45 protein-coding genes and 1 riboswitch are annotated in these 43,796 nt (G+C 50.9%); of the genes, 31 read left to right on the top strand and 14 right to left on the bottom strand.

Annotated features, from left to right (window positions below; genetic code table 11):
• Together F456_RS0119015 and F456_RS0119010 are read right to left on the bottom strand one after the other, a co-directional pair.
• On the bottom strand, positions 1–199 hold a 199-nt coding region (locus F456_RS0119015), incomplete at its 3' end, for a helix-turn-helix domain-containing protein (protein WP_018978644.1).
• Between the two features lie 210 nt (positions 200–409).
• Positions 410–589 carry a hypothetical protein gene (locus F456_RS0119010; RefSeq protein ID WP_018978643.1) on the bottom strand — a complete coding sequence of 60 codons (180 nt, stop codon included), beginning with the start codon at positions 587–589 and terminating at the stop codon, positions 410–412.
• 380 nt (positions 590–969) lie between these two features.
• Here F456_RS0119010 and cyoE point away from each other — a divergent pair, with 380 nt between their 5' ends.
• Positions 970–1,842, top strand: a complete 873-nt coding sequence (cyoE, locus tag F456_RS0119005; protein WP_051086765.1) for a heme o synthase — start codon at positions 970–972, stop codon at positions 1,840–1,842.
• 77 nt (positions 1,843–1,919) lie between these two features.
• Here the strand turns inward: cyoE and F456_RS23045 are convergent, their stop codons facing one another.
• A complete protein-coding gene (locus F456_RS23045) occupies positions 1,920–2,324 on the bottom strand; it encodes a toprim domain-containing protein (protein ID WP_018978641.1) in 405 nt (134 codons plus the stop codon).
• Positions 2,325–2,541: 217 nt separating this feature from the next.
• On the opposite strand from F456_RS23045, the gene F456_RS0118995 reads away from it, so the two are divergent.
• From F456_RS0118995 to F456_RS0118915, 17 genes are all read left to right on the top strand, one after another.
• Positions 2,542–2,979, top strand: coding sequence for a hypothetical protein (locus F456_RS0118995; protein WP_018978640.1), 438 nt, complete (start codon positions 2,542–2,544; stop codon positions 2,977–2,979).
• Positions 2,980–3,038: 59 nt separating this feature from the next.
• The gene (locus F456_RS0118990; protein WP_018978639.1) at positions 3,039–4,169 is read left to right on the top strand and encodes a transglutaminase domain-containing protein; all 1,131 of its coding nucleotides are present in this window, start codon (positions 3,039–3,041) and stop codon (positions 4,167–4,169) included.
• Positions 4,170–4,213: 44 nt separating this feature from the next.
• On the top strand, positions 4,214–6,313 hold the full coding sequence (locus F456_RS0118985; protein WP_018978638.1) for a peptidoglycan D,D-transpeptidase FtsI family protein: 2,100 nt from the start codon (positions 4,214–4,216) through the stop codon (positions 6,311–6,313).
• 130 nt (positions 6,314–6,443) lie between these two features.
• Positions 6,444–8,513: a peptidoglycan D,D-transpeptidase FtsI family protein gene (locus tag F456_RS0118980; RefSeq protein WP_018978637.1), complete on the top strand. Its 2,070-nt coding sequence runs from the start codon at positions 6,444–6,446 to the stop codon at positions 8,511–8,513.
• 240 nt (positions 8,514–8,753) lie between these two features.
• A complete protein-coding gene (locus tag F456_RS0118975; RefSeq protein WP_018978636.1) occupies positions 8,754–9,722 on the top strand; it encodes a metal ABC transporter solute-binding protein, Zn/Mn family in 969 nt (322 codons plus the stop codon).
• Between the two features lie 109 nt (positions 9,723–9,831).
• Complete coding sequence (locus tag F456_RS0118970; protein ID WP_018978635.1) at positions 9,832–10,617, top strand: metal ABC transporter ATP-binding protein; 786 nt, start codon at positions 9,832–9,834, stop codon at positions 10,615–10,617.
• 79 nt (positions 10,618–10,696) lie between these two features.
• Positions 10,697–11,644: a metal ABC transporter permease gene (locus F456_RS0118965; RefSeq protein WP_018978634.1), complete on the top strand. Its 948-nt coding sequence runs from the start codon at positions 10,697–10,699 to the stop codon at positions 11,642–11,644.
• Positions 11,641–12,522, top strand: a complete 882-nt coding sequence (locus F456_RS0118960) for a metal ABC transporter permease (RefSeq protein ID WP_018978633.1) — start codon at positions 11,641–11,643, stop codon at positions 12,520–12,522. The genes F456_RS0118965 and F456_RS0118960 overlap by 4 nt, the downstream gene beginning before the upstream one ends.
• A gap of 387 nt (positions 12,523–12,909) precedes the next feature.
• Entirely contained in the window at positions 12,910–13,884 is a 975-nt protein-coding gene (locus F456_RS0118955) for a Gfo/Idh/MocA family protein (RefSeq protein ID WP_018978632.1), read from the top strand.
• 217 nt (positions 13,885–14,101) lie between these two features.
• Entirely contained in the window at positions 14,102–14,938 is an 837-nt protein-coding gene (locus tag F456_RS0118950) for a Cof-type HAD-IIB family hydrolase (protein ID WP_018978631.1), read from the top strand.
• Between the two features lie 39 nt (positions 14,939–14,977).
• Positions 14,978–15,466 carry a DUF456 domain-containing protein gene (locus tag F456_RS0118945; RefSeq protein WP_018978630.1) on the top strand — a complete coding sequence of 163 codons (489 nt, stop codon included), beginning with the start codon at positions 14,978–14,980 and terminating at the stop codon, positions 15,464–15,466.
• Positions 15,467–15,511: 45 nt separating this feature from the next.
• Positions 15,512–17,125, top strand: a complete 1,614-nt coding sequence (locus tag F456_RS0118940; protein ID WP_018978629.1) for a putative polysaccharide biosynthesis protein — start codon at positions 15,512–15,514, stop codon at positions 17,123–17,125.
• Positions 17,126–17,243: 118 nt separating this feature from the next.
• Positions 17,244–17,594 carry a thioredoxin family protein gene (locus F456_RS0118935; protein WP_018978628.1) on the top strand — a complete coding sequence of 117 codons (351 nt, stop codon included), beginning with the start codon at positions 17,244–17,246 and terminating at the stop codon, positions 17,592–17,594.
• 276 nt (positions 17,595–17,870) lie between these two features.
• Entirely contained in the window at positions 17,871–18,776 is a 906-nt protein-coding gene (locus F456_RS0118930; protein ID WP_018978627.1) for a COX15/CtaA family protein, read from the top strand.
• Between the two features lie 478 nt (positions 18,777–19,254).
• A riboswitch (SAM riboswitch) is annotated at positions 19,255–19,393 on the top strand.
• A gap of 204 nt (positions 19,394–19,597) precedes the next feature.
• A complete protein-coding gene (locus F456_RS0118925; protein ID WP_018978626.1) occupies positions 19,598–20,614 on the top strand; it encodes a methionine ABC transporter ATP-binding protein in 1,017 nt (338 codons plus the stop codon).
• Positions 20,611–21,282 (top strand): methionine ABC transporter permease, encoded by a 672-nt coding sequence (locus F456_RS0118920; RefSeq protein WP_018978625.1) that lies wholly within the window; start codon positions 20,611–20,613, stop codon positions 21,280–21,282. Before F456_RS0118925 ends, F456_RS0118920 begins: the two co-directional genes overlap by 4 nt.
• Before the next feature lie 39 nt (positions 21,283–21,321).
• Positions 21,322–22,170: a MetQ/NlpA family ABC transporter substrate-binding protein gene (locus tag F456_RS0118915; protein ID WP_018978624.1), complete on the top strand. Its 849-nt coding sequence runs from the start codon at positions 21,322–21,324 to the stop codon at positions 22,168–22,170.
• Positions 22,171–22,507: 337 nt separating this feature from the next.
• Here F456_RS0118915 and F456_RS0118910 read toward each other — a convergent pair whose 3' ends face one another.
• The gene (locus tag F456_RS0118910; RefSeq protein WP_018978623.1) at positions 22,508–22,753 is read right to left on the bottom strand and encodes a NifU family protein; all 246 of its coding nucleotides are present in this window, start codon (positions 22,751–22,753) and stop codon (positions 22,508–22,510) included.
• 205 nt (positions 22,754–22,958) lie between these two features.
• Between F456_RS0118910 and F456_RS0118905 the strand changes: the two genes are divergently transcribed.
• From F456_RS0118905 to F456_RS25145, 5 genes are all read left to right on the top strand, one after another.
• Positions 22,959–23,216 (top strand): YuzB family protein, encoded by a 258-nt coding sequence (locus F456_RS0118905; protein ID WP_018978622.1) that lies wholly within the window; start codon positions 22,959–22,961, stop codon positions 23,214–23,216.
• A 179-nt stretch (positions 23,217–23,395) separates the two neighbouring features.
• A complete protein-coding gene (locus F456_RS0118900; RefSeq protein WP_018978621.1) occupies positions 23,396–23,998 on the top strand; it encodes a sigma-70 family RNA polymerase sigma factor in 603 nt (200 codons plus the stop codon).
• Positions 23,999–24,003: 5 nt separating this feature from the next.
• A complete protein-coding gene (locus F456_RS0118895) occupies positions 24,004–24,729 on the top strand; it encodes a hypothetical protein (RefSeq protein WP_018978620.1) in 726 nt (241 codons plus the stop codon).
• 197 nt (positions 24,730–24,926) lie between these two features.
• Positions 24,927–25,115, top strand: coding sequence for a PTS sugar transporter subunit IIB (locus F456_RS24940; RefSeq protein WP_026293984.1), 189 nt, complete (start codon positions 24,927–24,929; stop codon positions 25,113–25,115).
• Positions 25,112–25,249, top strand: a complete 138-nt coding sequence (locus F456_RS25145; protein WP_018978619.1) for a hypothetical protein — start codon at positions 25,112–25,114, stop codon at positions 25,247–25,249. Before F456_RS24940 ends, F456_RS25145 begins: the two co-directional genes overlap by 4 nt.
• A gap of 336 nt (positions 25,250–25,585) precedes the next feature.
• Here the strand turns inward: F456_RS25145 and F456_RS0118875 are convergent, their stop codons facing one another.
• Both F456_RS0118875 and mqnE read right to left on the bottom strand, forming a co-directional pair.
• Positions 25,586–26,650, bottom strand: coding sequence for an NAD(P)/FAD-dependent oxidoreductase (locus F456_RS0118875; RefSeq protein WP_018978617.1), 1,065 nt, complete (start codon positions 26,648–26,650; stop codon positions 25,586–25,588).
• A 46-nt stretch (positions 26,651–26,696) separates the two neighbouring features.
• Positions 26,697–27,803, bottom strand: coding sequence for an aminofutalosine synthase MqnE (gene mqnE / locus F456_RS0118870; protein ID WP_018978616.1), 1,107 nt, complete (start codon positions 27,801–27,803; stop codon positions 26,697–26,699).
• Positions 27,804–28,211: 408 nt separating this feature from the next.
• Here mqnE and F456_RS0118865 point away from each other — a divergent pair, with 408 nt between their 5' ends.
• The 3 genes from F456_RS0118865 (at position 28,212) to F456_RS0118855 (ending at position 30,480) form a co-directional block, all read left to right on the top strand.
• Complete coding sequence (locus F456_RS0118865) at positions 28,212–28,574, top strand: HesB/IscA family protein (RefSeq protein WP_018978615.1); 363 nt, start codon at positions 28,212–28,214, stop codon at positions 28,572–28,574.
• Between the two features lie 195 nt (positions 28,575–28,769).
• Positions 28,770–29,684, top strand: coding sequence for an HPr(Ser) kinase/phosphatase (hprK, locus tag F456_RS0118860; protein ID WP_018978614.1), 915 nt, complete (start codon positions 28,770–28,772; stop codon positions 29,682–29,684).
• Positions 29,685–29,814: 130 nt separating this feature from the next.
• On the top strand, positions 29,815–30,480 hold the full coding sequence (locus tag F456_RS0118855; RefSeq protein ID WP_018978613.1) for a DUF421 domain-containing protein: 666 nt from the start codon (positions 29,815–29,817) through the stop codon (positions 30,478–30,480).
• A gap of 66 nt (positions 30,481–30,546) precedes the next feature.
• Here the strand turns inward: F456_RS0118855 and F456_RS0118850 are convergent, their stop codons facing one another.
• From F456_RS0118850 to F456_RS0118820, 7 genes are all read right to left on the bottom strand, one after another.
• Complete coding sequence (locus F456_RS0118850) at positions 30,547–31,341, bottom strand: ABC transporter ATP-binding protein (RefSeq protein WP_018978612.1); 795 nt, start codon at positions 31,339–31,341, stop codon at positions 30,547–30,549.
• Complete coding sequence (locus tag F456_RS0118845) at positions 31,341–32,261, bottom strand: ABC transporter permease (RefSeq protein WP_018978611.1); 921 nt, start codon at positions 32,259–32,261, stop codon at positions 31,341–31,343. The genes F456_RS0118850 and F456_RS0118845 overlap by 1 nt, the downstream gene beginning before the upstream one ends.
• Before the next feature lie 133 nt (positions 32,262–32,394).
• A complete protein-coding gene (locus F456_RS0118840) occupies positions 32,395–33,438 on the bottom strand; it encodes an ABC transporter substrate-binding protein (RefSeq protein WP_018978610.1) in 1,044 nt (347 codons plus the stop codon).
• Positions 33,439–33,753: 315 nt separating this feature from the next.
• Positions 33,754–34,071, bottom strand: a complete 318-nt coding sequence (locus F456_RS23040; RefSeq protein ID WP_018978609.1) for a hypothetical protein — start codon at positions 34,069–34,071, stop codon at positions 33,754–33,756.
• Positions 34,072–34,169: 98 nt separating this feature from the next.
• Positions 34,170–34,844: a TraX family protein gene (locus F456_RS23035; RefSeq protein WP_018978608.1), complete on the bottom strand. Its 675-nt coding sequence runs from the start codon at positions 34,842–34,844 to the stop codon at positions 34,170–34,172.
• Between the two features lie 21 nt (positions 34,845–34,865).
• Entirely contained in the window at positions 34,866–35,066 is a 201-nt protein-coding gene (locus tag F456_RS0118825; RefSeq protein WP_018978607.1) for a hypothetical protein, read from the bottom strand.
• A 409-nt stretch (positions 35,067–35,475) separates the two neighbouring features.
• Positions 35,476–36,477 (bottom strand): NAD(P)/FAD-dependent oxidoreductase, encoded by a 1,002-nt coding sequence (locus F456_RS0118820; protein ID WP_018978606.1) that lies wholly within the window; start codon positions 36,475–36,477, stop codon positions 35,476–35,478.
• A 450-nt stretch (positions 36,478–36,927) separates the two neighbouring features.
• Between F456_RS0118820 and F456_RS0118815 the strand changes: the two genes are divergently transcribed.
• The 4 genes from F456_RS0118815 (at position 36,928) to F456_RS24440 (ending at position 40,644) form a co-directional block, all read left to right on the top strand.
• Positions 36,928–38,118, top strand: coding sequence for an NAD(P)/FAD-dependent oxidoreductase (locus F456_RS0118815; protein WP_018978605.1), 1,191 nt, complete (start codon positions 36,928–36,930; stop codon positions 38,116–38,118).
• Positions 38,119–38,340: 222 nt separating this feature from the next.
• Positions 38,341–39,015 (top strand): response regulator transcription factor, encoded by a 675-nt coding sequence (locus tag F456_RS0118810; RefSeq protein ID WP_018978604.1) that lies wholly within the window; start codon positions 38,341–38,343, stop codon positions 39,013–39,015.
• Positions 39,003–40,280 carry a HAMP domain-containing sensor histidine kinase gene (locus F456_RS23030; protein ID WP_018978603.1) on the top strand — a complete coding sequence of 426 codons (1,278 nt, stop codon included), beginning with the start codon at positions 39,003–39,005 and terminating at the stop codon, positions 40,278–40,280. The genes F456_RS0118810 and F456_RS23030 overlap by 13 nt, the downstream gene beginning before the upstream one ends.
• Positions 40,281–40,311: 31 nt before the next feature.
• On the top strand, positions 40,312–40,644 hold the full coding sequence (locus tag F456_RS24440; RefSeq protein ID WP_157060139.1) for a hypothetical protein: 333 nt from the start codon (positions 40,312–40,314) through the stop codon (positions 40,642–40,644).
• On the opposite strand, the gene hemQ is transcribed toward F456_RS24440, so the two are convergent.
• The gene (gene hemQ / locus F456_RS0118795; RefSeq protein WP_018978601.1) at positions 40,641–41,387 is read right to left on the bottom strand and encodes a hydrogen peroxide-dependent heme synthase; all 747 of its coding nucleotides are present in this window, start codon (positions 41,385–41,387) and stop codon (positions 40,641–40,643) included. The two genes, F456_RS24440 and hemQ, sit on opposite strands and share 4 nt — an antisense overlap.
• 433 nt (positions 41,388–41,820) lie before the next feature.
• On the opposite strand from hemQ, the gene F456_RS0118790 reads away from it, so the two are divergent.
• Entirely contained in the window at positions 41,821–43,326 is a 1,506-nt protein-coding gene (locus tag F456_RS0118790) for a replication initiation and membrane attachment family protein (protein WP_018978600.1), read from the top strand.
• Positions 43,327–43,796 lie beyond the last annotated feature (470 nt).

The raw sequence follows: 43,796 nt of genomic DNA, 5'->3' as shown, positions 1-43,796 counted from the left end.
TGTTCCAACGTCCGCGTTGGTCGGCAAAGCCTTCCCCCGTCTTACTTTTCTCAACCCACCGTTGAATCTGGGATTTATTTGCGATGTTCAGCTTCTCCATGATTTGGGGATAGCTCCAGCCTTCTTCGGTTCTCAACCTCACGGCTTCCCGTTTGGTTTCTTCCTCGTATCGCTTGAACGTTTGTCCTTTTTTAGCCATAAAAAATCCCCTCCGGTCTTCAGTGTTGATCTCATTTTACCATGAGGTCTTTTTTCACTGTCTACCTTGAGGGGATAATACCAATCCATTACAAATGGAGGCAGCTTTTTGCGTAACCGAACTTGATTTAAGCTAACGCTTTCATAAAGGTATACCGATTTGTTTATAGCAGCAGATGCAAGGATGGCGTACAGGACGGGCGGAGTTAAGTTAAACGCCTGTTGTTTTGCGGCGAATACGGGCTTTCGTTACGAATCCCCAGCCAATATTGAATACGGCAAGAATACCAAAAACGACAGCCAACCATGGATTTTCAGTAATCATGATCGCACAGAGGGTAACAAGGATCATCGAGGACGCGGCAAACCAGAGAGCAAGACCTTTATTCATCGGAAAACCTCCGTATTGATAATGTAAGATTAAGATAAGCTTAGTATACCTTATTTCAAGCAAGAAAATCCAAAAATCTCGCTTAAATGTGTAACCTTCCCTGCGGAAATTTCCACTACTTTTTTTGCTTTTGTCATGAAAATCTCATGAAATTGTCAAATTATCGAACTTGTTTCGGGAATCGTTGGCAATTGGAAGGCGCTTTGATATGATAAATTTCATAGCGATACTTTCTCTCGACTTTTCTGAAGTCGATTTGATGATGATCGAACTGATTGTATAGATGTAAAAATAAGGATGCAAAAACTAAAGGAGGAAATAAGCGCGTGAGCAAATCAATAAATTACGCAGCTTCGGATGCCGCTCCAGTGGCGGAAGATATGGATACACGGGCGACTTGGAGAGACTTCGTCACGCTGGCCAAACCGGGCATTTTGCGCTCGAACCTGTTTGTTACGCTGGCCGGTTTCTGGCTGGCTTCGCAGTGGAATATTAACTGGGCCAATCTGATTGCTACGCTGGTCGGTACGATGTTGATTGTCGGTGCATCCGGCGTATTCAATAACTATCTGGACCGCGAGATGGACACCAAGATGGAACGGACTAAGAACCGGGCACTGCCAACAGGGAAAATCGCTCCCGGAGTCGTGCTGACTTACGGCATTGTACTTGGAGTGCTAGGGCTTGCTATCCTATTCACATTCTGCGGAGTGCTGACGGGGATCTGCGGTGTTATCGGTATGTTCGCTTACGTGGTGCTGTACACCATGTGGCTGAAACGTACATCGACTTGGAGCACATCGCTGGGTGGAATCTCCGGAGCGATGCCGCCTGTAATCGGTTATGTTGCGGTTACGAACAGCATTGATATGGGCGCAGTTCTGCTGTTCCTGTGGATGTTCCTGTGGCAGCCGCCGCACTTCTGGGCACTAGGCATTCGCCGGGTTGAAGAATACCGCGCAGCGGGCTTCCCGATTCTGCCGGTCGTTAAGGGGATTCGTCGTACGCAATGGCAGATGCTGCCTTACATCGTCCTGCTGATTCCAGTGCCGATCCTGATGCATGCTTACGGTTATGTGGGCTTGATCTTTACCATCGCTTCAGTCGGCATTACAATATTGTGGCTGTATTTCGCGGTCAAAGGACTGGCGAAAGGCCAAGATCCCGATGCCTGGGGCAAAAAAGTATTTATGTACTCCATTTATTATATGATGGTTACGTTCCTGCTCATGATTGTCGACACCGTGCACTAATCCGCGGCGCCGAGGAAGGCCGTCTTTCGTTCCCGAAAGGGAATGAAGGACGGCTTTATTTATTTGATGTACTTGTGTCAAAATCCTCTTGGCCGGTCGCCTGAAGCGCCGCGGCGGCGCTCTTTTTCCGCCTCGGGGCGAAGCATTTCTTCAGGATAACGAATATATTCTTCCAAGCCTGCTTTCTCGAGCTGCTCCACTGCGTATTCATCTGGCGTACCTTCGACACCCGCGTATCCGCGGCGTGTATAAATATGGTCGGCGTCGGGAAACAGATCGGACAGCTGCGCCCGGATTTTTCGGCCCGACGAATCGTTGTCCAAAAACAGATAGACCTCATCATGACGGGCTTCGATATAAAGAGACTCCAATCTGGCCGCATTCGGCGTACCGAAAGTGCACAAGATTCGAATATTTTCGTCCAATACGCGGCGCAGCTTGCTGCGGTCGTTCTTGCCTTCTACGATGATCGTGATTGACATGATGCGTTCGCCTCCTGCGGCATGGGAATGAAGGTTTGCATTCAGTGTACCGAGCCTGGAGAAAGATTGCAAAAGAGGGAGAAGAACAGCAGTGAAAGCTGACAGAGGGCCTTTTTTTCCTGTATAATTGAAAAGTGTGTACAGCGCCGCAAAATAGGGGAGCGGCGTGTACCAAAATAGATAAAAGATAGAGAACGAAGAATGGGGGAAAGGCCTGTTGAATACGGAAGTATGGATCGAATTTGTCAGGCAAAACTGGCTGATTCTTCTGATTGCATTTGTAGCTATACTGTTGGTCATAAACATCGTCAAAACGATTCTTAAATGGGCCATCGCTATTGTAATCGTTGTCGCATTGATTGTGTACAGCGGCGTATCGCTCGATCAAATTCAAAATACGGTAACCGGCGTAAAAGACGAAGCGGTGGCAAAGCTTCAGGATGAAGCGTTGAGAATGTTGAAAAGCGAAGCTTCGGAAGCTACATTCAATCGTGGAAACGACGGTTCTTTTACAGTGGAAACGCCGAGTCTCAAGCTTGAAGGAAAACCGAATGCGACCAGCGTCGACGTGACATACCGCGGTGTGTCGCTCGGCCAGTGGGAGCGCAGCGAGCAGGTCAATGCGCTGATCCGTGCGGCGCAAAGCCGACAATGAAGCAATAATCGCAGGGAAGATCGGCATTCCGTACGTCAAATAGACGGGAGGTGGGGAGATTGCTGAGCAGCGATGCGATTACCCTTTTGCTCTTGGCGGTCATTGTACTGTCGGCGCTGCGCGGCGCTGTTCTCGGTACAAGGCGGACAGCAGCGGGAGTTGGAACCATGTTCGGCCGTCTGCTGTTGAGTCTGCTCGGCATGCTCGCGGCTTTGCTGTTGGCGGCATGGGCTTCGCCATATGTTCAGGATTGGGCGGACCGAACCGTGCTGGCCATGCCGGACGGTGACCTGCCCAAATGGCAGTCTGCGGGTTATACGCTGCTCAGCTTTACTGCCGACTTTTCGCTGCTGCGCCTTGCGCTGCTGTTTCTGCTGATCTATCCGTTCTGTCTGATGGTGCTTACACTGCTGGGCAGATGGCGATCTTCGGCAGTCATGGAACTTCCGAAAAAGAAAGGAAAGCACCGCAGGAGCAGCGTCTTCCTGGACCGGGTCGGAGGAGCAGGTCTTGGTCTTGCAGCCGGAGCCTGGCGCGGACTGCTGGTGCTGGCGCTGATCTTCGTCTTCGTCTCGCTGTGGCCGGGCAGTCCGATCAGTCGTTACGCAGAGACTTCGCCGGCTTACCGCTATACGGCCCAGAACGTATTCCAACCGGCCGCCGGCGAATGGATGAACAAAAAGCTGCCGGTGCTGACCGCTTCGGCGGCAGCGGAATTGGACGGTATTCTTCGGCAGAAATACGATGTGATCGACCGGAATATTCCGGCCGACATCGGAGAAGCGGCCAATATCATCGCGGAAACGGGCAGCGACCGGGAAAAAGCGAAGGATTTATATCATTGGGTTGGAACCCGCATTCAATATGATTATGACAAGGTCAGCGATTATGAAAATAAAGGTGTCTGGCATGAACAGACACCTCGCGATACTTACGATACACGCCGTGGAGTCTGCATCGATTACGCTAGACTATATGCGGTGATGGCCCGCTCCGTCGGGCTTCAAGTCCGGGTTGTTACCGGACTTGGGGCAGACGGGAAAGGCGGTTACGGTTCACATGCCTGGAACGAGGTCTACATTCCGGAAGAGGATCGATGGATCGAACTCGATCCGACTTGGGCATCGGGAGGAAATTGGTTCGACCGTAAAGATTTTGCCGAAACTCATATTAAGCAGAATGTGTTGTAAAGTTAAAGAGTCCACTGGCCAAGGAACATCAAGAGGAGGCGCCCATGAAAGTGCAGGATAAAGACCGGGAAAACGAGTCACGTCGTCAGCGAAGTTTTGGACTCCGGCTCAATTTGTTTTTTTTCAGCGTATTCGTTATTTTCTCTGTCATTATCGTCCGGACGGCCATGCTGCAGTTCGTTGAAGGTCCGGAAATGAAACAGGAAGCGGTCAATCAGATTACCCGGGATATTCCGATGCAGCCGGTGCGCGGAACGATCTTCTCAGAGGATGGTGTGCCGATCGCTTATTCGAAGCCTACTCAGACGCTGTATGCAACGCCTCTGAAGAACTTCTCCAACAAAGAAGAAGTTGGGCTGAAAAACCGTCCCGAAGTCAAAAAGGCGGTCAATCAGCTGCTGGCCAAGTTCAAGGAGCTGAATCCGTCCGGTGAGCAGCCTACGCTGGAAGAGATGCTGAGCAGAGATCGTCTGGATCTGGAGAACATTAGACATTACGGGTATACACCGCGCAAAATTCGAAGCGATTTGACAGATAAGGAAATCGCTTATTTTAAAGAAAACAAAAACGAATTTGCAGGTATTCTGTCGCTCGAAGTGGTCGAAGAGACTACGCGTGAATACGATGCCGATTCGGTTGCCGTACAGACGGTCGGTTACTTGTCGCAGTTCAAACGAGTGCGAGAGAATAAAAACTTCCCTCTATATCAAGACATTTATAGTAAGCAGAAAGGCGAAAGCGATCCTACCATGCAGTATTCGGAAGACGAGATCGTCGGTTATTACGGACTTGAGCAGCAGTATCAAGAAGAGCTGCGCGGCAAGAACGGCTATAAACGGATTGAGATTACGCCTCAGCTGACTGCTAAAGAAGGCGGAGTGCAGGAGATTGTTGCTCCATCCAAAGGCAACGACCTGTGGCTGAATATTAATAAAAATGTACAAACGGCGACAGAGCAAGCGATTACTGATCAGATTCAAACGCTGCGTACAACTCGCCCTTACGTCTCGACGGGCTTTGCCGTAGCAATGGAAGTGGATACGGGCAATGTCGTCGCCATGGCGAGTATGCCGGATTTTGATCCTAATTATTACAAGACAGGGTCAATTTCTACTGAACATTATAACGAGATTCAATATCTGTACAGTAACGGTACAATACGGGCCAAGGCACCGGATGATTCACGCAATAAGGCAGAGTCAGTTGTATATTTGGGTTCGACAATCAAGCCGTTAAGTGTTCTTGTTGGGCTCAAAGAAGGACTCTTTGGTCCTTATGATACCTACTACGACAAAGGAATTACCTACCTCAATGAATATGATAAATTTGGTATCAAAAATTCCGGCGGACATTTTCTAGGTTCGATCAATCCAAGAACAGCGATTCAGGAGTCTTCCAATACCTTTATGATTGATATGGTCGGTAAACGTCTCCTCAGCAAATATGGATCTGGAGTTATCGACGTCTGGAATGAACATATGAAGGAATTTGGACTTGGCGTTCGGACTGGAGTTGATCTTCCCGGCGAACAGGAGGGAACGCTGGATTTCACTAAGACAGAGAGTGGAAGCCTGCTGACACGTATGGCTTATGCTTCATTCGGCCAGCAGGGCAAGTACACGACTATGCAGCTGGCACAGTATACCGTTATGCTGGCGAATCGAGGAGAACGGCTGAAGCCGCATATTGTCGGGAAAATTACGAACCCCGAAGGTGAAGTAGTCAAGAAATTTGGCCGTGAAGTAATGAACAAAGCAGAGTATCCGGCGGAATACTGGGATCTGATTCAGAAAGGTATGAACACGACACTTGAAGGAACGTTCGACGACTTCCCTTATGATTTCGCACGTAAAACGGGCACGTCCACTCAACAGATTCGCGGTGAGCAGGTCGATAACGGCGTATTCATTGCCTATGCGCCACGTGAAAATCCAAAGCTCGCTGTAGCGGTCGTCGTCCCGGAAGGCGGATTCGGCTCGCAAAGCGCGGCACCGATTGCACGCAAGATTTTCGATGCGTACGATTACGAATACGGATTGGACGGCGTACCGAAAAAGACGCTGCAGCAGACGAATGAAGACGGCACTCCGATCGAAGGAACGGATGCAGTTGGAACGGATGCCGCTGATGGACAAAATCCGTAAAAAGCAAACAAAAGTTATCATTCAAACGTTATTTAAGTAGTGGAACTGGATAGAAACGACCGGAATTTGGTTTCAGCGGCAAAAGCGCTCCGTCGCAGGAGCGCTTTTTACTGCCATGAAGGAGGATGAAATGAAGATCTGGACAAGAGAAGAGCAGGAGGATCATCGCAAACGCAGAAGTTTCAGTGTGCGAATGAGCCTGTTCTTCTTCAGTGTTTTTGTTATATTTGCCGTTATTATCGTGCGCACCGCTTCGCTGCAGTTTGTGGAAGCTCCGAAGCTTCAGGAGGAAGCCAAGGAACGCGCTACTCAAGATATTCCAATGAAGCCGGTGCGCGGAACAATCTACTCGGCGGACAAAGCCAAGCTCGCTTATTCGGAGCCGACCCATTCCCTGTACATTACGTTCGAACAGGATTTCAGCAAAGGCGAAGGTCTTAAGAATCGGCCAAAGCTGGATGCTGCGCTGCAGGAGACTCTTAATGTTTTCAAGGAAAAAGGGGATGCAAACGTCACAAATCCTACTATGGAAGAATGGGTTGACACCAAGCAGCTTGACGTCAACAACAAGAAGAACTTCGGGTATTCCCAGCGTCTTGCAAAAACAGATCTTAGCGACGACGAGATCGCGTACTTTAAGGAAAACAAGAATAAATACAAAGGACTTTTGACTTTCGACGTGGCAGAAGAAACTTCGCGGCGTTACGATGCAGACACGGTTGCCGTGCAGACGGTTGGTTATGTGAAAAGATTCGGTTCCGTCCTAGATCCCGACTACGGTATTGATTTCTATCGCGATATTGCAGCCAATCTCAGCAAGCAGGAGGATCAGGGACTTAAGTACACCGAGCATGAAAATGTCGGTTATTACGGCCTTGAACAGCAGTACCAGGAAGAACTGCGAGGCAAGAACGGCTACCGAAAAATTGGGGTAAACATGCAAAATACGGCTCAAGGTGTAGAAGAAATCGTCCCTCCATTAAAAGGTTACGATGTTTGGAGCACCATCAATAAAAGCATTCAGCTTAAGACGGAGGAAGCGATGGCTCGCCAGCTGGCGAAGCTGCCGAAAGCGATCTCCGCATCCGCTGTAGCCATGGAAATCGATACTGGTAATGTGGTCGCAATGGCGAATCTGCCTGACTTTGATCCTAACGTGTATCGTACAGGATCAATCAGCACAGCCAATGCTGAGGCTACGGAATACTATTATCTTAACGGGGCAATACGCTCTAAACCGACGAACGACACCGGAAAAAAAGCGGAATCGGTCGTATACCTTGGTTCGACAATCAAACCGCTCAGTGTACTGATTGGGCTGCAGGAGGGTCTCTTTTCGACGACAACAACCTATAATGATACAGGTATCGTTAAGTACGGTCGGAACGACTCTGACTCCATTCGGAACTCAGGCAGTCATGCTTACGGGCTGCTGACACCGAGCCGCGCAATTGAGAAATCATCCAATACATTTATTATCGAGATGATCGGCAAGAGACTTTTCGATCGTGACGGTGCCGAGTCTCTTAATGTCTGGGACAAGCACATGAAGGAATTCGGATTGGGTGTTGAGACTGGCATCGACCTGCCCGATGAATGGCCAGGCAAAGCGGATTACTTGAAGGATGCCAACAGCAGTGCATTGTCCCGGATGGTCTTTGCGTCTTTTGGTCAAAAGGGCAAATATACGACTATGCAGTTGGCCCAGTACACGGCGATGCTGGCAAATCGCGGCGAGCGCATCGAGCCTCATCTCGTCAGCAAAATTACGGACTCCGAAGGTGAAGTGGTTTGTGAATTCAAACGCACCGTACTGAACAAAGTGGATTTCGCCGATGCTTATTGGGATGTTGTTCAAAAAGGTATGGCGACCGATGTAAGTTCGTCTTTCGGTGATTTTGCTTATAAAGACAACTTTGCCCGCAAAACCGGTACGTCTACTCAGGGAACCAAGCCGAACCTTTTTGATAACGGCGTATTCATCGCTTATGCACCGCGTGACAATCCGAAGCTGGCCGTTGCCGTTATGGTCCCGGAAGGCGGCTTTGGTTCCGAGAGTGCCGCACCGATTGCGCGTGCGATCTTCGATGCTTACGATTACGAATACGGTCTGGACGGAGTACCGAAGAAATCGCTGGAGCAGGAAGGTGAAAATGCCGATTCCGAAGGGGAGACGCAGGCTTCCGCTAATGGCGAATAATTCCGGCTTTTCGTTAGTTCGGGTATAAAGATCCAAACGTTATGCCCGCTTTCTTCGGAAAGCGGGTTTTTTCTTATGTGCATCTTGCGAAGACTTGCGTTTTGCCTTTTTTTATTCTAATATTTGCCCTAGGGAAACAATTTTAGTGTTGAGAAATAAAGAGTCACCAAGAAAACAATTTAACCTATAGAAAATTTGTGAAAAAATAGAAAACGGCGTCGGGTCGAGGAGGAGGACGGGATGAAGACGGAGAGCAAGATGAGGTCGGACAAACAAAAGATTCGCGGCTGGTATATGCTGATTCCGTTGTTCGTGACTTTGATGCTGGCAGGCTGCTCGGGCAGCACCGGTGCACAGGGGATGAGTGAAGACGGGCGGCTGCTCGTTACGGCGACGACCGGAATGATTGCCGATGCGGCAAAAGAAATCGGCGGCGAATATGTTGAAGTGACAACACTGATGGGCCCTGGCGTAGATCCACATTTATTCAAAGCTTCGCAGGGAGATATCCGCAAGCTGGACCGAGCGGCAGTCGTCTTTTATGGAGGACTGCATCTTGAAGGCAATATGGAGCGCGTTCTGGAGAAAATGGCGGCGCAGAAGACTGTGGTTGCGGTCACGGACAATATGCCAAGGGAAAGACTGCTCAGCGCAGAATCGGAAAGCGACGAGTTCGATCCGCATGTCTGGTTCGACGTGAATCTCTGGATGAGTGCGGCGGAAACGGTTCGGAATACCTTGATTGCAAAAGATCCCGCCAACGCCGACGCTTATCGTGAGCAGGGAGCTCGCTATTTGCAGGAACTGCAAGAACTGGACGAATACGTACGCGGCCGTATGCTGGAGATTCCGGCGGAAGGTCGGGTACTCGTTACGGCACACGACGCGTTCGGTTACTTCGGCCGGGCTTACGATGTCGAAGTGGTTGGCCTGCAGGGAATCAGTACTGCAGCTGAATTCGGCGCCCGGGATGTCAGCAGACTGCGGGATTACCTGGTCGAACGAAATATTAAAGCGGTATTCGTCGAGTCTAGTATGCCGGCCCGCTCGATGGAAGCGATCGTCGCGGGAGCGGCGCAGCGCGGACATGAAGTCCGGATCGGCGGAGAGCTATTCTCCGACGCAATGGGAGAGTCGGGGACACCGGAAGGAACTTACAGCGGGATGATCCGGCATAATGTGGATACGATTGCGGAAGCCTTGAAATAGCATGAACCATCATGAAACAGCATAATCGGTTACGTAAAAAGTCTGTTAGGAACGAATTCGAAACGGGGAATACACGATAGAAGAACAGAGAGAACGAGGAGGCAAGAAGATGAACAGGGAATCGAAGCAGTCGATGTCTGTCGCGCCGCTTACCGTATCCGGCATGACGGTCGCTTATCAAAAAAAGCCAGTGGTCGAAGATGTAAGCTTTACACTGCCGGAAGGCAAGCTCGTCGCATTGATCGGCCCGAACGGAGCCGGCAAGTCAACGCTGCTCAAAGCGACGCTGGGGCTGGTGCCTGCGATTGCGGGCGAAGTATCGATCTACGGTGATACGTACAAAAAAATGCGCAGCCGAGTCGGTTATGTCCCTCAACGGGAGTCGGTTGATTGGGATTTTCCGACGGATGCGCTGGACGTTGTCATGATGGGCCGTTATGGTCATCTGGGCTGGATCAAGCGGCCGGGCCGCAAAGAGAAGGAACTGGCAATGGATACGCTTGAAAAGGTTGGTATGGCCGATTATGCACGGCGTCAGATCAGCCAATTGTCCGGCGGACAGCAGCAGCGTGTGTTCCTCGCCAGGGCGTTGGCACAGGAAGCGGATCTCTATTTCATGGATGAACCGTTTGCGGGCGTGGATGCTGCGACAGAGAAAGCGATCATTGCCCTGCTTGTCGAGCTGAAAAAAGCAGGCAAGACGGTGCTGGTCGTGCACCACGATCTGTCGACGGTCGAAGAATATTTCGATCACGTGCTGCTGCTGAATAAAAAACTGATTGCCGCAGGGCCGGTCGAGACGACATTTACGCCGGAACTGCTGCACGAAACATACGGAGGCAAACTGGCAATCGTCAGCGCCAGCGGACGGCAAACTCTGGTAGGCGAGCAATGAGGCGGAACATGAAGCGGAACAACGATCCATATGAAAAAGATATACGGGATAAATATCGGATGAGAAGGAGGGAAAATAGATGCTCGACTGGCTGATTTCGCTCTGGAGCGATCCGAATACGCGCTGGATTTTGATGGGCTGTACGCTGCTTGGATTGGGCAGCGGAGTCATCGGAAGCTTCACGTTTCTGCGCCGGGAGAGTCTGCTCGGCGATACGTTGGCGCATGCGGCTCTGCCGGGCGTATGTATCGCATTCATGCTGCACGAAGTAAAATCCGCTTCATTGTTTTTGATCGGCGCACTGGCAGCGGGCATAGCCGCCGTGCTGTGTGTGAGTGCGATCTCACGTTTGACACGGATCAAGTCGGATGCGGCAATGGGTATCGTATTGACGTTCTTCTTCGGAATCGGCACCGTCATGCTGACGCATATTCAGCACAGCGGCAGCGGCAGCCAAAGCGGTCTCGACAAGTATCTGTTTGGTCAGGCTGCAGCGATGGTCACCAGTGACGTTTATACCCTGATGGGCGTATCCGTACTGCTGGTCGCAGCAGCGATTCTGCTGTTCAAAGAATTTAAGCTCGTCAGCTTCGACCCGGGCTTTGCCAGAGGGATTGGTCTTCCGGTAAGTCTGTTGGAGCATGCCATGCTGATTCTGACGACAGTCGCCGTTGCCGCCGGTATTCAGGCAGTAGGCGTCGTGCTCGTTGCCGCACTGCTCATTACGCCGGCTGCAGCGGCCCGCTATTGGACGCACCGACTGCCGGTTATGCTGGCTTTCGCCGGATTGTTCGGCGCATTAAGCGGAGCTTCGGGAGCGGCGATCAGCACGCTTGGCGGCAGCATTCCGACTGGTCCGGTTACGGTACTGGCAGCAACTCTGCTGTTTGTCATCTCCATGCTGTTGGCCCCGGAACGGGGTCTGGTGGCCAAAACGCTGCGGCATCGCAGCATGAAGGCCAATTACGCCCGTTCGGCTGCCGAACGAAGCGCGCTTAATCCCGCTGAAGGAGGGAATTCCAAATGATGGACTTCTGGATTATTCTGACGGCCGTATTGGTCGCCAGCGCCTGCTCGATTCTCGGCTGTTTCCTGATCCTGCGACGGATGGCGCTGGTTGGCGACGCAATCAGCCATGCGGTTCTGCCGGGCATCGCAATCGCCTTCTTGATGAGCGGTACGCGTGACTCCATGTGGATGCTGCTTGGAGCGACCGCATTCGGTCTGCTGACGGTCTTCCTGATTCAGACGCTGCAGACGTCGGGACTTCAGTCTGACGCCTCAATCGGTATCGTATTTACTGCGCTGTTTGCAGTCGGCGTACTGCTGATCAGTCTTAATGCGCAGCATATCGATCTTGATCTGGATTGCGTGCTGTTCGGCGAAATTGCTTATGTACCGTGGGATACTTGGACCTTCGGAAGTACCGATATGGGACCGAGAGCAGTCTGGATGTTGGGCATCACGCTGACGGTCATTCTGCTGCTGCTCGGACTGTTCTACAAGCAGTTTAAGATCTGTGCATTTGATCCGGCAATGGCTGCGGCCTGCGGCATTCCGGTTCTGCTGTTCCATTATCTGCTAATGGGCATGGTCTCAATGACGGCGGTCTCCTCGTTCGAGAGCGTCGGCGCAATCCTTGTTGTCGGTATGCTGATCATTCCGGCTGCGACAGCCTACCTGCTGACGAATCGTCTGGGCGTTATGATCGGCCTGAGCGTGGCGGTCGGTATCATCTCGGCCGTCTCGGGTTACTTGGTTTCGTATCTGCTCGACGCTTCGATTGCGGGATGCATCGTATCGGCTGCGGGCATTCTGTTCATCTTGACGCTGCTGTTTGCTCCTCAGCACGGAGTCATCGCGAAATTCGCACGCAGGCGTTCTTCCGCGCAGACGGTGTCTTAAAAACAAGAGTGCCTTCTCAATAGGGAAGGCACTCGACGTGTCGAGAAGGTCTTTTTTTAGAAATCAAATGAGCGGAAGAGGGAATTCAGTGAAGGAGCGCCAGCGTTCGCCTTTGAAATTGAGAAAATTCCACTAAAATTTAATCTTTTTTCTCAATTTCAACACGCGACCGGAACGAATTTCCTCTGCAGCCTCGAAGGATTCTCTATGTATTGGATTTTCTCGTCAACTTGAGCGCTTTCCCACTAGGGATAGGGAAGGCGCTCTTTATTTATAAGAGATTGAGAAGCTGCAGAAGCGCCTTCCGGCCCGGTGGATTTTTGTGGAAAAGTCATGGTACTCTAGGAATACGAAGCGCCTAGGCGGACAGAAAAGGGGATGAGGCACGTGACGCTGAAGATCGGGATCGTGGGAACAGGATGGTTTGCGGGCAAACATGCGGATATTTTGGCGAAGACGGATGGAGTAGAAATCGCAGGGGTCGTCGGCAGCAGCAAAAACAAGGGAGAAGTTTTTGGAATCCGTTACGATGCGCCAGGTTATGAAAGCGTATTCCAAATGGCGGATTCTCAGAAGCTCGATGGAGTGTATATTTGTGTACCACCGATGGCGCACGGCGAAATCGAACGAGAGCTGATCGAGCGCGGCATTCCTTTTCTCGTCGAAAAACCGCTTGGTACGGATGCCGAACTGCCGCAGGATATCCTAGGGTTTATCCGGCTGAAATCACCTGAACTGATTACGTCCGTCGGTTATCATTTTCGTTATCAGGATAATGTGGCAAGACTTCAGGAAGTGCTGCAGCCGGGGCGGATCGGCATGGCGACAGGGCAGTGGATGGGCGATATGCCGCAGGCGAAATGGTGGCGCAGACAGGAACAATCCGGCGGCCAGTTCATCGAACAGACCACGCATATCGTGGATCTGCTCCGATATTGTGCAGGCGAGGTAGAAGAAGTACATGCGGTATACGCCAGCCGTTTTCCGGAAGAGGAATGGGAACGGACGAATGTGCATGATATCGGAACAGTTACACTGAAAATGAAATCCGGCGCGGTTGCGAATATTTCGAATACCTGTGTGCTGCCTCCAGGTGTTGGCAAAGCGGGACTCTCTTTCTATACGCGGGAAGGACTATGGGAATGGACGCCATCGGAGCTGAAAGAGGTTGGTGTGGATGGGGAACGCGTTCTTGCAGAGAAGAGCGATCCGTATGTGCGGCAGACCGAAGCCTTTCTGCATGCGCTGCGCACCGGAGACGTTTCGGGAATTCGGTCGGATTATGAGGACGCCTGCAAAACGCAGGAAGTAACGTTTACTGCCCTGCAGTCAGCTTTGTCGGGACGAAGTATCAAACTGTAAGGCATAGGGCGAAATTGGAAAAGTCTTCTTCCGGTATCTGCCGGATAGAAGGCTTTTTTATAAGAAAGCGGATGCAAAATGAAGCTTACATAGAAACGTACGTTGTTGTTCGAGAGGGTCTCTTTTGGCTTTTGTCATGACTCTGTTATCGCTTTGGAGCCGGGGAAGGAATATGATAGAATGGCGAGAGCAAACACGTAGGGAAAGGGGTAACTTAATGACTCGTTATGATTACAAGCTGCTTGCCCTCGATATGGACGGGACGCTGCTGAATGATGACCACCAAGTATCGGAAGAAACGGCCAACTGGATTCGCCGAGCGATAAAGGAAGGATTCCATGTCTGCCTGTCGACCGGACGTGCCGCAGTGGATGCCCTGCCGTATGCGGTAGAGCTTGGATTGGAAACTCCGATGATTACAGTCAATGGAAGCGAAGTGTGGAAAGCGCCGCATGAGCTGCATTACCGTGCACTGATGGATGTGGATTCGGTCCGGAAGATGCATGCGCTGGCGGAAGAATACGGAGTCTGGTTCTGGGCTTATACGACAGAACGAATGTACAATCGGGATCGCTGGGCCGAGACGCTGGATGACAAAGAGTGGCTCAAATTCGGGTATAATACGAAGGATCACGATGTGCTGCATGAAATTCTGATGCGGCTGCAGAATATGGGCGGTCTGCAGATCACGAATTCTTCACCGGACAATCTGGAGATCAACCCGGAAGGCATCTCCAAAGCAAGCGGTATTGCCCAGGTGTGCGAGCTGCTCGATATTACGATGGAGCAGGTGATCGCAGTCGGCGACAGTCTGAACGATATTGCCGCGATCCAAGCTGTCGGACTTGGCGTTGCGATGGGCAATGCGCAGGAGCCGGTGAAAGAAGTAGCGGATCTGGTCGTCGCAAGCAACAACGAAGACGGCATCGTACAGGTTATTCGCGAATACATGCTGAACGGAATGGAGTATGAAGAAGCCGAAGTCGGTACGACGGCATCCACATTCAAAGCACCCGCGTCCAAGACACGCCCTGAAGACAACCCATCGGCATAAAAGTATACATCCTAAAAGAAAAGCATAGGAGGACCTAACATGGTCGCATTAGACATACTGGGTTGGGTGCTGGTGATCGCGCTGTTTATTGTCGGCATGGCGGGACTGATTTTCCCGATTTTGCCGGGAGCGGTCGCAATTTATTTCGCGTTTTTCGTATACGGTTGGTTTTTCTCGTTTAACGAGCTGACAGTCTGGTTCTGGATCATTCAGACCGTGATCTTGGTCGCACTGATTGTGGCCGATTATGTAGTGAGCGCCTGGGGCACCAAAAAGTTCGGCGGTTCCAAGCTGTCGATTCAGCTGAGTACGGTAGGCTTGATTCTCGGTCCTTTTATCATTCCGGCATTCGGTCTGATTATCGGTCCGTTTATCGGCGCCGTGATTGGTGAGATGATTCACGGTTCCAACTTTAAGCAGGCGCTTCGCGCCGGTTGGGGAGCGCTGCTCGGTCTGCTCAGCAGTACGCTCGTCAAAGGCATTTTGCAGGTTGTCATGATTGTTGTCTTCATCATTTGGATCGTATAAGAAAGCTGCTATCAGCTTTTTACGGGGGAAAGAAGGGAAAAGGTTTTGTCCAAGAAAGAATCTTTTGTCAAAGGTACGCTTATTCTGGCTGCGGCTGCGCTCGTTGCCCGGGTGCTGGGTCTCGTTCAGCGGGTCCCGCTGGAGCATATGCTGGGAAGCGTCGGGAATGCATCGTTTACGGTAGCCAACACGCTGTATCTGATGCTGTTGACTGTAGCGACAGCCGGCATTCCAAGTACGCTCAGCAAGATGATCTCGGAGCGCTATGCACTGGATCGTCCGGAAGAAGCGGGGCGTATTTATTATGCGGCGCTGCTGTTCTCGGGTATGATGGGCGTTGTCATTACAGTGCTGCTGTATGTCTTTGCGCCCTGGTATGCGAATCTTGTTAAGCAGCCGGAAGCCGTTCTGGCGATCCGGGCTCTGGCACCGGCACTGATTCTGTTCCCAACCATTGCTATGATGCGGGGCTATTTCCAAGGCCGCAACATGATGGCAGTTGGCGGCGTATCGCAGGTTATCGAACAGATCGCACGCGTATTCACGGCTCTTCTGCTTGCTTACATCCTGCTGCAGTTAGGTCAGCCTGGCGAAATAATCGCGGCAGGCGCTACCTTTGGCGGCGTGTTAGGGAGTATCGGCGCGTTCGCGATCATGATGTTCGCTTCGATCAAGCTGTCGAAAAAAGAACGCAAACTGGGCCGTACGCTGATCAATCGCCATGATCAAACCATTCCGCTGAGCCGCATTTATGGAGACATTTTCAAGCTGTCGATTCCGATTGTGCTGACGGCGATGGCAGTTCCAGCGATCTACTTTATTGATACCACCATCCTCAAGCCGCTGCTAGTAGGGAAGGTAAGCGATGCATTGGCGACGATGCAGCTCGGTATTTTGGGCAGCCGGGCGCAGAGTATCGCCGGTATTCCGCCAATTCTCGCGATTGCGCTGAGCACGTCGCTGATTCCGGTTATCTCGGCTGCTTTTGCCCGCAAAGATACGCAGCATTTGCAGCAGCAGGTCACGCTGGCGATGAGGGTCGCAACGCTAACCGGTATGCCGCTTGTATTGGCACTCGGCTGTGCCGCCTATGCGGTCAATGGCATGATCTTCAGTACGCAGGACGGTGCAGGCATCATCGCCGTGCTGACGCTCGGAACCATTTTCCAGATTACGATGATGGTCAGCAACTCCATGCTGCTGGGCATGAACCTGGCCCGCCGCTCAATGGTGCATGTTGGCATCGGATTGGTCGTGAAGCTGGTCGGCAGTATAATACTGGCGTCGCTGCTTGGCGTCTATGGCATTATCGCGATGACGGGCGTCTGCTTCCTCGTCATTACGATGCTTAACCTGCGCACGCTGCGAAGTATCGTCACATTCTCGGTGCTCGGCAAACGCTGGCCAGCATTTATTGTGACCTGCCTGGTCATTGCTGCAGCCAGCTTCGGCCTCAGTGAAGTCGGCATTTGGATGAGTCAGTATATGCATCCGCGCTTGGCGTTCTTCCTTGCATGCTGTGCAGTCGGAGTAATTGTACCGTCGATCTATCTGCTGCTGCTGGTTATCCTGCGGGTTATCCGCCGCGACGAACTGGGATCTTATCCTCGTCCGCTGCAGAAAGTGCTGCGTCCGCTGATGCGGCTGCAGCGCGGCTGATCGTCGTTCATTGTTCGCGGAAACGGCGGTTAAAGCTGCATGATTATCGGTCCGAATTGATGTAAAATAAAGAAAGCGGCATTAACGCCTAAATAAAGATCCGAAGGAGAATGCGACTATGGAACAAATTCGTACAAAAGCCGATTTCGATCACCAGATCGCAAGTCCGGGACTGACCGTAGCGGTATTTCGTGCCGATTGGTGCGGAGACTGCCATTTTATCGATCCATTTATGCCTGAGGTCGAAGAGCAGCGTAAGGATCAGCTGAAGCTGATCCAGATCGACGTCGAGGAAGTCGAGGAAGTCAGCAGTGAGCTGAACATTCTCGGTATTCCAAGCTTCGTCGCTTTTTCGAACGGCAAGGAACTGGTGCGTTTCGTCAACAAAGCACGCAAGTCGCGTGCGGAAATCGAAACTTTCCTGGATCGTGCGGCAGCGGTTCACAGCCAACTGGCCAAACAAAATTAATTTAGGAAAAGTCCGCTGCGGCAAACTGCCGGAGTGGATTTTTTTGTTTACAACACCTGCAAATGGACGGATCAATCGTTAAATCAGTGAAGTAAGTCATAAGAAACGAACAAAGAACAGGTGGATTCACGGCCGATTTGAACATTTTTTGTCACAAAGAAGATCCTTAACGCCGATACATTTCCGGTATAATAAAAATAAAAGGCATTTCCCACGCCGTGGAACGGATGCGGAGAGGATGCCCTCCACTACTTTTTTGAATTGGCGGTGAGATTTTTGCAATATAAAGTGTTGAAATGGCTCAGTTACGCTTCGTGCATCATCATGCTGCTCGTTTCGTTCAACGGCGTAGTCGTCACAAGAACGGGCTCCGGCTTGGAGTGCGGACGAGAATTTCCACTCTGCCACGGCAAATTCGTACCGGGGACCACAATTGGATCGCTGATCGAGTATACGCACCGATTGACAGCCGGCATAGCAGGGATTCTGGCATTGATTACGCTGATCGCTTTTCTGGTCTGGGCACGTAAACGCCGCGATTTCCAAATCTATGCAATCGTAATGGCCTTCTTCGTTATTGTACAGGCGATCATGGGCGCGCTGGCTGTCGTATTCTCGCAGTCTCCTCCAATCATGGCGCTGCATTTCGGATTCGCGCTGATTGCATTTGCCAGCGCTTTGGTATTGGCATTGTCCGTCCGAAGGGCCGGCAATCTGGAGCGTCGTCCGGAGCCTCCGGCCGAACACCGAATGAGCAAGCGTACGCGCAATCTAACGATTTTCTCGGCTTTCTTCACGTATGTGGTCGTTTATACCGGTGCGTTGGTCAGTCATACCCAGATCGCCAAGATGTCGCTGGTACTGCATATCGCTTCGGCGCTGCTGCTCGTTCTTATCCTGCTGGTCGGTCATATGGCCATCCGGGATTATGGACATATTTCCGATATTCGCAAGCTTGGGATCATCGTCATCGTGCTGATTATGGCGCTTCCGCTTAGCGGAATGCTCAATCTGGTTGTACTCGGCAGCGAGTATTACATGTTCGCCCCAATGCTGCATACGCTGATTACGGATTTCTTGTTCGCTTTCCTCTGCTTTATGAGCATTCGTACTTGGGAACTGAGCCGTATTCCGGCAGGGCAGCCGACATCCGTCGGAGTCCAAGAAACAGCACAGGCTTGAACCGGGTTTCTCGCAAGGATGGACCTTTTTCAAAGCATCAACAATCGATTGAGAGGGTCCCGCAAGGGGCTCTTTTTCGTATGGAAAAGGTATGTGTAATTAAGCTGCATTTATGCAGGGTTCTGTCATGATGTCCTCCTCAAACAGTCACAGAAGCAAAAATTCAACAAGCAGCAGGAATTCTTATTTGATTGTTCAAACATGAAAATTTTCATTCAATTGGCCTTCCAAGCCAAATTTGCAGCGTTCGATAGGTCTGTGCAGACAATCGTGATTCATTGATTTTTTCTTTATTTAAAAGGGCTGTGACTCAGTGGAGGTATTTTTTGGAAGTCAGTTGCTCCATTAAAAAAGCTGCTGAAAATTTTCAGGAGGACCTTTACAAACGATGTTAAACTGAATATACTGAGTTAAGGATTTAGCTGGGCAGTCCACAGACGGCGGAATTTGGCAACACTAATTATATATCCTTGATTTTTTCTTATCGAGAGAGGCGGAGGGACAGGCCCGATGAAGCCCGGCAACCGATCCTGCATGCGAACGTCAATTAGACGAACGCGCAGGGTGTCATGGTGCTAATTCCTACAGAACCGATATAGGGTTCTGGCAGATGAGAAGGTGACTTTACGCATACGATGCGAGCCCTTTTTGTCTATCAAAAAGGGCTCTTTGATTTATTACGGACCGTTTGTCAGAGACGGAGCAACCGTAAAGTGGGACCGCTGTACGGGCGTGAGCTTTAAAGCGTCAGCGCGGAGCACAAGCAAGGCAGCAAGAACAAGGAAAGCAGCGGCATCAGCCGAGTAGGAGGAACGAACCGAGTGATCACCATCAAAAATCTGGTCAAGACTTATACAACAAGGTCTAAGACCACGACCGCGCTAAACGGAATTAACCTGGAGATCGGAAAAGGCGAGATCTTCGGCATTATCGGTCATTCCGGCGCTGGTAAGAGCACTTTAATCCGATGCATTAACATGCTGGAGCAGCCGACAAGCGGTTCGGTCTGGATCGGAGATACCGATATGACGCGGCTCGGAAAGCGTCAGCTTCAGCGTCAGCGTCGCCGCATCGGTATGATTTTTCAACATTTTAATCTGCTGTCGTCAGCGACCATATACGACAATATCGCTTTCCCGCTTAGACTGGAACGTATGTCGCGGAGTGAGATCGACCGCAAGGTCAAAGCGATGCTCGAGCTGGTCGGCTTGACCGAACATGCGACCAAATACCCGGCCCAGCTGTCCGGTGGACAGAAGCAGCGAGTCGGCATCGCCCGGGCGCTGGCAACCGATCCGAATGTGCTGCTGTGCGACGAAGCGACATCTGCGCTCGATCCGCAGACGACAGACTCCATTCTGCGGCTGCTGCTCGATATCAACCGCAAGCTTGGGCTGACTATCGTACTGATCACGCATGAAATGCATGTGATCCAGAGTATCTGCGATAAAGTGGCCGTTATCAATGACGGTATTATTGCAGAGCAGGGTCCGGTCATCGAAGTATTCTTGAAACCGAGAGAAGCGATCACGCGCGATTTCATTAACCGTGAATCCGACAGCGGAGAGGTTCTGCAGGAAGCGATTCACGCTCTGAATCCAGAATCGTCGCGTACGGTCAAAGTAACGTTTATCGGCGAATTGACCTATCAGTCGATTTTGTCGCAAACGGTCAAAGAAACAAATGTCGACTTCGCCATTTTGCAAGGAACGATTTCCCGGATCAAAGATGTGCCTTATGGACAGCTGATTGTGCGATTCGAAGGGAATAAGGAAGCGATCGAACAGACCTTAAGAAGGCTTATTGAACAGAGGCTTGAAGTGGAGGAGCTGCAATGAACAACGATCTCGATTTTTCACAAGTCAACTGGGAGGAATTCGGGAAGGCAACCGTCGAGACGCTTCAGATGCTTGCGTACTCCAGTCTCTTTACCTTAATCCTCGGTCTTCCGATAGGAATTATCCTGTTTCTATGGGCACGATCCTCTTCGATGGTCCTGCGCACGCTTTACAGCTTCCTGTCGGTGATCGTCAATATTTTGCGCTCTGTGCCATTTATTATCTTGATCATCGCACTGATCCCGATTACCAAAGAAATCGTCAATACCTCGATCGGTGTGCGAGGCATGATTCCGCCGCTTGTAATCGGTGCTGCACCGTTCTTTGCCCGTCTCGTTGAGACTTCGCTGCGTGAAGTGGACCGTGGGGTGATCGAAGCGGCACAGGCAATGGGAGCATCGACTTGGCAGATTGTCTATAAGGTCATTCTGCGGGAATCGCTGCCAGGACTGATCGCCGGATTTACGGTGACGATTATTGCACTGATCTCCTATACGGCGATGTCCGGTCTGGTTGGAGGAGGAGGCTTGGGTACTCTGGCCGTCAACTACGGTTATTACCGCTACGAAACAGCCGTCATGCTCGTATCACTCGTTCTAATTATACTGATGGTGCAGGTTATTCAGATGGTCGGCGATCGTCTGGTCATTCATTTTACCCGGAAATAAAACATACACAAAACTACCAAACCAAAGGGGAGAAACACAATGAAAAAATGGATTCTTGCGGTACTCACACTTTCGCTCGTCGCTCTGCTGGCGGCATGCGGCAGCAGCAATGGCGGTACAAACGCTTCGACAGATAACGCTTCTACCGAGAATGCCAATTCAGGCGAAGCCGTTACGCTTAAAGTCGGCGCTTCTCCGGTTCCTCATGCTGAAATTCTTGAACACATTAAGCCGGAACTTGCCAAAGAAGGCGTAAACCTTGAAATTGTTCAATTCTCGGATTATATCCTGCCAAACACACAGCTCGCGGAAAAGTCGCTGGATGCCAACTTCTTCCAAACGCAATCTTACCTGGACGTACAGAATGAGAAAAACGGTACGGATCTGGTCAGCATAGGTGCTGTTCATATCGAACCGTTCGCTGGCTACTCCAAAAAGATCACGTCGATCGACGAACTGGCTGATGGTGCAACCGTAGCTATCCCGAACGACCCAACCAATACCGCTCGTGCACTGCTGCTGCTTGAGAAAGCAGGTCTGATCAAGCTGAAAGAAGGCGCAGACATCACGTCGACTGAGCGTGACGTTACAGAAAATTCGAAAAACCTGAAGTTCCTGCCGTTGGAAGCCGCTGCTATCCCACGTCAGTTGGACGAAGTTGATCTGGCTATGATCAACGCCAACTATGCGCTGGAAGCCAATCTGTCGCCGGGTAAAGACGCTCTGTTCGTTGAAGACAGAGACGTACCTTATGCAAACCTGATCGTAACTCGTCAAGATAACAAAGATTCTGACGCAGTTAAAAAGTTGATGGCTGCTCTGAACTCCGATGATACGAAAGCCTTCATCGAAGAGAAGTACCAAGGCGAGATCATCCCGGCTTTCTAAGCAGATCATAGGATGAGATCCTCGGCACTGCCGTTATTGAAGTGAAACAGAAATCAAAAGCCCCGGACTCCTGATGGAGGACCGGGGCTTTTGTCTATTTGAAATATAGAATAGTGAAGTAGTAAAGTGAAGTAGTGAAGTGAAGTGAAGTGAAGTGAAGTGAAGTGAAGTGAAGTGAAGTGAAGTGAAGTGAAGTGAAGTGAAGTGAAGTAGGGTAGTAAAGTAATGGAGCTAAAGAGAATGTAATTCGAACACAAAAAAGCGCCGAATCCGAAGATTCAGCGCTTCGTCATATGAAATCCCTAAGAGGGACATTCTGTACAGATCGGAGTCTGTCTTAGAATACTTGGATAACTTCGTTCACGCCTTCGACTTCTTCGAATAGGGCGCGTTCGATACCGGCTTTGAGCGTGATTGTGGAACTTGGGCAGCTGCCGCAAGCGCCAACCAGCTTCAGCTTCACGATGCCGTCTTCAACGTCAACCAGCTCAACGTCTCCGCCGTCACGCTGCAGGAACGGACGCAGTTTGTCCAGAACGTCCAATACCTCATCATACATCTCAAGTTGTGCATTTTCACTCATTATAGTCAGCTCCTCTCAAATGTTTGAAGCGTACAGTCAAAACAGTGTAGTCACTTCGGAGAATCATTTTGCAAAAAGCTGAAAGACTAAATCAAACTTTGCAAAAGTCTCTCTTGTATTATAATATAAATGGATCGAAATTTAAAGAAGCATTACATGTTTGCCGGCATACGGCTGAGAATAAATAAGAATAGGTGAGAAAATCATGATTAGACCGATTATCGAGTTCTGTGCCAGCAACATGCATCATGGCACGCAGGAACTGTTCGACAAGCTCGATGCCAATCCGGAATATGATGTGATCGAGTACGGTTGTCTCGGCAACTGCGGTCAATGTGACTTCGGACCGTATGCAATGGTAAACAGCGATATCGTCGAAGCGGATACGCCGGAAGCGTTGGAAAAGGCAATCGACGTCAAAATGAATGAGGAAGATCCTTGGGCTTCATTGGATCTGGATTAAAATCAAAAATCAAGCGGCCGGATGGCTGCAAATTCATCATGAACCTGCAAGCTTTATCGGCGAAATTTTTCGCTCCGATAAAGCTTTTTTACTTGAATTTGGGGCGTATAAATTTGAAAAAACGAACGAAAACGAGCAAAACTGCCAATACATAGAGAAAGAGAGAAAGGAGAGATCGAATGGAGCGAAAAGAAGAGCAGCAGGATTTGATCGAGCGCACCCTTGCCGGCAGTTCTGCCGCTTACGCCGAATTGTACAACCAAACGGCCGGAGAGCTTTACAAGATCATTCGTCTGCTAGTCGGAAATGCCGAAGATGCCCAAGACGTGATGCAGGAAACCTATTTGCAGGTCCATCGGAATTTGCATCAATTTGATCGAAATCGCGCTTTTCGGCCGTGGCTTACAGGAATTGCGCTGCGCCAAGTCAAAGCATGTCGAAGAAAACGCTGGATGCAGGTACGCAAAGTCGGGCGGGCAGCGCAATACGGCCGGGAAACGCAAGAAGCGGATTTCTCCGGTCAGTCGGCGGAACGTCTTGATCGCGGTGAGTGGATCGAACGTATCGGGCGGCTTCCTTACAAACTTCGTCAGATTGTCGTACTGAGGTATCTGAATGACTACGCGCAAGAAGAGATCGCGGAGATGCTGGGCATTCCGACGGGTACGGTCAAATCGCGTATTCATGCCGCGCTCGAACGTTTACGCAAGAACGAGCCTATGCGGCTTCAGCAGTCCAAATCGGAACCTGCGAAGGAACGCAGCCTGAAAACAGGAGGATGATATTCATGGGTTTGGAACAAGAACTTCAGTCCGCATTGCAGAAGAAGACACGCGATTGGAAAGCACCCGAAGAAGTTCTGCGTAAAATTTCGGCGCAAATCGAAGCGAATGAAACGACGAGCGGATCGGCATACGCGGACCGCCATCGGTCGAAGGTTCGCAAACGGATACTGGTAGCTGTGCTTTCCGCAGTACTGATTCTGCCGGCGGGAGCCTATGCCGGGTATCATTACTTGGCCGATGCCATTTACGGTTCTAAAGGAAACTTTGGGGGAGATCTAAACGCCTACGAGCAGTTGGAAGCCAAGCTGCAGACGGTGAAGTCGCAAATGTCGGATTCGGAATACGCACAATTGACGCGACTGCTCCGAGAAGCGGCAAGTTTAATCAACCCACATGTAGGAGAAGACGGACAAGTGAAAACAAGCGAAATGAGCGTCGAAGAATTAGAGCGTTTGGAGGCATTGGAGCAAGAAATCGTCAAGCAAACCGCAGGTCTGGATACAAGCGAAGAGGCCAGAGCCCAGGCCGATGAAAACTTTACAGAGGAGGACTTCTGGGCGGAAATGATTGTGAAGGCGGAGCAAAAATTCGACTCGACGGAGTATGCGGAATTCCGAGCGTTGATCGAAAAAGCGAAGGGTTACGGCAGAGAATGGGATGAACCCACTATGGAGCGGCTCAATTCGTATCTCTCGCGACTAGGTGCTAGGGTGGAAAAAACGAAATAAAAAATAAATCCATCCTCAATGATGAAGCTTTCAAAATTATGAGCTACAATGGCACCAATCTAATAAAACCGTTAGGCATGTGACTGGTAAAGCAGGCAGGACCTAAAATGACGAATCTTGCGGTTTGTCGTTTTAGATCCTTTTTTATTCGAAAAATTGCTGAAACCTTTCATAAGACCTAAAAAAGGAGCATAGATATGGACTACAAACGCACCGCTTCCGAAGTCCTCAAAAACGTCGACGGTAAAGAAAACGTCGCGCATTTCGAACACTGCTCGACCCGACTCCGCTTCTCGCTCAAAGACGACAGCAAGGCGGACGTGGCGAAGCTGGAAAGCACCGAGGGCGTCATGGCGGTCAAGATGGGCGCCAGTGCCAGGTCGTGATCGGCAACGAAGTCATCAAGGTCTACGACGAAGTCGTCGATCTGCTGGGCCCTCGCTTCGCCGGCGACGAGGACGGCGCGTGGGAAACGGTCGCAGTACCGCTTATCCGTATCAAGTGTTTCCAGCAATTCTGACCGTCTTGCTCTTTTTGAAGGAGTAGTTTTTGCCTTTCTGCAAGTGTGAAAAGTTTGTTATCTTAGAAGCAAAAAAGAAGCCGTACTCTAACCGAGTACGGCTTCTTGGGTTGGGAAAATCATTTGGCGTTGGACAGGCATGCCTGGGCGTAGGAGAACTTGAATGGAGAAATGGAATGGAGAAATGGAATGTTCGCCTTTGCATTCGGGAAATCTCCTCATGATAACCCAGTCCAATTTCCCGAATGCAACACGCGATCGGAATCAAGTTCTCCGGAGCCTCCCGGCCCGGACAAACGCATCGGATTTTACCGGCTGAACGAAGCCGGACACCACCTAACCCAAGTTATGCTTCGACATCCACAGCACGCCGCTCTTAAGCAGACGCGGAACACGGCCCGTAATCGACGTATCGCCAATGACATTCAAGCCGAATCCGGCTTTCTGGCCGAGAGAGCCGAGCATGCCTTTGAGCTTGATCGGTTTGAGTCTTGGCGTTTCATCTTTCCAAAATGCCAACAGGATGTTCGCAATCTGCTCGCCTTGGGCTTCGGCTGCTTGGGCACTTGGAGCAAATTTCAGGCTGGCGCAGTCGCCGCAGACGAACACTTCCGGATATTCCGGAATTTGCGAATATTCATTGATCGTCACACGACCGGAGCGGTCCTTGGTCACGTTCAATTTCTGCACAACTTCGACAGGTTGGATTCCGGCAGTCCAAACGACAGCGTCAGTGTCCATCAGTTCGTCGCCGTTGTAGAGCGCCCCCTGTTCCACGCGGCTGATCGAAACTTTATGACACACTTCGACGTCGTGTTTCTTGAACCACTCCTGCACATAGCGCGAGATGCGCGGCTGGTAGGAAGACAGCAGCCGCTCGCCGCGATCCAGCAGAGTGATCTGCAGATCGTGACGGCTCTCACGCAGCTCCGCCGCCAGTTCGATGCCGCTGAGTCCTCCACCGACGATATGCACATGTGCGGACGGCTTGAGGCTGCCCAGCTTGTCGTTCGTACGGCGCGAGCCGTGCAGCGACTGGATGCTGTAAGTGAACTCATCCGCGCCGGGCACGCCGTGATAATTGTCGGTGCAGCCGAGTGCAATAACAAGCTGATCGTAAGAGACCGGCTCATCATTTTGCAGCAGCACTTTTTTGCCCTCGAGATCAATGCTTTCTACCGTACCGAAATGCGTTTTGAATTGAGGGTGATTTGGGAAAGAGATACGCAGCTTATGGTCGGAAACCGTTCCAGCCGCAAGCGCGTAATATTCCGTTTTGAGTCCCATAAAAGGAACACGATCGATCAAGGTTACGTTCACATCGGAAGGAATATGCTTCAAAAGTTCGTCCAGAATGGTCAGGCCGCCGTAGCCCCCGCCGAGAATAACGAGATTTTTCATATGCAGATCTCCTTGTGAATGGAATAATGGAGCGGCCGGCGAGAAGTTACTCGTAGACTTCGATCTCGTTATAGAACGTGTCGCGTTCCACGGGAATGCGGCCTGCTCCCTTGATCAGCCAGATCAGTTCTTTGCGTGTCAGTCCTTCCGGAGTGACAGCTCCCGCCGCATGGCTGATTCGTTCTTTTACAATTGTACCATGCGCATCGGAAGCACCGAACGTCAGGGCCATCTGGGTCAGCTGCGTACCGATATTGATGAAATAAGCTTTGATGTGATCGATGTTGTCCAGCATCAAACGGCTAATGGCAATCGTCTTGAGATCTTCGAAAGCCGAGTTGCGCCGCATAATGCTGGCATTGCGACTTTTCGGCTGCATGGAGAGCGGAATAAATACCATGAATCCGTTCGTCTCATCCTGAAGTTCACGAATCTGAATCATATGGTTGACCCGGTCTTCATGGCTTTCGATCGAACCATACAGCATGGTCGTGTGCGTACGCATTCCAAGTTTATGGGCAGTGCGGTGCACTTCCAGATAACGATCGACGTTAGCCTTGTCTACGCGCATTTTTTTGCGGTACTCATCGGACAAAATTTCGGCTCCGCCGCCAGTCAAGGATTTAAGGCCTGCTTCCTGCAGCGTTTTGAGTACCTCTTCAATCGACAGTCCGCTGATTCGGGTAAAGAAGTCGATTTCCGCCGCCGTATAAGCTTTGATCGTAATGTCAGGGAAGTGCTTGTTCAACGCGATCAGCGAATCAACGTAGTATTGGAAAGGCACATGGTTATTATGGCCGCCTACAATATGAAACTCACGTACGCCCGGCGTGATGTTCTGCTCGACGTAGCGGACCATCTCTTCGCCGCTCAGCGTATATGAACCTTCTTCGCCCTGGTCTTTGCGGAAGTTGCAAAATGCGCAGTGTGCTTCGCAGACGTTGGTGAAGTACAGGCTCATATTTTCGATAAAGTAGACTTTCTTGCCATTTTTGCGCAGGTTAACTTCATTGGCAAGCTGACCGATCGTCAAAATATCGTCGCTCTGATATAAATAAACGCCGTCTTCCAAGCTCAAACGCTGCCCGTTATGGACCTTTTCTGCAATTTCCGCCATGCGTGTATCCATTGTCGGATTGATGATTGTAGACATTTAGTGAGAACCTCCTTGTTGATCCCGAAGCGGCGCGAATAACACCGGAACGGGCGGGCCCGGGTCGGACCGGAAAAGTGGACAACCGACAAAAACAAAGCCGCTAAAAGCGGCAGCTATCTGACTGAAACGAAGTTTTCGTTTCTGAAAATGTGAAAAAAGTTACATCAACCGGCCGAGCCGATTCCTTTACGTTTTTTTGTCGAATTTCTGAAAATTCAAAACGTTATACCTTTCCCATTATAAACCTACTCGTCTAACGGGGCAATACGAAGTCTTTATGTAAAAAATTCCACATAAAAAGCAGTGTGACTTATATGCGCAATCGGAAGCGAGCCCGCCGAAATGCTTGAGTCCTCAGGCAGTGAAGCGTATAATGTAGAGAGAAAGCGTAAAGGAGGAAAAACCATGATCGAAATCACAGATACGGCCGCTTCGCGCATTAGAGAGATGTTGGAGCAGCAGGAGACGCCGGGTATGTTTCTTAGACTAGGCGTAGCCAGCGGCGGCTGCAGCGGTTTTTCATACGCAATGGGCTTTGATAACGAGGAGTCCGACGCGGACGACGTATATATGGAAATACAAGGCTTGAAAGTCGTTGTATCGAAAGATGACTTGAAATATTTGAACGGCCTGCAGGTGGATTTTGAAGAATCCGGTATGAGTGGAGGTTTCACGATCTTCAATCCGAACGCTGTAGCGACCTGCGGATGCGGATCTTCGTTCCGTACACGCGAAGAAGACGAAGTACTGGCGCAGCCTTGCGACTGATTCGTCGTTTTGGTATCGATGGTTGAAGTCAGCAGGAAAGTTAGGAAATCAGCACGAAGCTTTCGGCTTGGATGCCATGTCCGGGTTGAAAGCTTTTTTTGGGTATGGCGATAAGCCGGCCTTTTGTTTCGCTGCGAATTATGTTGTGAATTTGGGCGCAAACATCATTAAGCTTCAGACAAGGAGGAATACCGAATGAAGACCGTTTCCGTAGAAGACATTGTCAAAACGTTCAAGCTGGAGGTGCTGGCAGGCGCCGATCAGCTGGATCGTGAGATCAATCGTCATAAGGCACATCGCCCCGGATTGGAGTTTGTCGGCTATTTCGATTATTTTCCGATGCACCGGGTGCAGGTTTTGGGTCGCAAAGAGATTACTTACCTGCTGCAGCTTACCGTTGAAGAGCGCAAGCTGCATATCGGCAATATCGTCAAGTACCACCCGCCCTGCTTTGTCGTAACGACCAATATGCAGGAAATTCCCTTTCTCGAAATGTACTGCGATCAGGAAAGTATCCCGCTGCTGCGAACCGGCGATACGACGACCGAGTTTATCACGAAGCTCGACGGTTACCTGTTGAAGGCGCTGGCACCCGAAATGTCCATTCACGGCGTTTGCGTCAATGTATCAGGGATTGGCGTACTGCTGCGCGGGCGTTCGGGTATCGGCAAGAGCGAGACGGCGCATACGTTGATCGGCCGGGGACACCGTTTTGTAGCCGACGATATCGTGGTGTTGAAAAAGCTCGGGCCGGCGACGCTGCTGGGCACGCATAATACGATTACGCGTGAGTTTCTGGCCCTGCGCAGCATTGGACTTATCAACGTTGTTCGTCAGTACGGACGTACGGCGTTCCAGGACGAGACCCGTATTGTACTCGACATCGAGCTTACTCCCTGGGAAGACAAAGCGCTGAACAATGACCTAGAGGTTGCGGATCAGTTCACGGAATATTTGGGTGTCAAAATTCCGCATATCGAAATTCAACTGCAGCCGGGACGAGATACAGCAGGACTGATTGAAGCGGCAGCTAATAATTGGTACTTGAAACAGCTTGGATACAGCGCGGCAGAGGAGTTTATAGGACGGCTGGAAGACGAGGCCACCTGATCCTTTTAACATTTCGCTTGAGATGACTGTTCGCTTTTCTGCAGAGAGGGTATATAGGCATCAAAGCTTTGAAAGTTCGGTAAAGGCTGTTTGCCGGACGACCACTTTTCGGAAAAGGACGGAGCTGCCTATGCTGTTTCTTACTCTTATGCTTAAGCTCGTATTCGGACTGATTGCCCTACTCGTCACAGTCAGGCTGCTCGGCAAAAAAACGCTGTCGCAAGCCACGTCTTTCGACTTGGTATATATGCTTGTTCTTGGCGGCATATTGGCCCAGTCGATCTATGATACCCGGGTTACGCTGTTCCATCTGATTTCGGCAATTGCCGTTTGGGGACTGATGGTATACGGCATCCAGGTCGTCGTCCGGCAGAAAGAGCATGCGCGTACTACGATCAAAGGCAGTCCGGCTATGCTGTTTGTCGACGGGAAGATGCAGGTGCAGAGCTTTATCGATACCAATATGGAAGTGGAACAGTTCCGTTCTCTTCTGAGGGAGCAAAATATCTTCTGTCTGGAAAACGTAGAGCTTGCGATTCTTGAAACGAGCGGCAGACTAAGTGTGATTACGAAGGGTGAACCCATTCAGAAACTCTCTTATCTGTTAGTCAATACCGGAGAATATGTAGAGAAGGACCTAGGGCAGCTCCAGGATAAGGAAGAGACTCGCAAGGTTTTGCAGGAAGCCGGCTACGACAATGTGCGGGACATTTTTTGTGCATTATGGTCTTCGGAGTACGGACTGTATCTTGTGCCTTACCCGGAAAGTGAACATAAAAAGAACCCGGCTGAATGAGCCGGGTTCTTTTCGTATCGAGAACGTCTGATTCAAAGCGGAGAGAAAACCAGGGAACGGATGCCGTCAGCCCAGAAGGGTACGGTCATCGGCCATCTTCTTGCCGCTGATCCGTTCGAATTCGCTCATTAGACGCTCGACAGTCAGGTGCTGCTTGTCGGCTTCGCCGATATCAAGAATAATGCGCCCTTTGTCCATCATAACCAGACGGTTGCCCAGACGGATCGCCTGTTCCATATTATGCGTGACCATCAGGGTAGTCAGGTTCATGTCGCGTACAATCTCGTCGGTCAACGACGTGATCAGTTCGGCGCGAGAAGGATCCAGTGCCGCAGTGTGTTCGTCGAGCAGCAGAATCTGAGGACGCGTGAACGTCGCCATAAGCAGGCTCAGCGCCTGCCGTTCGCCGCCGGACAGCAATCCGACCTTAGCGTTAAGACGATTCTCCAGACCGATGCCTAGACGGTTCAGTTCGCCCTGGAACAGCTTGCGGCGCGCACTGCTGACGCCAAAGGCAAAGCCGCGCCGTTTGCCGCGCAGATAAGCCATTGCCAAATTTTCTTCAATAGTCATCCGCGGAGCAGTGCCAGCCATCGGGTCTTGGAATACGCGTCCGATCCACTGGCTGCGGCGGTGTTCCGGCAGAGCAGTCACAGAGCGGTCGCCGATGCGGATTTCTCCGGTATCGGGCTTCATGACGCCGGAGATCATATTCATCAATGTCGACTTGCCTGCACCATTACTGCCGATCACTGTCACGAAGTCCCCCGGATTCAAATGCAGTTGAATCCCGATCAGTGCAATTTTCTCGTCGACGGTTCCGGAGTTGAACAGCTTGGACACGTTCGATACATGCAGCATCAACGGTCACCTCCAGCAGTTTCGAATGATTTAAGCAGTTCGGCAGAACGCTTTTTGGCGGCACTTCGCTGTTTGATTGCGCTTCGCACGGTTGGGAACACAAGCGCGATAATAACAATAACGGCCGTAATAAGCTTCAAGTCGGAGGTCTCAAAGCCTTTGATCTGCAGGGCCAGTGAGATGACGATACGATAGACGATCGAACCGAGTACGACGGCGAGTGTAGCACGGAAGACTGTTTTAGCACCGAACAGCGCTTCGCCGATAATGACGGAAGCCAGACCGATGACGATCATGCCGATCCCCGATGTGGCGTCGGCGAACGAGGACTGCTGTGCGATCAGGGCACCCGATAGGGCAACAAGGCCGTTTGAAAGACTGATGCCCAGAATAGTCGTATTATCCGTGTTAGCGCCGAAGCTCCGGATCATGCGTTTGTTATCTCCTGTTGCCCGCAGCGCCAGGCCGAGGTCCGTTTTCAGGAAGGCATCAAGCACCAGCTTGAAGACCAGTACGACTATAATCATAAAAGGAATAGGCGGGAAGGTATCGAGAACGGTGTTTTCGCCCATAATGGATACGTTCGGCATTCCGAGTATGCGCAGGTTGATCGAATAGAGGGCGATCATCATAAGAATACCCGACAGCAGACCGTTGATCTTCCCCTTGGTATGCAGCAGTCCCGTACAGGCGCCTGCCGCCATGCCGGCAAGAATAGCCGTTAGCGACGAGATCCACGGCGAGATGCCATGCGAGATCATGACAGCCGCGGTAGCCGCCCCGGTGGTAAAGCTCCCGTCAACGGTCAAATCGGGGAAATCGAGAATCCGGAATGTAATGTAAACGCCGAGCGCCATCAGGGCATACAGCAGCCCCAGATAGATGGCTCCGGGAAGTGAGCCGACTAAATTTTCAAACATAGATGACGCCTCCTGTGCGAAAAGGTAAATGGACTGTTACACTGCGAACTTGGCCGACAGTAACGCAAAACGGGATGAAGCCGCTGCTCATCCCGTTCCGGTTCGCTGCTGTGTCCGGCTGAGGTCCGGATTGTTACTGAATGATATTATTTTCTTGATCCTGTATCTTGCTCTTCATTCCGTCGGTCACTTCGATACCCTGCGCTTCGGCAGCTTTGAGGTTGAGAATCAAATCGAGTTTTTCCTGCATAGCTACCGGAAGATCGGCAGGCTTCTTGCCGTTCTTCAAAATATCGACAGCCATCTCGCCAGCTTGATAGCCATGATCGTAGTATTTGAATCCGACGGTTGCGAATGCGCCTCTTTCGACCGTATCGCGGTCGCTGGAGAAGAAGGGCAGTTTGTTATCGTTGGCGACTTTGATGATCGTATCGACGGCGCTGACGACCGTATTGTCGAGCGTAATATAGAGGGCGTCGACCTGGCCGGCGAGCGACTGTGCGGCCTGCTGAACTTCGGACGTATTGGTAACGGCGGCTTTAATCAGCTTAATGCCATGAGTACCCAATTCCTGCTCTGCACGGTCTGCCATGACAACAGCATTCGGCTCGCCTTCATTCAGTACAAGACCGATCGTCTTGATATCGGGCATCTCTTCGGCGATAAAATCGGCCAATTGTTTGATCGCTTCCGGATTCGTATCGGAAGCTCCCGTTACGTTGCCTCCCGGCTGTTCCATACTCGATACAATCTTGGCGCTTACCGGGTCGGTTACAGCTGCAAACACTACCGGCGTTTCCTTGACCTGGGAAGCGGCTGCTTGAGCTGATGGAGTGGCTATCGCAAATACAAGATCGTTTTGGCTTCCCGCAAGCTTCTGGGCGATCGACAGGTTGTTGGTCGAGTCCCCTTGGGCGTTGTTGTAATCGAGCGTTAGGTTCTCACCTTCGACGATACCGCCATCTTTGAGTGCATCGATAAAGCCTTCACGGGTAGCATCGAGAGAAGGGTGTTCCACGATCTGCGAGATTGCGACTTTGTAAGATTGAGTCTCGGAAGTACCGGTCGAGTCTCCTCCCTGTGCACCGGAACCGGCAGTCGAATCGTTTTGGCCGCAGCCAGCCAGGGCGGCGAGCGAAAGTGTCAGAACAAGCGGAAGCCATTTCTGTTTTTTCATAAATTATAAACCCCTTTCCCTATCTCTATATTGGATTGGCATGCTTGCGGTATACCGAACCTGTCAACGACCAGAAACGGCAGCAGGTAAGGCGCCTCATTTTTAATAGGAGACCGCGAAACCGCATTGTTGCTTTCGTGCGATAAAGCAAAAAGGTAGAGAAGAAGCGAACAATCGGCTTGTCGACGTTTTCCCTATATTACGTTGAGAATTTACCGGCAGTCAATCCGAAATTGAATCTTTGGAAAATAAAAATGGCTCGCGTCCGAAACCGATGTCGATTTCGAATCCGCGAACCATTTTGGGCAGTGCTGATCAGACACGGTTGTAGCCTGACATTCCGGCTCCATAACGGTCGACCATGCTGACAAGCAGCAGAACGGCCGTTACCCAGTGACCGAACATGCCCGCAATCGGGACAGATACGAGCAGACAGGTGACAATCCCTGCCGCCGATCCATAAAACGACTGCCGGTGCTGCAGCGACAGCAGAAGTGTAACGGTGTGCAAAACGAACATAACCGCGGTGATTCCCCATCCGCTGCCCATGACGACCATGCCGCCCAGCAGTGGAAGTCCGAGGATAAGTTCGAATAAACCGCTGACACCCTTGAATGTGCGTGCGAGCACCATATGATACTCCCCCAACTTCCTTATGTGTGTTTATATATGATAATAGGGTATAATACCCATTTTTAAGGAAGATGAAACATAAAGTGTTGGGCTGAATATCACGTGAAGATTTCTGCAAGATTGTATTCATACCCCGCGCCGTAAAGCTGCCACTCAATCAGAGCGATAAGCGCCAGATGAGCCGGGTAAAAAGCGCGCCATAGCCAACGCGGCAGGCGAACTTCCGTCCGGACTTCCGGAGCGGCCGAATGGATAATGGCGATTAAAAGGGTTGTGGTCAGACTGAAGAATTGAATGGAATTTCCCAAAAGAATATTCAGCACCAGATGCCCACCGACCATCGCCCAAGCGTTCGGCATATAACGGTAGATAAGCACCAGCAGCACTCCGTAAGTGGCATAATCAAATTTCAGCATGGCCATCGGTGCATAGGTTGCAGCAATCAGCAGCAGACCGACGGCCCACTGCAGCCAAGGCTGTCCCTTAAAATAGTCAATCGCCATAACGATCAGGAGGGCTACCAGTAGGGTGGCAATGACGTTGACCCCGGTAGTTGTGAACGCGAACATGAACGGAAGCTGAGATATCAGCGCCAGGATGAACAGCCGGAATGCATAACGGGGCTTGCTGCGCGTACGCTTGTAGCCGACTACCAGCAGGTAGCAGTAAATAGGGAATGCGATTCTTCCGACAATACGCATCCACCCTTCATTTTGGAAAAAGGTAGCGCCCAGGTGGTCAATAAGCATCGTAATCATGGCAATCAACTGCAAGCAAAAAGCCTCCTTCGTCCGTTATAAAAATTTATCCTGCAAACTCCACCAGGTCAGCGTCAAGCATACAATCAGGAAGATAGAGAATGCGATAACAGGACCGAAGCGCTTTTCTTTCCAGAACTTGATGCTGAGCATAACCATAAATACGGCAATCATCAGCAGAATAATAATCTCGACAATCGAAATGACCAAATATAAATCGCTCGCGAAACCTGCCACTTGGGTTCCTCCTTTTAAATGATAAAGAATAATAAAGCATAAGTGTGAAGATTGGTAAAATCCAAAAAAATATGGGCTGCCTTATCGGCTTATAAAATAGAAGGAACAGAGCTTATGATGAAGTCCAACTTGGTAAAAGAACAATCGGGAAATGAGATTCATCATAGTCCGCTTTCATCATACCATGCCGAATATGTCCGAAGGCAAGCAGAAACGTTGTGCATAAAGTTATCCCCAAATCCACAGCGCCAGAATAAGCACTTAAGATCATTATACCCACACTATACACAGTTTGTGCACAGAAAACGGGGGATAAGATACCGGTTACACACATATAAAAAGCCCGTTATACCGGGCGCCGCGGCGCTGGAAGGCATAACGGGCTTAAATATGTCGATTTTGTGGATAATTAGCGTTTCATGTTGCTACTGTGTCCCGGGGACAACTTGGCTTCCGGATCAAAGTATACTTTCGCATTATTTACGGCTGTTGGCGCTTCGCCGAATCCGACTGCGATCAGCTTCAGCTTGCCCGGATAAGTCGTAATATCGCCTGCGGCGAAAATACCCGGAATGCTCGTTTCCATACGCGTGTCGACCACGATCGAATTGCTCTGGATTTCGATTCCCCATTCAGAGATGGGACCCAGCGAAGAGACAAATCCGAAATTGACGATGACATCGTCCACTTCAATCTCTTGCGTTTCGCCCGTTTTCACATGCGACAATACCACGCGTTCGATCCGCTCTTCGCCGACCAGCTCCGTAATTTCTGTCGGGGTTACAACATTGACCTTGGAGGACATCAAGTTTTCTACGCTGTGTTCGTGTGCACGGAACTTGTCCCGGCGGTGGATCAGCGTCACCTGTTCGGCGATCGGTTCCAGCATCAGCGCCCAATCGACTGCAGAGTCGCCGCCGCCACTGAGCAGTACTTTACGGCCTGCAAACCTGCTGAGATCGCTGACGAAATAGTGCAGGTTGACGCCTTCGAAACGCTCTGCACCTTCCAGTGTCAAGCGGCGGGGCTCGAAAGCGCCGACGCCGGCCGTAATAATGACGGACTTCGCATAATGTACATCTTTGTCAGTCGTAACTTTGAAGCGCTGTTCGTCTTCCTTATCCACGGAGACAACTTTTTCTTCGAGGCAGATTTCCTGCTCGAAATGATTCATCTGTTCGACAAGCTGGTTAACCAATTCCTGGGCGGTTACTTTTGGAAAACCGGCTACGTCGTAAATGTATTTTTCGGGATAAAGCGCGGCCAACTGCCCGCCAAGCTGAGGCATACTTTCGATCAGCTTTACGGACGCCTGGCGCATTCCCCCATAAAAAGCGGCGAACAATCCTGCCGGGCCGCCGCCGATGATCAGAATATCGGCGATATTTTCGCCGTTGTGGATCTCTGTCACTTGATAAGCACCTCCGAAGGTATAAATCGTTATAAATCTATTGAAATGGATTCGATTCTCTCAATCTTATCTATTATAAACTCGTTTTTTACCGGATTGCAAAGCGAATTCCTGGCTTTTTCGTTGTTTTGCAGTCATAGCTCTTATATATGAAATAATAGAAAGCTTATAGGTTCTGCCAGCTTGCTTAGAAAGCCTATCGATAAAGGTTCTCTGACAACCCTGAATATTTTTTGTCGAATATGCGTCTAATTTTCAAATTTTCTTTTGAAATATCGCAGGGAAAAGCGTACAATGTATGTGATAAAAGTCGCAGTCAAGATGCGGACGGGATAAGTGATTGACGGGGAGAGTTTTCTTTATTTTTGTGTAAGTTTTCACATGAGGCTTCAACCCGTTAAGGGTTATCCCAATAAATGACTATTGAATCGAAAAGGGGTAAGAAAAACAATGAACAGCATTCCCAAAATCGTAATCCTGGGCGCCGGATATGCCGGTATCCTCACAGCTCAAAACCTGCAAAAAAAGCTTAAAAACAACGAGGCCGATGTTACACTGGTTAACCGTCACGACTATCATTACTTCACGACGGAGCTGCACATGCCGGCAGCCGGTACACAGCCCGACGAGAAAACGTATGAGAAAATTTCGAACCTGGTTGACGAATTCAAAATCGACCTGGTGAAATCGAACGTTACGGAAATCAAGCCGGAAGAACGTCAAGTCGTTCTGGAAGACGGAACGCTGTCGTACGACTACCTGATTATCGCTCTGGGTGGAGACCCAGAAACATTCGGCATCCCTGGCATGAAAGAGCATGCATTCTCGATCCGCAGCATCAATTCCGTACGCGCGATTCGCGAACACATCGAAACACAGTTCAAAGAGTACAAAAAAGACGGCGACGAAACTCGCCTGAACTTTGTTGTCGGCGGCGCCGGCTTCACGGGTATCGAGTTTGTCGGCGAAATGGCGAACCGTCTGCCTGAGCTGTGCAAAGAGTACGGCGTAGATCCTTCGAAAGTGGGACTGTACAACGTAGAAGCTGCTCCGTCCGCTCTGCCGGGCTTCGATCCGGAACTGGTCACTTACGCAATGGACACGCTGACCAAAAAAGGCGTAACATTCCGCATCGGCGTACCGGTTAAAGCTTGCGATGAAAACGGCGTAACGATCGGTGAAGGCGAACGCATTGAGTCCAAGACTGTTGTATGGACCGGCGGTATCCGTGGTAACCACCTGATCGAAGACGCAGGCTTCGAAGCTATGCGCGGACGCGTTAAAGTTGACGAGTACCTGAAAGCTCCGGGTCATGAAAATGTATTCATCATCGGCGACGGTTCGCTTATGATCGGACCTGAAGGTCGTCCTTACCCGCCGACTGCACAGATCGCTATGCAGCAGGGCGAACGCGTCGCGAAGAACCTGGTCGCAACTATTCGCGGGCAACAGCCTGAGAAGTTCGTATTCAGCAACAAGGGTACTGTTGCTTCCCTGGGCAAAGGCGAAGCCGTTGCCGTTGTAGCCGGCAAGAAAATCAAAGGCTGGCCGGCAGCTCAGCTGAAAAAAGTCGTTGACGCTCGCTACTTGTTCGTCATCGGCGGCTTGGGTCTCGTTCTGAAAAAAGGACGTTTCCTGTAAGCTGATTTTCAGCAAAGGTATATCATTAGTCCGAATTATCGGTTATCGATATATTATTGGATAACAAAGGCTGTCTCTGCACCGTGTAAACGGGATGCAGAGGCGGCTTTTTTTCGTGCTCAAAAGGTTTCCAGACTTGATCATTGAATTTTTTTGTACGGAGTCTTTCTTGGAAAAGTCTTGATAAACGTCGGGTATGCTGAACAGGAAGGAGGGACGCAAATGAGTTATACGCTGTTGGTTGCCGACGATGAACCGGATATCCGCGATATGTTGAACAGTTACTTCGTCAAATGCGGGTATGACGTCATGCTCGCCGAAGGAGGAGAAGAAGCCATCCGGAAAGCGGTACAGAAGCCTGATCTTATTCTGCTCGATATTGGTATGCCCGGCATGGATGGGCTTGAAGTTTGCCGCAGCTTGCGAAAAGCAGTCTCCTGCCCGATCCTGTTTTTGACCGCTCGGATCGAAGAAGTCGATAAGATAAATGGCTTCGCTGCGGGCGGCGACGATTATATCGTCAAGCCGTTCAGTCTATCCGAACTGGCCGCCCGCGTTGCCGCGCATCTGCGCAGGGAGGAGCGGCAGAATGGGAAGTCCGAAGCGAAGTTTGCCGGTGGACTGGTCATCAATTATTCGGCAGCTGAAATGACCTATCGTGGACTGGCGGTGACGCTGACCCGTCAGGAATACCGAATAGCGGAACTGCTTTCGCTGCATGCGGGCCGGGTGTTTGACAAAGAAGCGATTTACGAACGGATCTGGGGGGCCGAAGGTGAAGGCAGCAGCGCAGTTGTAGCCGAACACATTCGCAAATTGAGAGGCAAATTGGCCGATGTCGGCGCAAGCTCCCCAATCGAAACCATATGGGGGTTGGGATACAAATGGAGAGCTTAAACAGACGGTCAATCGCTTCGAAGAGATTTGGTTTCCGCTCGGTACTCACCGAGTTTATGCTGCTCACAGCTGTATGGGTATCGCTGGTCATTTTTCTGTCACAGGCAACGACTCACGAAGCGGCACAGCGATATGGAGTTTTGTATGCTTCTTATTGGGATTCGCTTCCGTATGAGTGGGTGTACGTAAAGAACGCAAGCAGCTTGGAAAGAGCCGAACCCGACGAATCGGGCAGCATCCGGGTTCGGATCTATGAAAACGGCACTTCAAGTCCGCGTTTCGCAGACTTTACGTATGCCCACAAACTCAAAGGCGGCTTTTATTTGATTGTTCAGTATGGGGCTCCTTACGCGTATACGATTCTTCTGTTGGGCGGTGGGTTGTTTATGTTCTATCGCCATCGTGTCCAGCAGCCTCTGCGAAAGATGATCGAAGCAGCAGAACGAGTGTCCTCAGGTGATCTTGATTTCCGTATCGGGACATTTCGACGCGACGAATTTGGACGGATCGGCGAAGCATTCGAGAAGATGCGCGGCGAGCTTGAACGCAGTAATCGAGAAATGTGGCGGATTGCCGAAGAACGCAAACGTCTGAATGCCGCTTTTTCGCATGATCTGAGGACTCCTCTGGCCGTGCTTAAAGGTCGGATTGACCTGCTTGCCGATTTCTATCCATCCGGTGAGTTAGATCGCGACGAGACGCTGACTGCTATTTCCGCCCTCCGCCGCAATGCCGATCGGTTGGAGAAGTACGTCGCTTCCATGAGCTCCGTGCAAAAGCTTGAAGAATTGGAACCTCAAGCTCGAGAAGTCGAGTTATCGGAATTGGCCGAAGAGCTGAGTGAAACCGGCAAAGCATTATGCGGTTCCAAGACTCTGAAGTTCGATCATCTTTTGCCGGGCGCTCTCTTTCTGGATTCCGACATCATTTCCCGAGTGTTCGAAAATCTGATCGTCAACGCCGAGCGATTCGCTTCTTCCTCGATTGTAGTTTCTTTTGACCATATGGAAGACTCGCTGCGCATCGTAGTTGCCGACGATGGCCCCGGTTTCAGCGCTGATGCTATTATCCGCGGTATTGAACCTTACTATCGTAGTAATGCTTCCCCGTCCAGCGAGCATTTCGGCCTCGGTCTCTACCTCTGCCGTCTACTGTGCGAAAAACACGGTGGCTGCCTGATCCTAGACAATAATCGGTCAGGCGGCGCGAAAGTAACGGCGGTGTTTCAGGATTTATCCGATCCGATTATAGAACCAGAGCGTTGAGGGACAGAAGTTTCACTTCGAGTAACGACATTTGTCGCTTCTGAATCTGCCACGCATCCAGCCGCTTTCCGATTCGACAGCTGGAGATGAAGTCCGGCGTTTCGAATCCCGGGCGCAGCTTCGCAGCTCCTCTTCCCCACCCTATAGATTGGCGGAAAAAGGCAAAGCGCTTCGGACCCAAAGCGTCGCCCGGAGCGCTTTGCTGCTTGGTAAAAGTGGGCGCACGTGCGTGGTGCCTACGGAACCGACCCCTTCGCCGGACGTCCGCTCCACCCGCCTTACCCGCAGTCCGCACAAAAAAGCGCCCTGGACGACTCAGTCGTCCAAAGCGCTTCACTCCACACCTTTCGTCGCTCAATCTTAAACCTTCAACATCTCCGCAGCTTTTTCCCAATTCAGCAGGTTTCCTACATAGAACGGACCGAACTCGCCGTACCGGGCACTGACTTCATCAAAACGCATCTCGTAAATCAGCTTTTTGAACTGCAGCGCGTCGTCCGCAAACAGGGTAACGCCCCACTCCCAATCGTCAAAGCCGACAGAACCCGTAATGATCTGCTTAACTTTGCCCGCGTAGCTGCGTCCGATCAGACCGTGGCTGCGCATCATCGTTTTGCGATCGTCCATCGACAGCATGTACCAGTTATCGCTCAGATCGCGCTTTTTGTTCATTGGGTAGAAGCAGATATGCTCCGACTTCGGCAGTTCCGGCTTAAGGCGTGCAACGACATGCGGATTTTGCATAGGGTCTTCGCCCTCCTTAGCCAGGTAGTTGCTGAGCTCTACGACGCTGACATAGGAGTATTCCTTTTTCGTGAATTTGGCAAAGTCGGTCTTGTTGAACGCCGTTTCCAGATTGCTCAGATCTTCCAGCGTCTCGCGCAGGTACATGAACACGAAATCAGCTTTCTGGCCTACAATCGAATAGACGGCTGTGCTTCCGACTCCGTTCTGTGCGGTTACCGCAAATTCCTGCATAAATTCCTCGAGGTCTTCAATAGCACCTGCGCGTTCTTCGTTATCGGCGGCTTTCCACATCGTCCAGTCAATTGAGCGGAAATCGTGCAAACAATACCAGCCCTCAAGCGTCAGTGTAGCTTCATTCATGAATCGATCACTCCCAAATGAGATTATATAATGGTGGGGATTTTCACAAGCGAGCATGCGGCTTATGAAGCGGCGTGCCCCTTACAAATCATTCCTTCAAACCAAGCATAGCATGCGCGAAAAGCGCTCCTAGGAACTTCCGTTTTCTATTGTATCGCAACGAGGAACGGAAGGGCAATTCGGGGTGCAAAAAGATCTCATGAAGATTTGAACAGATGTTCGCAAAAAGATAAGCATTCCGAAGCCCGAACGCATCCGGTCGCGGGGCCGGTTCGTATTCCCGTGATTTTGCTTTCTTTCCGCCCTTTCCTGCAGAAGGAATTGTGGTAAAATGGAGAAGCTCCAACGAACCTGTCCATAACCAAGGGCGCGTTCCGCGGAGCAAGTCTATTTTTACAGGCAATTTGCAAGGACAAGAGGGGGACATCCGCCGATGCGCATGAAGAGTCTGCTGCACTACACGGAACATCACCGTTATTATACGTATCGCGATTTCAGCCTGAGCAGTCTGGACGAGCGTATGCTGACCATGGTTTACCAGCCAATGGTCGGGACATCGGCCGTCGCATTGTACCGGCTGCTGGCTCAGCACCTTCCGGCGGAACAGACCGGATATTCCAAGCCCGAACAGCAGCGTACCCTGTTTCTTACGCTGGGTATCGAGCCAAACGACCGGGGCCGTACGCTGATGATTGAGAATGCTTCGAAGCTGGAGGCGGTCGGTCTGCTGCAGACTCACCGTTTGTATCTGCCGGATCAGGATCAATATATGTATGAATACGAACTTCAGCAGCCGCTGCCGCCATCCGACTTTTTCGCAACCCAGCATTTGACGCTGCTGCTCCGCGATCGAATCGGCAAGTTTGCGGTGCTGGCACTGCAGGAACGTTTCTGGAATGGCGAACCGGAGGAGTTAAGCGAAGCCGGAAAAGCCGCGAAGGAAAATATCTCGCAGCCGTTTTATGAAATTTTCGAACTGAATACGCATGTGATCGATTACGAGCTTGAGCAGGCGCTGACCGAAGCGTCGCCGGCACGCCGTCAGAGCAAGAACATGCCAGTGGAAGAGCCGCTGTTCGATTACTCCGACGTGATTCTGCATTTTCCTCGCGGAGCACGCAACCGGCCGTTTGTCGAAGGTCTGCGTCATAACCGAGAACAGATGGGCATGATTAACCATGTTGCGCGCAAGTTCGACCTGAACGTCGAAGATATCGTCAGACTGCTGGACGAGGAAGGAATCTTCACAAGCGACGGAGAGCTGCTGCTGGACAATCTTCAGAACCGTGCCCATCTGACCTTCCGTCAGACAGCCAAAAGAACCGAGGAACGTCAGCTTCGCGCGTCACGGGCTGTACGTCCGGAAGAACCGACTGCCGAAGAAACTCCGGTCGAACATGCTGTGGAGATGGAGTATTACTTGGAAGTGCCTACACAGTTCCAATCGAAATGCGATATCCATCAATATAATATGCTGCTTCGCAACGAACCTTATACAGGTCTGCTGCGAAACTTCTTCCCGGGAACAGTACCGGGACCTTGGCTCGATATGTTCAGCAAGATTGATCTCAGCTACAAACTGCCGGGTGAAGTCATTAATGTGCTGATCCATTACCTTGTGACTCTACTGGGCCGCGACGGGGAACAGCGGATCAGCCGCAACTTCGTCGATTCGATCGCGTCGAATATGCTGCTGCGCCAGATCGATACCTACGAGAAAGCCGTCCGTTATATCCGCGATCAAGATAATCCAAAACGCAAAGCGGCTGCCCAAAGCGGCGGCCGTGCCCGTACTCAGGGCAAAGCTGTCCGCGGCAAGCCCGAGTTGCCGATTGTACAGAACACACCGGTCCAGACCGCAGTCAGCGACGAAGAATTCGCCGAATACGTGCGTCTGGCCGAAGAAATGAAGGCCAGCAAGAAAAAGCCTCAGCATTAATCCTATGCTGTATCCTAGTCTCTGAAGGTTCCCGCGAGGACAGCCGAAATTATCGGCGCCTTCCGAGCCTGCTCTGAAGCTTTCCGCGAGGACAGCCGAAGCTATCGGCGCCTTCCAAGCCTGCTCCGAAGGGTTCCCGCGAGGAGAGCCGAAACTATCGGCGCCTTCCGAGCCTGCTCTGAAGCTTTCCGCGAGGAGAGCCGAAACTATCGGCGCCTTCCGAGCCTGCTCTGAAGCTTTCCGCGAGGAGAGCCGAAACTATCGGCGCTTTCCGAGCCTGCTCTGAAGGGTTCCCGCGAGGAGAGCCGAAACTATCGGCGCCTTCCGAGCCTGCTCCGAAGGTTTCCCGCGAGGACAGCCGATCCTGTCGGCGCCTTCCGAGCCCCACCCGCAAGCAGAATTCTTGCGAGCCACCCTTGTCGAACAGGAACCTGCCGCGCCAACAAGCGCTGCGGGAAAGCAGCAATGGA

Source organism: Saccharibacillus kuerlensis DSM 22868 (genome assembly GCF_000378145.1).
Classification (GTDB): Bacteria; Bacillota; Bacilli; order Paenibacillales; family Paenibacillaceae; genus Saccharibacillus; species Saccharibacillus kuerlensis.
Note: the sequence above shows the minus strand (reverse complement) of the source record. Positions and strands in the feature narration are given on the sequence as shown.

Excerpts from the sequence above, each read along its gene's own strand:
- F456_RS23040 (WP_018978609.1), bottom strand. The coding sequence starts at position 34,071 with ATGGTGCTCGCACGCACATTCAAGGGTGTCAGCGGTTTATTCGAACTT.
- F456_RS0118810 (WP_018978604.1), top strand. The coding sequence starts at position 38,341 with ATGAGTTATACGCTGTTGGTTGCCGACGATGAACCGGATATCCGCGAT.
- F456_RS0118980 (WP_018978637.1), top strand. The coding sequence starts at position 6,444 with ATGAAGATCTGGACAAGAGAAGAGCAGGAGGATCATCGCAAACGCAGA.
- F456_RS0118965 (WP_018978634.1), top strand. The coding sequence starts at position 10,697 with ATGCTCGACTGGCTGATTTCGCTCTGGAGCGATCCGAATACGCGCTGG.
- F456_RS0119010 (WP_018978643.1), bottom strand. The coding sequence starts at position 589 with ATGAATAAAGGTCTTGCTCTCTGGTTTGCCGCGTCCTCGATGATCCTT.
- F456_RS0118850 (WP_018978612.1), bottom strand. The coding sequence starts at position 31,341 with ATGCTGCATGTATCGAACGTGTCCAAGCTGTTCAACTCCGGAACCGTC.
- F456_RS0118790 (WP_018978600.1), top strand. The coding sequence starts at position 41,821 with ATGCGCATGAAGAGTCTGCTGCACTACACGGAACATCACCGTTATTAT.
- F456_RS0118975 (WP_018978636.1), top strand. The coding sequence starts at position 8,754 with ATGAAGACGGAGAGCAAGATGAGGTCGGACAAACAAAAGATTCGCGGC.
- F456_RS0118840 (WP_018978610.1), bottom strand. The coding sequence starts at position 33,438 with ATGAAAAAACAGAAATGGCTTCCGCTTGTTCTGACACTTTCGCTCGCC.
- F456_RS0118935 (WP_018978628.1), top strand. The coding sequence starts at position 17,244 with ATGGAACAAATTCGTACAAAAGCCGATTTCGATCACCAGATCGCAAGT.
- F456_RS0118920 (WP_018978625.1), top strand. The coding sequence starts at position 20,611 with ATGAACAACGATCTCGATTTTTCACAAGTCAACTGGGAGGAATTCGGG.
- F456_RS0118970 (WP_018978635.1), top strand. The coding sequence starts at position 9,832 with ATGAACAGGGAATCGAAGCAGTCGATGTCTGTCGCGCCGCTTACCGTA.
- hprK (WP_018978614.1), top strand. The coding sequence starts at position 28,770 with ATGAAGACCGTTTCCGTAGAAGACATTGTCAAAACGTTCAAGCTGGAG.
- F456_RS0118985 (WP_018978638.1), top strand. The coding sequence starts at position 4,214 with ATGAAAGTGCAGGATAAAGACCGGGAAAACGAGTCACGTCGTCAGCGA.
- F456_RS0118960 (WP_018978633.1), top strand. The coding sequence starts at position 11,641 with ATGATGGACTTCTGGATTATTCTGACGGCCGTATTGGTCGCCAGCGCC.
- F456_RS0118900 (WP_018978621.1), top strand. The coding sequence starts at position 23,396 with ATGGAGCGAAAAGAAGAGCAGCAGGATTTGATCGAGCGCACCCTTGCC.
- F456_RS0118815 (WP_018978605.1), top strand. The coding sequence starts at position 36,928 with ATGAACAGCATTCCCAAAATCGTAATCCTGGGCGCCGGATATGCCGGT.
- hemQ (WP_018978601.1), bottom strand. The coding sequence starts at position 41,387 with ATGAATGAAGCTACACTGACGCTTGAGGGCTGGTATTGTTTGCACGAT.
- mqnE (WP_018978616.1), bottom strand. The coding sequence starts at position 27,803 with ATGTCTACAATCATCAATCCGACAATGGATACACGCATGGCGGAAATT.
- F456_RS23030 (WP_018978603.1), top strand. The coding sequence starts at position 39,003 with ATGGAGAGCTTAAACAGACGGTCAATCGCTTCGAAGAGATTTGGTTTC.
- F456_RS0118945 (WP_018978630.1), top strand. The coding sequence starts at position 14,978 with ATGGTCGCATTAGACATACTGGGTTGGGTGCTGGTGATCGCGCTGTTT.
- F456_RS0118895 (WP_018978620.1), top strand. The coding sequence starts at position 24,004 with ATGGGTTTGGAACAAGAACTTCAGTCCGCATTGCAGAAGAAGACACGC.
- F456_RS0118915 (WP_018978624.1), top strand. The coding sequence starts at position 21,322 with ATGAAAAAATGGATTCTTGCGGTACTCACACTTTCGCTCGTCGCTCTG.
- F456_RS23045 (WP_018978641.1), bottom strand. The coding sequence starts at position 2,324 with ATGTCAATCACGATCATCGTAGAAGGCAAGAACGACCGCAGCAAGCTG.
- F456_RS0118855 (WP_018978613.1), top strand. The coding sequence starts at position 29,815 with ATGCTGTTTCTTACTCTTATGCTTAAGCTCGTATTCGGACTGATTGCC.
- cyoE (WP_051086765.1), top strand. The coding sequence starts at position 970 with ATGGATACACGGGCGACTTGGAGAGACTTCGTCACGCTGGCCAAACCG.
- F456_RS0118845 (WP_018978611.1), bottom strand. The coding sequence starts at position 32,261 with ATGTTTGAAAATTTAGTCGGCTCACTTCCCGGAGCCATCTATCTGGGG.
- F456_RS0118865 (WP_018978615.1), top strand. The coding sequence starts at position 28,212 with ATGATCGAAATCACAGATACGGCCGCTTCGCGCATTAGAGAGATGTTG.
- F456_RS0118910 (WP_018978623.1), bottom strand. The coding sequence starts at position 22,753 with ATGAGTGAAAATGCACAACTTGAGATGTATGATGAGGTATTGGACGTT.
- F456_RS0118875 (WP_018978617.1), bottom strand. The coding sequence starts at position 26,650 with ATGAAAAATCTCGTTATTCTCGGCGGGGGCTACGGCGGCCTGACCATT.
- F456_RS0118950 (WP_018978631.1), top strand. The coding sequence starts at position 14,102 with ATGACTCGTTATGATTACAAGCTGCTTGCCCTCGATATGGACGGGACG.
- F456_RS0118905 (WP_018978622.1), top strand. The coding sequence starts at position 22,959 with ATGATTAGACCGATTATCGAGTTCTGTGCCAGCAACATGCATCATGGC.
- F456_RS24940 (WP_026293984.1), top strand. The coding sequence starts at position 24,927 with ATGGACTACAAACGCACCGCTTCCGAAGTCCTCAAAAACGTCGACGGT.